The organism is Streptomyces sp. NBC_00178, from assembly GCF_036206005.1.
Lineage (GTDB): Bacteria > Actinomycetota > Actinomycetes > Streptomycetales > Streptomycetaceae > Streptomyces.
The window spans coordinates 5,930,122-5,985,377 of record NZ_CP108143.1; the positions used below are offsets into that span (position 1 = coordinate 5,930,122).

Annotated in this window: 57 protein-coding genes (2 of these 57 only partly in view); 28 read left to right on the forward strand and 29 right to left on the reverse strand. The window is 72.1% G+C overall.

Features of this window, described 5'->3' with window-relative positions:
- From OHT61_RS25860 to OHT61_RS25895, 8 genes are all read left to right on the forward strand, one after another.
- Positions 1-752 carry the 3' portion of a S8 family peptidase gene (locus tag OHT61_RS25860; RefSeq protein ID WP_329041499.1) on the forward strand. The gene continues 451 nt to the left of window position 1, outside the view, so the window shows 752 of its 1,203 coding nt (coding positions 452-1,203); its start codon lies beyond the left edge, outside the window; the stop codon is at positions 750-752.
- 100 nt (positions 753-852) lie between these two features.
- Positions 853-1,401 (forward strand): DUF1697 domain-containing protein, encoded by a 549-nt coding sequence (locus tag OHT61_RS25865; protein ID WP_329041500.1) that lies wholly within the window; start codon positions 853-855, stop codon positions 1,399-1,401.
- Positions 1,394-1,777, forward strand: a complete 384-nt coding sequence (locus OHT61_RS25870) for a nuclear transport factor 2 family protein (RefSeq protein ID WP_329041501.1) — start codon at positions 1,394-1,396, stop codon at positions 1,775-1,777. The genes OHT61_RS25865 and OHT61_RS25870 overlap by 8 nt, the downstream gene beginning before the upstream one ends.
- 552 nt (positions 1,778-2,329) lie before the next feature.
- Positions 2,330-3,244 (forward strand): S1 family peptidase, encoded by a 915-nt coding sequence (locus OHT61_RS25875; RefSeq protein WP_329041502.1) that lies wholly within the window; start codon positions 2,330-2,332, stop codon positions 3,242-3,244.
- 94 nt (positions 3,245-3,338) lie between these two features.
- Positions 3,339-4,340 (forward strand): ketopantoate reductase family protein, encoded by a 1,002-nt coding sequence (locus OHT61_RS25880; protein ID WP_329041503.1) that lies wholly within the window; start codon positions 3,339-3,341, stop codon positions 4,338-4,340.
- A gap of 68 nt (positions 4,341-4,408) precedes the next feature.
- Positions 4,409-4,993: a TIGR03086 family metal-binding protein gene (locus OHT61_RS25885; protein ID WP_329041506.1), complete on the forward strand. Its 585-nt coding sequence runs from the start codon at positions 4,409-4,411 to the stop codon at positions 4,991-4,993.
- Positions 4,994-5,076: 83 nt separating this feature from the next.
- Positions 5,077-5,709 (forward strand): mycothiol-dependent nitroreductase Rv2466c family protein, encoded by a 633-nt coding sequence (locus OHT61_RS25890; protein ID WP_329041508.1) that lies wholly within the window; start codon positions 5,077-5,079, stop codon positions 5,707-5,709.
- A 182-nt stretch (positions 5,710-5,891) separates the two neighbouring features.
- Entirely contained in the window at positions 5,892-6,074 is a 183-nt protein-coding gene (locus tag OHT61_RS25895; protein WP_329041510.1) for a hypothetical protein, read from the forward strand.
- 6 nt (positions 6,075-6,080) lie between these two features.
- Here OHT61_RS25895 and OHT61_RS25900 read toward each other — a convergent pair whose 3' ends face one another.
- The 14 genes from OHT61_RS25900 to OHT61_RS25960 all read right to left on the reverse strand — a co-directional run bounded on the left by OHT61_RS25900 (position 6,081) and on the right by OHT61_RS25960 (position 19,675).
- On the reverse strand, positions 6,081-6,833 hold the full coding sequence (locus tag OHT61_RS25900; RefSeq protein WP_329041511.1) for a sirohydrochlorin chelatase: 753 nt from the start codon (positions 6,831-6,833) through the stop codon (positions 6,081-6,083).
- A 6-nt stretch (positions 6,834-6,839) separates the two neighbouring features.
- Positions 6,840-7,718, reverse strand: coding sequence for an ABC transporter permease (locus OHT61_RS25905; RefSeq protein WP_329041513.1), 879 nt, complete (start codon positions 7,716-7,718; stop codon positions 6,840-6,842).
- Positions 7,705-8,496, reverse strand: coding sequence for an ABC transporter ATP-binding protein (locus OHT61_RS25910; RefSeq protein ID WP_329041514.1), 792 nt, complete (start codon positions 8,494-8,496; stop codon positions 7,705-7,707). Before OHT61_RS25910 ends, OHT61_RS25905 begins: the two co-directional genes overlap by 14 nt.
- A gap of 49 nt (positions 8,497-8,545) precedes the next feature.
- Positions 8,546-9,661 (reverse strand): aliphatic sulfonate ABC transporter substrate-binding protein, encoded by a 1,116-nt coding sequence (locus tag OHT61_RS25915; protein ID WP_329041515.1) that lies wholly within the window; start codon positions 9,659-9,661, stop codon positions 8,546-8,548.
- 234 nt (positions 9,662-9,895) lie between these two features.
- On the reverse strand, positions 9,896-11,233 hold the full coding sequence (locus tag OHT61_RS25920) for a sulfate adenylyltransferase subunit 1 (protein WP_329041516.1): 1,338 nt from the start codon (positions 11,231-11,233) through the stop codon (positions 9,896-9,898).
- A 200-nt stretch (positions 11,234-11,433) separates the two neighbouring features.
- Complete coding sequence (gene cysD / locus OHT61_RS25925) at positions 11,434-12,369, reverse strand: sulfate adenylyltransferase subunit CysD (RefSeq protein ID WP_329041517.1); 936 nt, start codon at positions 12,367-12,369, stop codon at positions 11,434-11,436.
- On the reverse strand, positions 12,366-12,935 hold the full coding sequence (gene cysC, locus OHT61_RS25930) for an adenylyl-sulfate kinase (RefSeq protein WP_329041519.1): 570 nt from the start codon (positions 12,933-12,935) through the stop codon (positions 12,366-12,368). The genes cysD and cysC overlap by 4 nt, the downstream gene beginning before the upstream one ends.
- A complete protein-coding gene (locus OHT61_RS25935) occupies positions 12,935-13,651 on the reverse strand; it encodes a phosphoadenylyl-sulfate reductase (RefSeq protein WP_329041520.1) in 717 nt (238 codons plus the stop codon). Before OHT61_RS25935 ends, cysC begins: the two co-directional genes overlap by 1 nt.
- The gene (locus tag OHT61_RS25940; RefSeq protein WP_329041521.1) at positions 13,648-13,827 is read right to left on the reverse strand and encodes a hypothetical protein; all 180 of its coding nucleotides are present in this window, start codon (positions 13,825-13,827) and stop codon (positions 13,648-13,650) included. The genes OHT61_RS25935 and OHT61_RS25940 overlap by 4 nt, the downstream gene beginning before the upstream one ends.
- On the reverse strand, positions 13,824-15,521 hold the full coding sequence (locus OHT61_RS25945; RefSeq protein WP_329041523.1) for a nitrite/sulfite reductase: 1,698 nt from the start codon (positions 15,519-15,521) through the stop codon (positions 13,824-13,826). The genes OHT61_RS25940 and OHT61_RS25945 overlap by 4 nt, the downstream gene beginning before the upstream one ends.
- A gap of 113 nt (positions 15,522-15,634) precedes the next feature.
- Positions 15,635-15,718 (reverse strand): putative leader peptide, encoded by an 84-nt coding sequence (locus OHT61_RS32575; protein ID WP_349817346.1) that lies wholly within the window; start codon positions 15,716-15,718, stop codon positions 15,635-15,637.
- A 133-nt stretch (positions 15,719-15,851) separates the two neighbouring features.
- Positions 15,852-16,445 (reverse strand): GNAT family N-acetyltransferase, encoded by a 594-nt coding sequence (locus OHT61_RS25950; protein WP_329041524.1) that lies wholly within the window; start codon positions 16,443-16,445, stop codon positions 15,852-15,854.
- 5 nt (positions 16,446-16,450) lie between these two features.
- Positions 16,451-17,785: a GAF domain-containing protein gene (locus tag OHT61_RS25955; RefSeq protein WP_329041525.1), complete on the reverse strand. Its 1,335-nt coding sequence runs from the start codon at positions 17,783-17,785 to the stop codon at positions 16,451-16,453.
- A 252-nt stretch (positions 17,786-18,037) separates the two neighbouring features.
- Positions 18,038-19,675 carry an acyl-CoA dehydrogenase family protein gene (locus OHT61_RS25960; protein WP_329041526.1) on the reverse strand — a complete coding sequence of 546 codons (1,638 nt, stop codon included), beginning with the start codon at positions 19,673-19,675 and terminating at the stop codon, positions 18,038-18,040.
- A gap of 17 nt (positions 19,676-19,692) precedes the next feature.
- Between OHT61_RS25960 and OHT61_RS25965 the strand changes: the two genes are divergently transcribed.
- Positions 19,693-20,823: a YihY/virulence factor BrkB family protein gene (locus tag OHT61_RS25965; RefSeq protein WP_329041528.1), complete on the forward strand. Its 1,131-nt coding sequence runs from the start codon at positions 19,693-19,695 to the stop codon at positions 20,821-20,823.
- Between the two features lie 10 nt (positions 20,824-20,833).
- Complete coding sequence (locus OHT61_RS25970) at positions 20,834-21,595, forward strand: helix-turn-helix domain-containing protein (RefSeq protein WP_329041530.1); 762 nt, start codon at positions 20,834-20,836, stop codon at positions 21,593-21,595.
- Here the strand turns inward: OHT61_RS25970 and OHT61_RS25975 are convergent.
- The 4 genes from OHT61_RS25975 to OHT61_RS25990 all read right to left on the reverse strand — a co-directional run bounded on the left by OHT61_RS25975 (position 21,532) and on the right by OHT61_RS25990 (position 25,400).
- Positions 21,532-21,927 (reverse strand): VOC family protein, encoded by a 396-nt coding sequence (locus OHT61_RS25975; RefSeq protein ID WP_329041531.1) that lies wholly within the window; start codon positions 21,925-21,927, stop codon positions 21,532-21,534. The genes OHT61_RS25970 and OHT61_RS25975 overlap by 64 nt on opposite strands.
- A 131-nt stretch (positions 21,928-22,058) precedes the next feature.
- Complete coding sequence (locus OHT61_RS25980) at positions 22,059-23,591, reverse strand: 3-hydroxyacyl-CoA dehydrogenase (protein WP_329041533.1); 1,533 nt, start codon at positions 23,589-23,591, stop codon at positions 22,059-22,061.
- 88 nt (positions 23,592-23,679) lie between these two features.
- Entirely contained in the window at positions 23,680-24,456 is a 777-nt protein-coding gene (locus OHT61_RS25985; protein WP_329041535.1) for a CoA-transferase subunit beta, read from the reverse strand.
- Positions 24,457-24,482: 26 nt separating this feature from the next.
- The gene (locus OHT61_RS25990) at positions 24,483-25,400 is read right to left on the reverse strand and encodes a CoA transferase subunit A (RefSeq protein ID WP_329043391.1); all 918 of its coding nucleotides are present in this window, start codon (positions 25,398-25,400) and stop codon (positions 24,483-24,485) included.
- A 154-nt stretch (positions 25,401-25,554) separates the two neighbouring features.
- On the opposite strand from OHT61_RS25990, the gene OHT61_RS25995 reads away from it, so the two are divergent.
- A complete protein-coding gene (locus tag OHT61_RS25995; RefSeq protein WP_329043392.1) occupies positions 25,555-26,454 on the forward strand; it encodes a LysR family transcriptional regulator in 900 nt (299 codons plus the stop codon).
- A gap of 104 nt (positions 26,455-26,558) precedes the next feature.
- A complete protein-coding gene (locus tag OHT61_RS26000; RefSeq protein WP_329041536.1) occupies positions 26,559-27,785 on the forward strand; it encodes an acetyl-CoA C-acetyltransferase in 1,227 nt (408 codons plus the stop codon).
- Between the two features lie 96 nt (positions 27,786-27,881).
- Here the strand turns inward: OHT61_RS26000 and OHT61_RS26005 are convergent, their stop codons facing one another.
- Together OHT61_RS26005 and OHT61_RS26010 are read right to left on the reverse strand one after the other, a co-directional pair.
- Positions 27,882-28,199, reverse strand: coding sequence for a hypothetical protein (locus OHT61_RS26005; protein ID WP_329041537.1), 318 nt, complete (start codon positions 28,197-28,199; stop codon positions 27,882-27,884).
- A gap of 605 nt (positions 28,200-28,804) precedes the next feature.
- Positions 28,805-29,581 carry a chaplin gene (locus tag OHT61_RS26010; protein ID WP_329041539.1) on the reverse strand — a complete coding sequence of 259 codons (777 nt, stop codon included), beginning with the start codon at positions 29,579-29,581 and terminating at the stop codon, positions 28,805-28,807.
- 277 nt (positions 29,582-29,858) lie between these two features.
- On the opposite strand from OHT61_RS26010, the gene OHT61_RS26015 reads away from it, so the two are divergent.
- The 5 genes from OHT61_RS26015 to OHT61_RS26035 all read left to right on the forward strand — a co-directional run bounded on the left by OHT61_RS26015 (position 29,859) and on the right by OHT61_RS26035 (position 32,799).
- On the forward strand, positions 29,859-30,263 hold the full coding sequence (locus tag OHT61_RS26015; protein WP_329041541.1) for a rodlin: 405 nt from the start codon (positions 29,859-29,861) through the stop codon (positions 30,261-30,263).
- A 222-nt stretch (positions 30,264-30,485) separates the two neighbouring features.
- A complete protein-coding gene (locus OHT61_RS26020) occupies positions 30,486-30,719 on the forward strand; it encodes a chaplin (RefSeq protein WP_443049532.1) in 234 nt (77 codons plus the stop codon).
- A 151-nt stretch (positions 30,720-30,870) separates the two neighbouring features.
- Entirely contained in the window at positions 30,871-31,197 is a 327-nt protein-coding gene (locus OHT61_RS26025; RefSeq protein ID WP_443049533.1) for a hypothetical protein, read from the forward strand.
- A gap of 175 nt (positions 31,198-31,372) precedes the next feature.
- Positions 31,373-31,783: a rodlin gene (locus OHT61_RS26030; RefSeq protein WP_327113118.1), complete on the forward strand. Its 411-nt coding sequence runs from the start codon at positions 31,373-31,375 to the stop codon at positions 31,781-31,783.
- Between the two features lie 608 nt (positions 31,784-32,391).
- A complete protein-coding gene (locus tag OHT61_RS26035) occupies positions 32,392-32,799 on the forward strand; it encodes a rodlin (RefSeq protein WP_329041544.1) in 408 nt (135 codons plus the stop codon).
- A 143-nt stretch (positions 32,800-32,942) separates the two neighbouring features.
- Here the strand turns inward: OHT61_RS26035 and OHT61_RS26040 are convergent, their stop codons facing one another.
- Positions 32,943-33,443: a DUF5949 family protein gene (locus tag OHT61_RS26040; RefSeq protein WP_329041545.1), complete on the reverse strand. Its 501-nt coding sequence runs from the start codon at positions 33,441-33,443 to the stop codon at positions 32,943-32,945.
- 318 nt (positions 33,444-33,761) lie between these two features.
- Between OHT61_RS26040 and rsgA the strand changes: the two genes are divergently transcribed.
- On the forward strand, positions 33,762-34,916 hold the full coding sequence (rsgA, locus tag OHT61_RS26045; RefSeq protein ID WP_329041546.1) for a ribosome small subunit-dependent GTPase A: 1,155 nt from the start codon (positions 33,762-33,764) through the stop codon (positions 34,914-34,916).
- Positions 34,917-34,991: 75 nt separating this feature from the next.
- On the opposite strand, the gene OHT61_RS26050 is transcribed toward rsgA, so the two are convergent.
- Together OHT61_RS26050 and OHT61_RS26055 are read right to left on the reverse strand one after the other, a co-directional pair.
- Positions 34,992-35,474: a DUF456 domain-containing protein gene (locus tag OHT61_RS26050; RefSeq protein WP_329041548.1), complete on the reverse strand. Its 483-nt coding sequence runs from the start codon at positions 35,472-35,474 to the stop codon at positions 34,992-34,994.
- Between the two features lie 116 nt (positions 35,475-35,590).
- Positions 35,591-36,577, reverse strand: a complete 987-nt coding sequence (locus tag OHT61_RS26055) for a helix-turn-helix domain-containing protein (protein WP_329041550.1) — start codon at positions 36,575-36,577, stop codon at positions 35,591-35,593.
- 300 nt (positions 36,578-36,877) lie between these two features.
- Here OHT61_RS26055 and OHT61_RS26060 point away from each other — a divergent pair, with 300 nt between their 5' ends.
- The 3 genes from OHT61_RS26060 (at position 36,878) to OHT61_RS26070 (ending at position 40,913) form a co-directional block, all read left to right on the forward strand.
- Positions 36,878-38,353, forward strand: a complete 1,476-nt coding sequence (locus OHT61_RS26060; RefSeq protein ID WP_329041552.1) for a protein phosphatase 2C domain-containing protein — start codon at positions 36,878-36,880, stop codon at positions 38,351-38,353.
- 60 nt (positions 38,354-38,413) lie between these two features.
- The gene (locus tag OHT61_RS26065) at positions 38,414-40,156 is read left to right on the forward strand and encodes a pyruvate dehydrogenase (protein WP_329041554.1); all 1,743 of its coding nucleotides are present in this window, start codon (positions 38,414-38,416) and stop codon (positions 40,154-40,156) included.
- Between the two features lie 184 nt (positions 40,157-40,340).
- Entirely contained in the window at positions 40,341-40,913 is a 573-nt protein-coding gene (locus tag OHT61_RS26070) for a dihydrofolate reductase family protein (RefSeq protein WP_329041555.1), read from the forward strand.
- A gap of 45 nt (positions 40,914-40,958) precedes the next feature.
- Here OHT61_RS26070 and OHT61_RS26075 read toward each other — a convergent pair whose 3' ends face one another.
- Both OHT61_RS26075 and OHT61_RS26080 read right to left on the reverse strand, forming a co-directional pair.
- On the reverse strand, positions 40,959-41,348 hold the full coding sequence (locus tag OHT61_RS26075) for a barstar family protein (protein WP_329041556.1): 390 nt from the start codon (positions 41,346-41,348) through the stop codon (positions 40,959-40,961).
- 102 nt (positions 41,349-41,450) lie between these two features.
- Positions 41,451-41,849 (reverse strand): ribonuclease domain-containing protein, encoded by a 399-nt coding sequence (locus tag OHT61_RS26080; protein WP_329041557.1) that lies wholly within the window; start codon positions 41,847-41,849, stop codon positions 41,451-41,453.
- A 252-nt stretch (positions 41,850-42,101) separates the two neighbouring features.
- Between OHT61_RS26080 and OHT61_RS26085 the strand changes: the two genes are divergently transcribed.
- Positions 42,102-42,512 (forward strand): ATP-binding protein, encoded by a 411-nt coding sequence (locus OHT61_RS26085; RefSeq protein WP_329041558.1) that lies wholly within the window; start codon positions 42,102-42,104, stop codon positions 42,510-42,512.
- 3 nt (positions 42,513-42,515) lie between these two features.
- On the opposite strand, the gene OHT61_RS26090 is transcribed toward OHT61_RS26085, so the two are convergent.
- Both OHT61_RS26090 and OHT61_RS26095 read right to left on the reverse strand, forming a co-directional pair.
- Positions 42,516-43,601, reverse strand: a complete 1,086-nt coding sequence (locus OHT61_RS26090) for a DUF2637 domain-containing protein (RefSeq protein WP_329041559.1) — start codon at positions 43,599-43,601, stop codon at positions 42,516-42,518.
- Between the two features lie 204 nt (positions 43,602-43,805).
- Positions 43,806-44,651, reverse strand: coding sequence for a (2Fe-2S)-binding protein (locus tag OHT61_RS26095; RefSeq protein WP_329041560.1), 846 nt, complete (start codon positions 44,649-44,651; stop codon positions 43,806-43,808).
- 141 nt (positions 44,652-44,792) lie between these two features.
- On the opposite strand from OHT61_RS26095, the gene OHT61_RS26100 reads away from it, so the two are divergent.
- On the forward strand, positions 44,793-45,539 hold the full coding sequence (locus OHT61_RS26100; RefSeq protein WP_329041561.1) for a GntR family transcriptional regulator: 747 nt from the start codon (positions 44,793-44,795) through the stop codon (positions 45,537-45,539).
- Positions 45,540-45,566: 27 nt separating this feature from the next.
- Here OHT61_RS26100 and OHT61_RS26105 read toward each other — a convergent pair whose 3' ends face one another.
- Positions 45,567-46,352 carry a hypothetical protein gene (locus tag OHT61_RS26105; protein ID WP_329041562.1) on the reverse strand — a complete coding sequence of 262 codons (786 nt, stop codon included), beginning with the start codon at positions 46,350-46,352 and terminating at the stop codon, positions 45,567-45,569.
- A 192-nt stretch (positions 46,353-46,544) separates the two neighbouring features.
- Entirely contained in the window at positions 46,545-48,275 is a 1,731-nt protein-coding gene (locus OHT61_RS26110) for a PucR family transcriptional regulator (RefSeq protein ID WP_329041563.1), read from the reverse strand.
- Between the two features lie 272 nt (positions 48,276-48,547).
- Between OHT61_RS26110 and OHT61_RS26115 the strand changes: the two genes are divergently transcribed.
- From OHT61_RS26115 to OHT61_RS26135, 5 genes are all read left to right on the forward strand, one after another.
- Positions 48,548-49,438, forward strand: a complete 891-nt coding sequence (locus tag OHT61_RS26115) for an FAD binding domain-containing protein (protein WP_329041564.1) — start codon at positions 48,548-48,550, stop codon at positions 49,436-49,438.
- Between the two features lie 2 nt (positions 49,439-49,440).
- The gene (locus tag OHT61_RS26120) at positions 49,441-50,037 is read left to right on the forward strand and encodes a (2Fe-2S)-binding protein (protein WP_329041566.1); all 597 of its coding nucleotides are present in this window, start codon (positions 49,441-49,443) and stop codon (positions 50,035-50,037) included.
- Positions 50,038-50,039: 2 nt separating this feature from the next.
- Positions 50,040-52,457: a xanthine dehydrogenase family protein molybdopterin-binding subunit gene (locus OHT61_RS26125; protein WP_329041567.1), complete on the forward strand. Its 2,418-nt coding sequence runs from the start codon at positions 50,040-50,042 to the stop codon at positions 52,455-52,457.
- A 215-nt stretch (positions 52,458-52,672) separates the two neighbouring features.
- Positions 52,673-54,130, forward strand: coding sequence for an NCS2 family permease (locus OHT61_RS26130; RefSeq protein ID WP_329041568.1), 1,458 nt, complete (start codon positions 52,673-52,675; stop codon positions 54,128-54,130).
- A 44-nt stretch (positions 54,131-54,174) separates the two neighbouring features.
- Positions 54,175-55,256 carry the 5' portion of an XdhC/CoxI family protein gene (locus OHT61_RS26135; RefSeq protein WP_329041570.1) on the forward strand. 58 nt of this gene lie beyond the right edge of the window, so the window shows 1,082 of its 1,140 coding nt (coding positions 1-1,082); it begins with the start codon at positions 54,175-54,177; its stop codon lies off the right edge, out of view.

Sequence of the window (55,256 nt, forward strand, 5' to 3'; positions counted from 1 at the left end):
CGGGCGACGGCGTCACCGCCTACGTCATCGACACCGGTGTCCGCGTCACCCACACCGACTTCGGGGGCCGGGCAACCTCGGGCTTCGACGCCGTGGACAACGACGACGATGCCGACGACGGCAACGGACACGGCACGCACGTGGCCGGGACCATCGCCGGTTCCGCGCACGGCGTCGCCAAGAAGGCCAAGATCGTGGCCGTCAGGGTGCTGGACGACGCCGGCTCGGGCACGACCGAGCAGGTCGTCGCCGGTATCGACTGGGTCACCGCGAACCACAAGGGGCCGTCCGTCGCCAACATGAGCCTGGGTGGAGGCGCCGACCCGGCACTCGACGCGGCCGTGCAGAAGGCGATCGCCTCCGGTGTCACCTTCGCGGTGGCCGCCGGCAACGAGTCGAGCGACGCGGGGGAGGGCTCGCCCTCCCGTGTCCCCGAGGCCATCACCGTCGCCTCCTCCACCAAGGACGACGAGCAGTCGTCGTTCTCCAACTTCGGCTCCGTCGTGGACATCTACGCCCCGGGCTCGGACATCACGTCCGCCTGGAACGAGAGCGACGACGCCACCAACACCATCTCCGGGACCTCCATGGCGACCCCGCACGTCGTCGGCGCGGCCGCCGTGTACCTGGGCGGGCACCCGGACGCCACGCCCGAAGCGGTCGCCACGGCGCTCACCGGGGGCGCGACCCCGGACGCCATCGGCAACGCGACCGAGGGCACGGCGAACAAGCTCCTGAAGATCGTCGAGTAGCGCGAGTGCGCGACGGCCGCCGTGCCCTCCCCCACGGGGCGCGGCGGCCGTCGGCAGGGCCATCCGGGCCGATGAGGAACCGAAGCCCTAGGGTGGGGACATGAGCACGATGTACGCGGCGCTGCTGCGCGGGGTCAACGTCAGCGGCCACCGGCGGGTCCCCATGGCGGAACTCCGCACAGTGCTCGGAGAGCTGGGCCACGAGGACGTGGCGACGTACCTGCAGAGCGGAAACGCCGTGTTCCGCAGTGCGGCGGGCGACGAGAAGGCCCTGGCCGTGGGCATCGAGCGGGCCATCGAGGAACGGTTCGGCTTTCCGGTCGACTGTCTCGTGCGCCCCGGCGCCTATCTCGCGGACGTGGCGGACGGCTGCCCCTTCCCCGCCGGCGAGCTGGAGCCCAGGCAACTGCACGTCACCTACTTCGACCGGGCCGTCGACGACGCCCGCTTCGCCCCGCTCGACGCCGAGGCGTTCCACCCCGAGGAGTTCCGCCTGGGTGACCGGGCCCTCTACCTGTACGCGCCCGAAGGGCTCGGCCGCTCCAAGCTGGCCGTCGCGCTGGGGCGCCCCGCCCTCAACCGCGGGCTCGTGGCGACCAGCCGTAACTGGAACACCGTGGTCAGACTGGTGGAGATGACGCGTGACTGAGCCCGCGCCGGGAGTGGCCGCGGCCATCGAGGGTGAACTCCGCCTCCTCGATCCGGTGGTGCGGGCCTCCGCGGACCAGCTGTCCGCCCTGCTGCACCCCGACTTCCGTGAGATCGGCACCAGTGGGCGGCTGTGGGAGCGGGACTCGATCATCGCCATGCTCACGGACCCCGGGGCGCCGCGCCCCGTGACCCTCACCGCGTCCCGGATGAGGGGCGACCGGCTCGCACCCGACCTGGTGCACCTCACCTTCGACACCGAGTCCAGGGGCCTGCGCTCCCACCGCAGTTCGCTGTGGCGGCTGACCGGGCACGGCTGGCTCCTCTACTTCCACCAGGCCACCCCGTTCATCGACGATCCGTTCGCCGAGTTCTGAGCGTCGCCCGACCTCCCGGAGGTGTCCGGGCCTCCCAGCACAGGCCGTGCCCGGCCCGCAAGAGTGCGCCCCCGGTCCGATCCGTCCGCCGGTCGCGGCCGGTTCTCGCCGGAAGGACGGATTCCGGCCAACCGGGGTGCCTGGGCAAAAGGCTGGTAAAGAGCCTGAACGGACAGGGTCCCGACGGCTCCGGCCCGGGCTGCCGGGGGCTCCCTTCGTCCCGCAGCCGGGCCGTCGCGGCGTGTGTGAACGCGATGCGCGTAGACAGGAACCGACGTCCGCTGCCCGCTTTACGCTTTGCTGCAATTCGCACGCGGAGCCCGTTCGTTGAGCGGACGCCGGCGTTCGGAGGGCACCTTCACGCATCACGGGGTTCACGGTCCGTTCTCCGCCACGGTCCGGAAGGGGGCCTTGCCACCGGACCGACCGGAGTCAAGTATTCGGGGCGTGCGGTTGGCAGGTTCACGACCAGACCCACCTGGCCGTGGAGAACCGCACAGCACTCGGTCCGCCCACCCAGCGGACCGGACACCCCCCAAGACGGAGGATCCTGTGACCTTCAAGCGCTTCGCCCCCCTCGGTTCGCTCTCCAGACGTGCTCGCCTCATCGCCGCGACCTCAGGTCTGGTCACCGCCGTGGCGCTTGCGGCCCCCACCGCCGTGGCCCAGGCCGCATCGGACACCGTGACGAAGGCGGAACTCAGCTCGGCCAGTTCGGCCGTGCGCGGCGCCGACATCGCCGGCACCGCCTGGTACACCGACGCGAGCACCGGCAAGGTCGTCGTCACCGTCGACAGCACGGTCAGCGCCGCGGAGATCGCCACGATCAAGAAGTCGGTCGCCGACTCGGGCGCGAAGGCCGACGTCAAGCACACCGACGGCACCTTCAACAAGCTCATCGCGGGCGGCCAGGCCATCTACGCCGGCGGCGGACGCTGCTCCCTGGGCTTCAACGTCCGCAGCGGCAGCACCTACTACGCGCTGACCGCCGGGCACTGCACCGAGATAGGCAGCACCTGGTACACCAACTCCGGCCAGACCACCCTGCTCGGCACCCGGGCCGGCACCAGCTTCCCGGGCAACGACTACGGGCTGATCCGGCACTCCAACGCCTCGGCCGCCGACGGCCGGGTCTACCTCTACAACGGCAGCTACCAGGACATCACCACCGCGGCCAACCCCAGTGTCGGCCAGGCCGTCAAGCGCAGCGGCTCCACCACCGGCGTCCACAGCGGCACCGTCACCGGCCTGAACGCGACGGTCAACTACGGCGGCGGTGACATCGTCTCCGGTCTGATCCAGACCAACGTCTGCGCCGAGCCCGGCGACAGCGGCGGCTCGCTCTTCGCCGGCAGCACGGCACTCGGCCTCACCTCGGGCGGCAGCGGCAACTGCAGCTCGGGTGGAACCACCTTCTTCCAGCCGGTCGTCGAGGCGCTGAACGCCTACGGCGTCAGCGTCTTCTAGGCACCACCCCTGCCCGACGGGCCGCGCTCTTCGAGCGCGGCCCGTTGCCGTTCCCGCTTCCCGGGGGACGCGGCCCTGTGCGAGGCTCGCCCGCATGCGCTACATCATCGTGGGAACGGGCGCCGTGGGCGGCGCCATCGGCGGACGGCTGGCCGAGGCGGGCCACGAGGTGGTGCTCGTCGCGCGCGGTGCGCAGTACGCCGCTCTGCGCGAGGACGGGCTGAGCCTCACCACACCCGAGGGGACGCGCACGCACCGCCTCCCCGTCGTCGACGGACCGGCCGAGCTGCGCCTGGAGCGTGACGACGTCCTCGTCCTCGCGGTGAAGACACAGGACGCCACCGGGGCGCTCGACACGTGGAGCGCCGCCCCCGTGCAGGGCGGCGGCACCGCGGGGGAGTGTCTGCCCCTGGTCTGCGCACAGAACGGAGTCGAGAGCGAACGCCTGGCCCTGCGCCGCTTCCACCGCGTCTACGCCTGCTGCGTCTACCTCCCCGCGACCTTCGTCGAGCCCGGCAGGGTCGTCGCCGCCGGAGCGCCGCTCACCGGCATCCTGCACCTCGGCCGCTATCCGTCCGGCACCGACGACACCGTGCGCGCGATCGCCGCGGACTGGGAGAAGGCCCGACTGGAGGCACCCGTCGTCCCCGACGTGATGCGCTGGAAGTACGCCAAGCTGCTGTCCAACCTCGCCAACGCGATCGAGGCGGCCACCGGGGTGCTCGACAGCCCCGAGGGCCGCGCGCTGTTCGGCAGGGCGCGGGCGGAGGGGCAGGCGGTGCTCCGGGCCGCCGGTATCGAGGCCACCGGGAGCGAGGAGCAGGAGGCGGCTCGCGGCGGCAGGATCCGTTTCGACCCGTTCGACGGCTCCGCGCGGGGCGGCGGGTCGTCCTGGCAGAGCCTCGCCCGGGGCACGGGGACGATCGAGGCCGACTACCTCAACGGGGAGATCGCCCTCCTCGGGCGGCTGCACGGTGTCCCGACACCCGTCAACGACGTCCTCCGGCGCACCGCCGACACCTTCGCCCGCGAGCGGCGCGCCGCCGGGTCCATGACCGTCGCGGAACTCACCGCGCTGGCCGACGCGGTGTCCTGAGCCCTGCGGCGTCCGGGTGTCGCGTTTGTTCAAGACCGGCGGCCCGGTCCGGATCCACGATGGGCCGCATGAAGAACGCGTACGCCTCCATGACCGAATGCGCGGCCGAGTCCGCCCGGATCGCCCGCGGAGCGAGCGGCACTCCGACTGCCGCAGCCACTCCCTGCGAGGGATGGGACCTGCGGGAACTGATCAACCACTGGGTGCTGTACACCGCCTACGGCCTGGAGTGCCGCGCCCTGCGCGTACCCATCGCCGGCGAACTGACGGGCCGTGACTTCACGGCGGACCCGGACTGGGCGGAACGTTACGCGGCGCAACTGGAGCGGGCGGTCGCCGCCTGGTCGGATCCCGCGGTCTGGGAGGGCACCATCGACACCGGCCACGGCTCGTCACCGGCCGCGGAGACCGCCCGGATGCTCATCATGGAGATCACGCTGCACGGCTGGGACGTGGCCCGCGCCACCGGCCAGGAGTTCGGGCTCACCGGGCCGGCGGCGGCGTACGTCCTGGAGTCCGTCGCATCGAGTGCCGCCCTGTACCGGCACTACGAGGGCTTCGCCGGGGCGGTCACCCTGCCCGACGGCTCGCCCGATCTGGTCCGCGCTCTGGCGCTCAGCGGACGCGATCCCCAGTGGGTGGAACCTGCCTGACGTCATGTCAGAAGTATGTGGCCCGTCGGAGCAGAGGGTGATTGGCCCAGAGCCGCGAACCACACCATGCCTAGGCTTCCGGCATGACCGACCCCGCGAACACGGACACGGGCCGGACGGCCGTCGACTTCTACTTCGATCCGGCGTGCCCGTTCGCCTGGATCACCTCCCGCTGGATGCTGGAGGTGGAGAGGGAGCGGGACATCGAGCTCCGCTTCCACGTCATGAGCCTCTTCCTGCACAACGCGGGCAACGAACTCCCCGGCTGGTACCGGGAACTGGTCGACAGGTCGATCGGCCCGGTGCGTGTCGCCGTCGCGGCTGCGGCGGCGCACGGCACCGGTGTGCTCCGGGACCTCTACACCGCCCTGGGCAACCGCATCCACCGCGAGAAGAGCGAGGACTTCGACGAGGTCGTCGCCGCGTCGCTCGCCGAACTCGGCCTGCCCGCCGCCCTGGCCCGCGCCGCATACACCGACGCGTACGACGACGAGGTGCGTCGCAGCCACGAACGGGGAATGGACCCCGCCGCAGGCTCGTACGTCGGCACCCCCACGATCCACGTCGACGGCACCGTCTGGTTCGGACCGGTCCTCAACTCGGTGCCGCGGGGGGAGGAAGCGGCCCGGCTCTTCGACAGCTTCCGCGTCCTCGCAGGCCACCCGGACTTCTTCGAGCTGAAGCGGGAGCGCACCGGGAGCCTGGACGCGGGCTGAGGCCGCGCACTCGGGGAGTCCGTGGGCACGGCCCGCCGCCGGGCGGCGGCCGGGCATCCTCCCTGGCCTTGCACAGCGGCGCCGGGGCCATGGATGCTGGGACCGTGCCAGGACAGCGCAAGCGGAAACGTCAGCGGCGGCCGGGAATGCCGGCCCATCCCGGAGACGGACACTGGCAGACGGTGTACGAAACCCAAGACGCGGCCGAGTTCCACGCCCACCTGCGGAGACTGCGCGCCCGGCCGGAGCGGGTCGACGAGTCGAAGCTCCGGATCGACACCCTCTGCGGACGCCTGACGTATCCGACCACCTACCGGTTGAGCCGGCTCGTGCCGGGCCCGGCACGAGAGCCCGGCCAGGCGTAGGCACGCCTAAGCGCTCATCGCCCCCGGCGCCACGACACGCGCCTCGTCGTACCGGGTCAGCAGCAGCCGCGCCAGCGCGGGGGACGGCCCGAGGACGGCGGCCAGAGCATCGGCCCCGGCCTCCCGCGCGCCCGCCGCGATCCGGTCGGGCAGGCGCCCGGGGGCGATGACGTACGGGGCGACCGCGACCCGCCGTACGCCGTCGGCCCGCAGGGCCCGCACCACGTCGGCGGTGCGGGGAAGAGATGCGGAGGCGAACGCGGGCCGCACGGCGCACCAACCGGTGTGCCGCAGCTCCCGCGCGATGTCAGCGATCACCGCGCTCGCCTCCGGGTCCGTGGAGCCCGCCGACGCCAGGACGAGCCCGGTCGTCGGCCTGTCGGCGGGCGAGAGCCCCGCTTCGGCGAGCCGCTGCTCCAGCGCCGCGTTCAGCAGGGGTGACGGGCCGAGGACACCCGCCTGGGTGATCCGCAGCCCGGGGAGCCGGGTCCGTGCCTCGTGCAGCACGGCGGGGATGTCCGTCTTGGCGTGGAAGGCGCGGGTCAGCAGCAGCGGAAGCGCGACGACCTCGCCCGCGCCCTCGGAGGCCAGGCGCTCCAGGACCCGGGGTACCGACGGGGCGTTGAACTCCAGGAAGCCCGTCTCCACGCGCAGCCCGGGCCGCAGCGACCGCACCCGCGCGGTGAGCGCGTGCACGGTCGCCGCGTGCCGCGGGTCACGGCTGCCGTGGGCGACGACGAGGAGTACGGGTGAGGCCATCGCCGCTCAGCCCTTGACCAGGAGACCGCGGCTGCGCAGGACCCGCCGCTCCAGCGGGCTGAAGATCAGCAGGTCGATCGCGATGCCGACGAACAGGATGAGGAGGATGGCCAGGAAGATCCCCGGCATGTCGAAGTTGTTCCGGCCGTTCTCCAGCAACTGGCCGAGGCCCAGGCCGAGATCGGGCGAGGACGCGATGATCTCGGCGGCCATGAGCGAGCGCCAGGAGAACGCCCATCCCTGCTTGAGGCCCGCCAGATAGCCGGGCAGCGCGGCCGGCAGCACGATGTGGATCGTCCCCTTCAGCCCCGTCGCCCCGATCGTGCGGCCCGCACGCAGGAACAGCGGCGGCACCTGGTCGACCCCCGAGACCAGGCCGTTGGCCACGGAGGGCACGGCGCCGAGCAGGATCACGGCGTACATCGTCTTGTCGTCCAGGCCCAGCCAGATGATGGCCGGAGCCACCCATGCCACCGACGGCAGGGACTGCAGACCGGACAGGATCGGGCCGATCGCCGCCCGCACCACCGTCACCCGCGCCACCAGCAGACCGAGCGGTGTGCCGATCGCGACGGCCATCACGAAGCCGAGCAGACCGCGCGACACGCTGGTCCAGACCACCTCCAGGAGGGTGCCCTGCACCCACATGTCGGTCAGGCTGTCCCAGACCGCGGCCGGGGGAGGGAGCTTGTAGTCGTCGGTGACCTTCGCCCAGACGAGCACCTGCCAGACCAGGACCACGAGGACGACCGCGGTGACCGGCGGCAGGACCTTGTCGCGCAGGATCTCGCGGGCCGGGGTCCTGCGCACCTGCACGGCGTCGAGCGCGTCGAGGCCCGCTTCGAGTCCGGCCAGGTCGTCGGCCTTCGTATCAGTGCTGGCCATGGCGGCGGATCTCCCCACGCAGTTGTTCGGTGATCTCGACGGACAGCTCCGCGACGGCGGTGTCCTCGATGCGGCGCGGCTGCTCGATGTCCACCGTCCACTCGCGCGCGATGCGGCCGGGGCGCGACGAGAGCAGGATGACGCGCTGCGCGAGCCGTACGGCCTCGCGCACGTTGTGGGTGACGAAGAGGACCGACGCGTTCGTCTCGTGCCAGATCCGCGTCAGCTCGTCGTGCAGCACGTCCCGGGTGATGGCGTCGAGAGCCGCGAACGGTTCGTCCATCAGCAGCAGCTGGCTGTCCTGGGCGAGCGCGCGGGCCATCGCCACGCGCTGGCGCATGCCGCCCGAGAGCTCGTGCACCCGCTTGCCGTACGCCCCGCTCAGGCGCACGAGTTCGAGCAGGCGCTCGGCCTCGGGGCGGCGGTCCGCCTTGGGCACCCCGCGCAGCCGCAGGGCCAGTTCGATGTTCTTGCCCGCGGTCAGCCAAGGGAAGAGGGCGTGCTCCTGGAACATCAGGGCCGGCCGCCCGCCGGGGGTCTCGATGGACCCCGCGGTCGGGCGGTCGAGCCCCGCGACCAGGTTGAGCAGGGTGGACTTACCGCACCCGGACGCTCCCAGGAGGGTGACGAACTCGCCCGGAGCGACATCGAGTGTGATGTCGTCCAGGACGAGCTGCTGCCCCGTGGGTCCGGCGAAGGACTTCGAGACATGCGTGATGCGGGCGGCGTACTCGACCGCTGCACGGTCCTCGGCCTTGGTGAGGGTGGTGGTCGCCATGGTCGTCACCTCCTGGGAGACGTCAGGATTCCTGGTGCGGTCGGGTGGGCTACTCGGCGCCGAGACCGGCGTCGGCGACCGCGGGCTGACCCGCGGCCTCGAGGATCTTGTTCAGCGGCCTCAGGTCGTAGATGCCGGCCAGGTCGGGCTTCTCCAGCAGACCGGCCTTCACCGCGTGGTCCGCCTGCGCCTGGAGCGTCGCGGCCAGCGGGTCGTCGGTGATCTGGATCGACTTCCACGCCGGGTCGAGGACGTCGGCGGGGAGCGCCTTGCCGCTGAGCTTCTCCAGGGCGCTGTTGGCCGAGGCCTTCGCCTTGTCAGGGTTGGCGTTGATCCACTTGTTGGTGTTCACCGTGCCGCGCAGCACCGCGTCGACGACGTCGGGGTGCTCGGAGAGGAACTTCTGCGACACGATGATGTTCGTGATGACGAACTTGTCGTCCGGCCACAGCTTCGACTCGTCGAGCAGGACCTTGCCGCCCTCGGCGACCAGCTTGGAGGCGGTCGGCTCCGGAACCCAGGCGCCGTCCAGGGAACCCGACTTGAAGGCGTCCGGGGTGACCTTGTTGTCCGAGCGGACGACCGAGACGTCGCCCTTTCCGCTCTGGGCGTCGACCTTCCAGCCCTTCTCGCTGATCCAGTTGAGGAAGGCCACGTCCTGGGTGTTGCCGAGCTGCGGGGTGGCGATCTTCTTGCCCTTGAGGTCGTCCAGGGTCTTGATCTTCTTCGGGTCGACGACCAGCTTCACGCCGCCCGACGCCGAACCGCCGATGATCCGCAGGCTCTGGCCCTTGGACTTGCTGTAGCCGTTGATCGAGGGCGAGGGGCCGATGAAGCCGATGTCGATCGAACCCGCGTTGAGCGCCTCGATCTCGGAGGGCCCGGCGTTGAACGTCGAGGGCTTGACCGTGGTGCCGCCCAGCTCCTTGGCGATGAGGCCCTCCTGGATGCCGACCAGGGCGGTGGCGTGCGTGAGGTTCGGGAAGTACCCGATCTTCACGGTGTCCGTGGAGAGCTTCTTCCCGTCGGCGGAGACGTTCGACTTGTCACCGTCGTCGTCCTTCGCCTCGGATCCGTAACCGCAGGCGGTGAGCGCCACGGCGAGCAGCGGGAGTGCGGCGGCAGCGGCGAGGCTGCGGCGGATGGTGGTACGGGTGGCAGGCACGGGAGGCTTTCCTCTCGTCGGCCCGGTTCTCACATCCCCCGGAAACCGGGTGGCGCGGCCGGGTGGTCGGCAGGTCTTCGTCTGAACTGGCGGTGCCGGTGGTACGAGCGGGCGCGCAGGCAGTGCGCGTACGTCATCACGCACATCGCCCGACCCCGCCCTGGCCGCTGCCGAGGGCGCCGCTGCCGACGCGGCCGCCCTCCTTCGCGAAGGTCGAGAAGAAGTCGTCGGTCATCAGAAGTCCCACTCCGCGTCCTGGGCGGCCGCGTCCGCGTCCGCCTCGGTGGTGGTGGCGAACGACGCGCCCGCCATCCCGGCCGACAGCGTCGTGCCGTCGGCGGGGTCGATCAGCAGGAAGGAGCCGGTGCGCCGCGAGTCCGCGTAGGCGTCGAGCGCGAGGGGCTCGGCGGTACGAACCACGACCCGGCCGATGTCGTTGGCCACGAGCTGCCCGGGCGCCGGGTGCTGGGACAGGTCGTCCAGCGTCAGGCGCGACGGGATGTCCTTCACGAGCGCCTTGACCGTACGCGTGGTGTGCTTGAGCAGCACCCGCTGGCCCACGGTGAGCGGGCGGTCGGCCACGTGGCAGACCGTCGCCTCGACGTCCTGGGTGACGGCGGGCGAGTCGCCCACCGGGGCGATCAGGTCGCCCCGCGAGACGTCGATGTCGTCGGCCAGCCGGATCGTCACCGACTGCGGCGCCCAGGCGGTGTCGACGCCCACCCCGAGCGCGTCGATCCCCTCGATCGTCGTCGTGCGCCCGGACGGCAGCACGGCGACGCTCTCCCCGACCCGGAACACCCCGGCCGCGATCTGACCCGCGTATCCCCGGTAGTCGCGGTGCTCGGCGGTCTGCGGGCGGATCACGTACTGGACCGGGAAACGGGCGTGGCACTCGGTGAGGTCGTGGCTGACCGGGACCGTCTCCAGGTGTTCCAGGACCGTCGGGCCGCCGTACCAGTCCATGTGGGCGGACGGCTCCACCACGTTGTCCCCCGCCAGCGCCGAGATCGGGATCGCGGTGATCTCCGGGACGCCCAGGGAGGCGGCGTACGCGGTGAACTCCTCGGCTATCGCGGCGAACACGGGCTCCGCGTAGTCCACGAGGTCCATCTTGTTCACGGCGAGGACGACGTGCGGGACCCGCAGCAGCGCGGCGACCGCCGCGTGCCGGCGGGTCTGCTCCACCACGCCGTTGCGGGCGTCGACCAGGACGACGGCCAGCTCCGCGGTGGACGCGCCGGTCACCATGTTGCGGGTGTACTGCACGTGCCCTGGGGTGTCGGCCAGGATGAAGCGGCGCCGCGGGGTGGCGAAGTAGCGGTAGGCCACGTCGATGGTGATGCCCTGCTCGCGCTCGGCCCGCAGACCGTCCGTCAGCAGGGCCAGGTCGGGTGCCTCCTGGCCGCGGTTGGTGGAGGCCAGCGCGACGGCCTCCAGCTGGTCGGTGAGGACCGACTTGGAGTCGTGCAGCAGGCGTCCGACGAGCGTGGACTTGCCGTCGTCGACGGAGCCGGCCGTGGCGAAGCGCAGCAGGGTGGTGGCCGAGAGCTGCTCGGTGGTGGTGGTCATGGCGGGCCTCTCGTGTGGATCAGGCCGGTTCGGGGAGCGGGGTCGGGTGCCGTGCGTCGCAGGGCGGAGGAAGGGGGCGGGTGGAGCGGTCGGGTCCCGGCCCGCCCGAACGGAGCCGAGAGCTCCGGGAAGGCCGGCGGCGGCGCCGTGAGGTGGCGCGCCGGGGCACGCGGCCCCGGCGTGGTCCGCCCGGGAGGCCCTCAGAAGTACCCCTCGCGCTTGCGGTCCTCCATCGCGGCCTCGGACATCTTGTCGTCGGCGCGGGTCGCGCCCCGCTCCGTGAGCCGGGAGGCGGCGATCTCGGTGATCACGGCGTCCAGGGTCGTGGCGTCGGAGTCGACGGCGCCGGTGCAGGACATGTCCCCGACGGTGCGGTACCGCACCTGGCGGGTCTCGACCGTCTCGTGTTCCTTGGGGCCGCCCCAGTCGCCGGCGGTCAGCCACATGCCCGAACGGCTGAAGACCTCCCGCTCGTGGGCGAAGTAGATCTCCGGGAGCTCGATGCCCTCGCGCTCGATGTACTGCCAGACGTCGAGCTCGGTCCAGTTGGAGATCGGGAAGACCCGGACGTGCTCACCGGGGGCGTGCCGGCCGTTGTAGAGCTGCCACAGCTCGGGTCGCTGGCGGCGCGGGTCCCACTGGGAGAACTCGTCGCGCAGCGAGAAGACCCGCTCCTTGGCCCGCGCCTTCTCCTCGTCGCGGCGGCCGCCGCCGAACACGGCGTCGAAGCGGTGCTGCTGGATGGCCTCGGTGAGCGGGACCGTCTGCAGCGGGTTGCGCGTGCCGTCGGGCCGCTCGCGGAGCTTGCCGGCGTCGATGTACTCCTGGACGGAGGCCACGTGCAGGCGCAGCCCGTGCTTCTCGACGGTGCGGTCGCGGTAGTCGAGGACCTCGGGGAAGTTGTGCCCGGTGTCCACGTGCAGCAGCGTGAACGGGACGGGCGCCGGGGCGAACGCCTTCAGCGCGAGGTGGAGCATCAGGATCGAGTCCTTGCCGCCGGAGAAGAGGATCACCGGCCGCTCGAACTCACCCGCCACCTCACGGAAGATGTGCACCGCCTCCGACTCCAGGGAGTCCAGGTGGCTGAGCGCGTACGGGTTGACGGTGCCTTCCGGCACGGTGGCGACGGTGCTCACGCCAGGCCCCTCTCGGTGAGCAGCGCGCGAAGCGCCGCTGCGGACTCCTGCACGGTCTGCTGGTGCGACTCGATCCGCAGGTCCGGGGACTCAGGGGCCTCGTAGGGGTCGTCGACCCCGGTGAGACCGGTGAGCTCGCCCGCCGCCTGCTTGGCGTACAGCCCCTTCACATCGCGCTCGGAGCACACCTCGACCGGTGTGGCGACGTGCACCTCCACGTAGGCCGTGCCCTCCCGCTGATGACGCTTGCGCACCGCGTCACGGCTGTCGGCGTAGGGGGCGATGACCGGGACGAGGGCCTTCACACCGTTGGCGGCCAGCAGTTCGGCGACGAAGCCGATGCGCTGCACGTTGGTGTGCCGGTCCTCGCGGGAGAAGCCGAGGCCCGCGGAGAGGAACTCCCGGATCTCGTCTCCGTCGAGCACCTCGACCCGGTGCCCGTCCGCCCGCAGCCGGCCCGCCAGTTCGTACGCGATGGTGGTCTTGCCGGCGCTCGGCAGACCGGTGAGCCAGACGGTGGCTCCCGTCTCCGTCACGCTCATCGATATCTCCTGATCAGTCGTCATCAGCCGTGCAGCCCGCATTCGGTCTTGCCGCGCCCGGCCCAACGGCCGGCCCGGGCGTCCTCGCCCGCCAGCACCCTGCGGGTGCAGGGCGCGCAGCCGACCGAGGCGTAGCCGTCGTCGAGCAAGGGGTTGGTCAGGACGCCGTGTTCGGCGACGTACGTGTCCACGTCGTCCTGGGTCCACCGCGCGATGGGGGAGACCTTGACCTTGCGGCGCTTCTCGTCCCAGCCCACGACCGGGGTGCCGGCGCGGGTGGGTGACTCGTCGCGGCGCAGACCGGTCGCCCAGGCCGCGTAGCCGGTGAGCCCTTCCTCCAGCGGCTTCACCTTGCGGAGTGCGCAGCAGAGGTCGGGGTCACGGTCGTGGAGCCGGGGGCCGTACTCGGCGTCCTGTTCGGCGACCGACTGACGCGGCGTCAGCGTGATGAGGTTGACGTCCATCACGGCGCCGACCGCGTCGCGCGTGCCGATCGTCTCCTCGAAGTGGTAGCCGGTGTCCAGGAAGACGACGTCCACGCCGGGCAGGACCCGGGACGCCAGGTGGGCGACGACCGCGTCCTCCATGGAGGAGGTGACGCAGAAGGCCGTGCCGAAGGTGTCGGCGGCCCACTTCAGGATGTCGCTCGCGGAGGCGTCCTCGAGGTCCTGCCCCGCCCGTACGGCCAGTTCCCTCAGGCCCTCGTCGGTGAGCCGGCCGGTTCGCAGAGTGTCCGTCATGTCCCGTCCCCTTCAACGTCGTCGCGCCGCAGGCCCTGGGCCAGCAGGCCCAGGAACTTCAGCTGGAACGCGCGATTGCAGGAAGCACATTCCCAGGCGCCGTGCCCCGCCTCGTGGGGGCGCAGGTCCTCGTCCCCGCAGTACGGGCAGTAGAATGGCGCGGCCCGCTCGCTCATGACAGCGACTCCGCTCCGGCGCGGGCCGCCCAGGTCGCGAAGCGCTCGCCCTCCTCGCGCTCCTCCTGGAAGTTGCCGAGCACCCGCTCGACGTAGTCGGGCAGTTCGGCCGCGGTGACCTTCAGGCCGCGCACCTTGCGGCCGAACCCGGCCTCCAGCCCGAGGGCGCCGCCGAGGTGCACCTGGTAGCCCTCGACCTGGTTGCCGTCACCGTCGAGCATGAGCTGGCCCTTGAGGCCGATGTCCGCGGTCTGGATGCGGGCGCATGCGTTCGGGCAGCCGTTGATGTTGATGGTGAGCGGCTCCTCGAAGTCCGGCATGCGGCGCTCCAGTTCGTCGATGAGCGAGGCGCCCCGCGCCTTCGTCTCGACGATCGCCAGCTTGCAGAACTCGATGCCCGTGCAGGCCATCGTGCCGCGTCGGAACGGGGAGGCGTTCACCTGGAAGTCCAGTGCCTCCAGTCCGGCGGTCAGGGAAGCGACCTGGTCCTGCTCGACGTCCAGGATGATCATCTTCTGCTCGACCGTGGTGCGTACCCGGCCCGAGCCGTGCGCCTCGGCCAGATCGGCGATCTTCGCCAGGGTGGAGCCGTCCACCCGGCCGACGCGCGGCGCGAATCCGACGTAGAAGCGGCCGTCCTGCTGGGCGTGCACCCCGATGTGGTCGCGCCAGCGGGACGAGGGCTGGGCCGGAGCCGGTCCGTCCAGCAGCGGGCGCTTGAGGTACTCGTCCTGGAGGATCTGCCGGAACTTCTCCGGACCCCAGTCGGCCATCAGGAACTTCAGGCGGGCACGCGTGCGCAGACGGCGGTAGCCGTAGTCGCGGAAGATACCGACGACGCCGGCCCAGACGTCGGGGACCTCGTCCAACGGCACCCAGGCGCCCAGGCGTTCGGCGAAGCGCGGGTTGGTGGACAGCCCGCCGCCGACCCACAGGTCGAAGCCGGGGCCGTGCTCGGGGTGGTCGACGCCGACGAACGCGATGTCGTTGATCTCGTGGACCACGTCCTGGACCGGCGAGCCGGAGATCGCCGTCTTGAACTTGCGGGGCAGGTTGGAGAACTCCTTGCTGCCGATGTAGCGGTCGTGGATCTCGTCGACCGCGGGTGTGCCGTCGACGATCTCGTCCGCGGCGATGCCCGCCACCGGCGAACCGATGATGACCCGCGGGCAGTCCCCGCACGCCTCCGTGGTCGAGAGGCCCACGGCCTCCAGCTTCGCCCAGATGGCCGGGACGTCCTCGATGCGGATCCAGTGCAGCTGGACGTTCTGCCGGTCGGTGATGTCGGCGGTGCCGCGGGCGTACTCCTCGGAGATCTCACCGATGACCCGCAGCTGCGCGGTCGTCAGCCTGCCGCCGTCGATGCGCACCCGGAGCATGAAGTAGCGGTCGTCCAGCTCCTCCGGCTCCAGCACGGCGGTCTTGCCGCCGTCGATGCCGGGGCGCCGCTGCGTGTACAGGCCCCACCAGCGCATGCGCCCGCGCAGGTCGTTCGGGTCGATGGAGTCGAAACCGCGCTTGGAGTAGATCGTCTCGATACGTGTCCGCACGTTGAGACTGTCGTCGTCCTTCTTGAACTGCTCGTTCCCGTTGAGCGGCGTGAAGTGACCCATGGCCCACTGACCTTCACCACGGTGACGTCCGGCCTTGCGGCGGGGCGTGGCGGTAGCAGGCTTCTCAGGGGTGGCGGCCATGGCTATACGTCCTTCGGGACTGCAGGAGGGCGGCTCTGAACTGCACACCCGCGGTAAGGCGCGGCGGTGCGCAGGGATGGAGCGGAATCAGGAGGTCGCGGTGCTGGAGACTCTCAGCGGACCGGACAGATGGCGCTGGACATGCGGCCGAGGTCGACGTGCCGCCGACTCACCAAGGCAATTCCAGTTCCGGACATGACGGAAGCGTGTCACGCGGATCTCGGGCCAGTCCACCACGATCCATTATGTGGACGAGATGGTCCCGACATACGAGACGACGTGGTGGCGGTCACGTCGTCATGTCCACAAAGTGCTTTTCCGGACGCGCGGTCAGGCGTACGCGCCGGGCCACGGGCCGGGGTTCGCCGCGTCGGCCTCCCGCTCGATCCGCGTCTCGGCCAGCCGGAACCCGCGCGCGAGGTAGTTGTCCATCGCGTGCGGGCCGTCGTCCGAGCACGTGTGCAGCCACACCCGCTCCGTGGGCTTGCGTCCCGGATGCCGCTCCGCCAGGTCCCACGCGCGCGCCACGCCGTACGCCAGCAGGTGACCGCCGATACGGCGGCCCCGGAAGGCCGGGATCAGCCCGAAGTAGGCGATCTCCACCGCACCGCCCTCCTGCGCGTCGAGCTCGATGAACCCCGCGGGAGTCCCGTCCTCGTACGCCACCCAGGTCTCCGCGCCCGGGCGCTCCAGGATCTCCTGCCACCCGGCGTAGGACAGGCCGAGCCGGTCCGTCCACCGGATGTCGCCGCCCACCGCGGTGTAGAGGAAGCGGCTGAACTCCGGCAGCGCGGTCCGGGAACGCACGACCGTCACCCCTGCCGCCGGGGCGGCCGAGGGCTTCAGGTCCGCGGGCGAGGTCTGTTCCAGGTACCAGACGGTGACGTCACGGAGTGGGGCTGCGGAGAGTGCGGGGTCGCTCATGGCCGTCAGCGAACCACGGCCGGGGTCCCGCCCCCAAACCCTGCGGTTCCGGGCCGCCCCGCCGACGCACGTGCCACGACCACCACCGGAGCCGTCGAGCGGGGCAGCAGGTCCGCCGGCACCTCCGGGTGCACCACCTCCACCTCCACCCCCTCGCCGAAGCGGTAGGGACGGTGGCACAGCACCTCCGCGAGGTGCCGCCGCATCCGCGATATCTCGGCCCGCACCGTCACCGTGCGGGTCGCGTCGCCGAACACGTCCCGGGCCAGCTCCGCGGCGGTGCGCCCCTCACGCCGCAGGGCCAGGGCGTACAGCAGCTCCGCGTGGCGGGGCGAGATCCGGCGCGACCACGTGCCCACCGGGCCCGTCACGTGCACCGTGAGCTCCCGCTCCCGGCTCAGGTCCAGCACCACCCGGCGGGGCGGGCCGTCCTGAGCGCCCTCCGCGACCTGGACCAGCCAGCCGCCCGGCAGGGGCTCCACCCGGCACATCCCGAGCGCCGCCAGCCACACCGGTCCCGGGCGCAACGACTTCGGCAGCGGCAGCCGGTCCACGGGCGGCATGCCGCTCACGGCGGCCAGCCAGCCGTGGGTGTCCACGACCAGGGCGCGGCCGCCCAGCCGGCACAGGATCGGGGCGGCCACGGACCGCAGCCGCTCGATCGCGACCAGATGCCTGCCGCGCAGCTCGCTCTCCGCGAGCGCCGCCACCGAGCCCACCAGGGCCAGCGTCGCCGGGTGGAAGGTGGACGCGGGGCCGCTGACGTCGACGATGCCCATCAGCCGGCCGTCCCGGGGGTCCCGCACCGGAGCGGCGGCACACGTCCAGCCGTGCAGAGCGCGGATGAAGTGCTCGGCCGAGTGGACCTGTACGGGAGTACGGACGGCGAGGGCCGTGCCGATCGCGTTCGTCCCGGTCGCCGACTCCGACCAGGCCGCCCCCTCCTCCAGGCAGATGTCCTTGGCACGGCGCATCACCGCGGGGTGCCCCTGCCGCCACAGGACGCGGCCCTCGGTGTCGGTGACCACCATGATCTGCTGCGCCGCGTCCGCGATGGTGGCCAGGCCCTCGCGCAACAGGGGCATGACCTCGCCCAGCGCGGAACCGGTGCGCCGGTGCTCGATCTCCTCCGTCTCCAGGAGCCGGCTCTCCGGCGACTGCTCGGGATCGACGCCGCTGCGCATCACCCGGTCCCAGGACGCGTCGATCTCCGCGCGCGGGGCCGCCGCGGTGCGCCCGCCCGTCAGCCGCGCCTCCCGCGCGAGGTGCACCGAGCGCTCGGTGAGCGCGGGCCACGGGGCGTCCCCCGGCCGCGGCGGCGCGACGGGCCTTGTGTCCATGAGCGTCCCCCAGCACAACGTGGGTCCCGCCCGGAAGGGGGCGGAAACCGGAGGCCCCATCCTGCCGTGTCGCGGGCACCGCCACGCCGGACTCCGCGCAATGTTGCAACCCCTTGCAACTCTGGTGACCGGACGCGGGCCGTACGACCATGACGGAACGCCGTCCGACGCGTCGTCGACCCGCCGTGCGGTGTGCACAAGCGTGGGGGTGGTGCCGTGTCGGCGCAGCACCACCCCCGTCGTTTGCGCCCCTCAGCCGGTTTCGACCCGCGCCCGCTCCACCACCGAGGCCAGATCGAGGCTGTGCGGCAGCGTCCCGAAGGCCGCCCCCCAGTCCCGGCCCAGCCGTGAGGCGCAGAACGCGTCGGCGACCTCCGGCGGCGCCCAGCGCAGCAGCAGGGAACCCTGGAGCACGAGTGCCATCCGCTCCACCAGCCGCCTGGCCCCCGCCTCGGCTCCCTCCAGGTCGGCCAGCCCCGTCAGCAGGTCCTTGATCGCGGCGTCGAGCCGGTGGTCCGCGCCCCGCGCCTTCCCGACCTCCTGGAGGAGGGCGTCCAGCGCCCGCGGCTCACGCCGCAGCGCCCGCAGCACGTCGAGGGCCTGCACATTGCCCGAGCCCTCCCAGATCGAGTTGAGCGGAGCCTCGCGCAGCAGCCGGGGCATGCCCGACTCCTCGACGTAACCGTTGCCGCCGAGGCACTCCAGGGCCTCGGCGGCCACCGCGGTGCACCGCTTCGTCACCCAGTACTTGGCGGCCGGCACCGCGATGCGCAGGAAGGCCCGCTCGGCGTCCGTGTCCGCGTCGTACGCCGCGGCCAGCCGCATCGCGAGCGTCGTGGCCGCCTCGGACTCGAGCGCCAGATCGGCCAGGACGTTGCGCATCAGCGGCTTGTCGATCAGCGGCCCGCCGAACGCGCTGCGGTGGGCGCTGTGATGTGCCGCCTGCGCCACCGCCTGGCGCATCAGCGCCGCCGAGCCCACCACGCAGTCCAGCCTCGTCGCCGCCACCATCTCGATGATGGTGCGCACCCCGCGGCCCTCCTCGCCGACCCGGCGGGCCCACGTCCCGTCGAACTCGACCTCGGCCGAGGCGTTGGACCTGTTGCCCAGCTTGTCCTTCAGCCGCTGGATCGCGAACACGTTGCGCGCGCCGTCCGGCAGGACCCGGGGCAGGAGGAAGCAGGTCAGACCGCCGGGTGCCTGCGCCAGCACGAGGAACCCGTCGGACATCGGGGCCGAACAGAACCACTTGTGCCCGGTGAGGAGGTACTCCCCGTCACCGGCCAGCGGCTCGGCCCGGGTGGTGTTGGACCGCACGTCGGTGCCGCCCTGCTTCTCCGTCATACCCATCCCGAACAGCGCGCCCGCCTTCCGCGACGCCGGCCGCAGACCCTCCTCGTACACGTGCGAGGTCAGCAGGGGCTCCCACTCGGCGGCGAGCGCCGGATCGGTCCGCAGCGCGGGCACCGCCGCGTGCGTCATCGACAGCGGGCAGCCGTGGCCCGCCTCGGCCTGCGTCCAGACCAGGAAACCGGCCGCGCGCCGCACGTGGCCGCCCGGTCTGCCCCAGGCGTCCGTCAGCCCCGCCGAGACGGCGTGCCCCAGCAGCCGGTGCCAGGACGGATGGAACTCCACCTCGTCGACCCGGTTCCCGTAGCGGTCGTGCGTCCGGAGCGCCGGCGGGTTCTCGTTCGCCCGCGCACCCCACGCCTGCGCCTGGACGGAACCGGCGGACCGGCCGAGCTCACCGAGTTCCCGGCGTGCCTCGTCGAGGACCCCGGGGTCCAGGTGCCGCTCCACGGCCTCCGTCAGCGCGAGGTCGGCCGAGAAGACGTCGTAGCCTGCCAGCGGCGGAACCTGGTTGGTCACTGTGTGGGTGCTTGCTGCCATGCCGATACGGTAAGGACGTGCAGGCAGCAAACGAAACACCCGAGCGGCCACCGGGGCGGCTCCACCGGGCCCGAGTCCTCTACCGCAACGTCTCGAAGCGGCAGATGGCATGGCAATTGCTCAAGGACACGGTCAATTCGTGCGTCGAGTACCGCATCCTCGGCCTCGCGGCGGAGGCGGCGTTCTTCACCCTGCTGTCACTGCCGCCGCTGCTCCTCGGGCTGATCGGCCTGCTCGGTTACGTCGACGCCTGGACGGACACCACCACGGTCGAGTCCATCGAGCGCAACATCCTCGGTGCCGTGCAGACGGTGCTGTCCGAGCGGGGTGTCAACCAGATCGCCAAACCGCTCATAGCCGACGTCACCACCGGCGCGCGCCCCGACGTGATCTCCATCGGCTTCGCGATCGCCCTCTGGTCGGGGTCCCGCGCGGTCAACGTCTTCATCGACACCATCACCGTGATGTACGGCCTCGACGGCCACCGCGGCATCGTCAAGACCCGGCTGCTCGCCTTCCTGTTGTACGTGGTCGCACTCCTCCTGGGAGCGGTGGTGCTGCCGCTGCTGGTGGTGGGACCCGACCGGGTGGTGCACTTCGTCCCGTGGGGGACCGAGGTCCTCTCGGTCATGTACTGGCCGCTGGTGATACTGCTGTCCATCGCCTTCCTCACGACGCTCTACCACGTGTCCGTCCCGGTCCGTTCGCCGTGGCTGGAGGACGTGCCGGGTGCGCTCGTCGCCCTCGGGATGTGGGTGGTGGGGAGCTTCCTGCTGCGGATCTACCTCACCAGCACGGTCGAAGGACCGACCATCTACGGCTCGTTGGCCGCGCCCATCGCCGTCCTGCTCTGGATAGGAATCTCCGCCTTCGCGGTACTCGTCGGAGCCGCGGTGAACGCGGCGATCGACCACGTGTGGCCCTCGCTCGCCACCGCCGCGGCCCGCGCCGCCAGCGACCGGATCAAGGCCGCCCAGGCCGCGGAGCTCGTCGCCCGCACGCAGGCGGCCAACTGGGAGGCGTACGCGGACGACGAGGACGAGGACGTGTGCATGCCGTCGGAGTTCCCGGAGCGCTGGTCGCGCTTCCTGCCCCCGGACGACGTGAAGTCACGGCTGCACGGGAACCGGGACAAGGACGCCCCGTAGCCTGACAGGTATGGGCGCACGGTACGAGGAGCGGCCGGCCCGCTTCGACGGCGCGGTCCTGTGGACCTGGAGCGGGCGGCGGGACCCCGCGCGGCCCGTTCTGCCCGACGGCTGCATGGACCTGCTCTGGACCGGCGGCCGCCTGCTGGTGGCGGGCCCCGACACCCACGCGTTCACGCCCGGCGAGGCGCTCTCCGGCACCTGCGCGGGCATCCGTTTCGCCCCCGGCACGGCACCCGCCCTGCTCGGCGTGCCCGCGCACGAGCTGCGCGACCGACGGGTCGCCCTGGACACGCTCTGGCCCGGCGGACAGGTCAGGCGCCTCACCGAGCGGACCGCCGAGGCGGCCGACCCCACCGGCGCACTGGAGGCCATCGCCTTCGGCAGGGCTGCCGACGCCGGACCGGTGGATCCGCTCACCGCCGCCGTCGCCTCACAGCTGCGGCGGGGACGGTCCGTCGCCGCCACGGCCGAGGCCGTCGGCCTCGGGGCCCGCCAGCTGCACCGGCGCTCCCTGGCCGCCTTCGGCTACGGCCCCAAGACGCTCGCCCGGGTGCTGAGGCTGCAGCGCGCCCTCACCCTCGTGCGTGCCGGGACGCCGTACGCCGAGGCCGCCTGGGCGGCGGGCTGCGCCGACCAGGCGCATCTGGCCCGGGAGATGCGGGACCTGGCCGGCACGACGCTCGGCGGCTACCTCGCCGCCACGGGTCACGACGGGTTCGCGGCGAACAGCGAGACCGCGCAGCCGTCGGGGTCCAGGACGACGGCGTAGCGCTGCCCCCAGACCGCGTCCCAGGGCGGGAGGTGCCCCCGGTACCCGGCGCCGGTCAGATCGGCGTAGACGGAGTCGACCTCTGCGGGACTGTCGCAGAGGAAGGCGAGCCCGAGGCGCTCGCCGCCCTGGGACCCCTTCCACCCGGGGTCGAAGGAGCGGACGACGTTCTCGGTGTCCCACAGCAGGCGCTGCCCGCCCGGGAGGGCGACTTCGACGTGCGGGGCCGATTCGGCCCCGGCGGGCACGTCGAGGCCGAGCCGTCGGTAGAACGCCAGTGAGGCGGCCAGGTCGGCGGTGGTGACGGAGATCGCGTCGAGTCGTGGAGTCATGGAACGACCGTAGGCGGGGAGCCGTGACCGGGTCTTGTACGAAACGGTCACGGCCCCGCGGCGGTCATCCGCCCCGGACCGGCGCCTGCGACGCGGCCACCCGGAGGCGCGGGTCCCGGCGCCCCGGTGGTTCAGTCCTGGAGGCAGGCGTCGGGAGACGTGCCCGGGTCCGTCAGGCGCAGGCCCAGCTGCGCGCGCTCGGTGAGCCAGCGTGTCGGCCGGTACCGCGGGTCGCCGGTCGTGGCGTGCAGGGCCCGCTGGAGTTCCAGCATGCGTCCGGCCCCGACCCGGTCTCCCCAGGCCAGAGGTCCCACCGGGTAGCCGAGACCGGTCGTGACGGCGACGTCGATGTCGGCCGGGGCGGCCAGCGAACGCTCGGCGATCGAGGTGGCGACCGACACGACCGAGGCGAGCAGCCGCTGTGCCACCGAACCCGCGGTGTCCCGGACCACGGACACCGCGAAGGGCTCCCCGCCGTCCGCAGTCCGGGCCAGGACCGCCCGTGCGTCCCGCGCCGCGGCCGGGTCGGCCGCGGGGGTCACCGCGAGCACCCGGCGGCGGCCGGCCGGCGGCAGCGGGTCCACCCCGAAGGTGCGGTCGGCGGGCAGTCCCAGCGACGCCACGGCCGCGGCCACCGTGGTGCCCCACACCGGCACGAGCACGACGGCGTCCGCCGAGGGCGCGAAGCCGCTCCCGACCGTCGCTCCTGCCGCGCCCAGCGCGGCCCGCAGCGCCTCGCCGTCCTCGCCGGCCACGAACACCGTCCGGTCCGCGTCCCCCGTCACCGGCGGCTCCGGGGCCGGGGCGGGCGCGTCCGGCCCGTAGGCGAACCAGCCCCGGCCGGTCTTGCGGCCGTGCAGTCCGGCCGTCACACGGTTGGGGGTCAGGGACGAGGGGCGGAGGCGGTCCTCGTGGCGGAAGCCCTGCCAGATCGAGTCGATGACGGCCGCCGTGACGTCCAGCCCGGTCAGGTCCATGAGTGCGAACGGGCCCATGCGCAGCCCCAGCACGTCCCGGGCGATGCGGTCGATGCCCGCCGGGTCGGAGACCGACTCCTCCAGCAGCGCCAGTGCCTCCGTCACGAGGCCCCGGCCCGCGTGGTTGACCAGGAAGCCGGGGGCGTCGGCGACGGTGACCGCACGGTGCCCGCAACTCTCCACCAGTGCGGTCAGGGCAGGCGGGATCTCCGGCCGGGTCGCCGCGCCCGGCACGACCTCCACGATCCTCATCAGCGGCACGGGGTTGAAGAAGTGCAGCCCCGCGAGCCGCCCCGGGTCCCGCAGCGACGACGCGATCCGCGTCACCGAGAGGGAGGAGGTGTTCGTGGCGAAGACCGTGGACGCGGGCAGGGCCGCCTCCAGCTCGGCGAAGACCTCCGCCTTGGTGCCGAGATCCTCCCGCACGGCCTCGACGACCAGACCGACCCCGGGGCCCGGCGCCCACGGATCGTCCAGCGGGACGAGCCGGTCCAGAGCGGCCGCGGAGTCCCCGGCCTCCATCCGGCCCTTCTCCACGGCCCGGTCCAGCATGGACCGTACGAAGTCCACGGCAGCCGTCACCGCCTCGGGCCGCACGTCGCAGAGCTCGACGGTGTGCCCGCCCGTGACGGCCCACTGGGCGATGCCGCGCCCCATGGCTCCGGCTCCGACGATCCTGATACGCATGGCGGTGACGTCCTCTCGGCAGGTGCGGTCGACAACAGCGAAGGTAGACGCCGGCCGCCCGGCGGGTGCCGGCGGCGGGCGGGATCCGTCAGCGGAGGTAGACGCGGTCCGGGTCGACGTCCTCGCGCAGGAGCCGCAGTTCGGCCTGCGTCGGCGGGGGCACGGTCTCCACCGAGCCGGCCACCGCCAGGTCCCAGCCCGTCGCCGCCCGGACCTGTTCGACCGTCACCCCCGGGTGCACGGCGACGAGCCGCAGCTCCTCCCCGACTCCCGAGCGGGCCAGGATGCCCAGTTCGGTGATGACCCGGGTGACCCCGGCGCCCAGCGGGCGGATGCCCTCGGCGCGTGCGCGGTCCGGCCCCGGGGTCGTGCAGAAGTCCAGCTGGGCCGTGAAGGAGCGCGGGTCGTGACGGCGCATCACCACGAACACCTCGCGGGAGTTGGCCATCACCTCTATCCCGCCCCCGGATCCCGGGAGCCGCACGTCGGGCCTCTCCCAGTCGCCGATGACCGAGGTGTTGAGGTTGCCCCACCGGTCGATCTGAGCGGCACCGAGGAAGCCCACGTCGATGTGGCCGCCCTGGAGCACACAGCCGAACAGGGCGGGCATCGACAGGACGGCCTCCGCGCCCGAGATGAGCACGGCGTCGGCGATGGTCTCGGGCAGATGTGAGGGATGCGCGCCGCAGACCCCGGACTCGTACACCACCTCGATGCGGGGTGCCACCGTCAGGTGGGCGAGCTCGGCCGCGAGCGTGGGCAGCCCGATTCCCGCGAACACCGTGCGCCGGGAGGCGAGTTCGCGCGAGGCGACGACGGAGAGGAGTTCCGAGGAGGTCGGGGTGTCCGTCGCAGTGGTGGTCATGGCCGACTCCTCGTCGAAGGGCGCGTTCACAGACGCCGCCCGTAGTTCACCGGTTCGCTCAGTGCCTCGCCGACCGCGAGACCGGCCCAGAACTCCTCGCCCTGCCTGGCCGTGTACTCGGCGTGGTCCGCCGTTCCGTACACCCACTCCGCCAGCCAGTCCCGCAGCCGCCGCGGGTCCTTGCTGATGTGGGACCAGGCGCGGTAGAAGGCGTTGTCGCGGTCGTAGTAGCCCTGCGCGAAGGACGGGTGCGCGCCGCGCGGGCAGACCACGACGGCGTCCACGGCATGGGCCGGGACGAGCGTGCGGTTGGGGTCCGAGCGGACCACGTCGTCGTCGACGACCTCCTCGACCACGACGACCGCCCGGTCCGCCGCGTACACCGCCTCCGCCTGAATGCCCGTCAGTCCCCAGATCTGGGTGTTGCCCCGGCGGTCCGCCCGCTGGGCGTGGATGATCGTCACATCCGGGTTCACCGGCGGCACGACGTAGATCTGCTCCGGCTCCCCGTCCGGGCCCGGATACGGCGACGTCACCTTGCGCAGGTCACTGTTGACCGCGGGCAGATCGCTTCCGCCGTAACTGCGCAGGGGATAGAAGGGCAGCCGCTGCGAACCCGCGAGGTAGCGGCAGATCATCCCGTAGTGGCTGTACTCCTCGAAGGCGAGCGGCGCCGGATCCGCGTGCTCGATCCTGCGCCGGAGCTCACCGAGCGAACCCGCCGACGAGTTGCCCACGAAGGAGGACACCAGCCGCGACACACAGCCGGCGGCGATCATCTGGTCCACGACGATGTCCGCCGTCATCCGCACGACGGTGAGGTCCTTGCGGCCCTGGCGGATGATCTCGTGCCCGGCGGCGGTCGGGATGAGATGGGTGAAGCCCTCCAAACAGACGGTCGCCCCGTCGTGCACGAAGGCGGCGATCGCCTCCCTCATCGACATGACCTTGCTCGGCCCGTCGGCCGTATCCGTCCGCTCCACGGTGCTCCTCGGCGAGTGCGTGCTGGTCGTCCACACCGTCTCAGCGCCTATTGATTGCTGTCCAATATCAAATTAAGGTCCGATCGAGACCGATGGACTATGAATGGACGACCTCGTGGAGCTGCGCCATCTGACCGCTTTCACCGCCGTGGCCGAGGAACTGCACTTCGGCCGGGCCGCCAGGCGCCTGCAGATGGCCCAGCCACCGCTCAGCCAGCAGATCCGCCGGCTGGAGAAGGAACTCGGTGTCACGCTCTTCGAGCGCAACACCCGCTCGGTGCGGCTGACCAGCGCGGGGGAGTCCTTCCTGGAACCCGTCCGCACGGTGCTGGCGGACCTCGACACGGCCGTACGCGCCGCGCGGGCCGCCGGACGCGGGGAGTACGGGCGCGTCACCCTCGGCTTCGCGGGCGCCTCCAGCCACGAGACGCTGCCCCTCCTCACCCGGGCCGTGCGCGCCGCCCACCCCGCGCTCGAACTGGTCATGGCAGGGCAGACCTACGCCAACGTCGCCCTCTCCAGGGTCGCCGACGGCTCCCTCGACCTCGGCTTCGTCCGCCTCCCCGTCACCCAGCCCGGAGTGTCCTACCGGGTCATCGACGAGGAGGAACTGCTGTGCGCACTGCCCTCGGACCACCGGCTGGCCCGGCTGGAGAGCATCCCGATCGGAGTGCTCGCCGACGAACCCTTCGTCTCCTTCCCCGCCAACGCGGGCTCCACGGTGCGCGACGCCATGGTCCAGGCCTGCGAGGCCACCGGCTTCAACCCCCGTGTCGTGCAGGAGGCCCCGGACTCCTACACGATCCTCGCCCTCGTCGCCGCCGGGGTCGGGGTGACGCTCACCGTCTCCTCCGTACGCCACATCCAGCAGAACGGGCTGGTCTACCGCCCCCTCGCCGGTCCTCCCATCCGGCGGCAGGCCGCACTGGCCTGGCGCGCGGACAATCCGTCGCCGGCCCTGCGGGCGGTGCTCGCGGTCGCGGAGGAGGCCCTGCCGACGCCCGGCGCCGATTGAGACGCGCCGCGTCCTGAACACCGGCCAACTCGATATTGGACCGGCTCAGTGGTCCGGTGCGAAGGTCACCCCACACACCCGAACCCGCCGAAAGGTGTTCCGCCGTGCCCGACCCGACCGATGTCGTCATCTGCGAGCCGCTGCGCACACCCATCGGGCGGTTCGGCGGCGCCTTCGCCCGGCAGACGCCCGCCGCGCTCGCCGCACGCGTCATCGCCGAGATCGTCGCCCGTACCGGGATCGACCCGGGGAGGGTCGACGAGGTGATCCTCGGACACGCCTACCCCTCGTCCGACGCCCCGGCCATCGGCCGGGTCGCCGCCCTGGACGCCGGGCTTCCCGAGACCGTCACCGGCGCCCAGACCGACCGGCGCTGCGGATCGGGCCTCCAGGCCGTCCTCGACGCGGCGATGCAGATCCGGGCCGGTTTCAGCGAGGTCGTCATCGCGGGCGGCGTCGACGTCATGAGCGCCGCCCCCTACTACACGCACGACGGACGCTGGGGCATCAAGGGCCCCGGCCTCCAGCTCCACGACTCGCTGGCCCGGGGCCGCGTCACCGCCGGAGGCGTCAACCACCCGGTGCCCGGCGGCATGATCGAGACGGCGGAGAACCTGCGCCGCGCCTACTCCATCAGCCGGGCCGACCAGGACGCCCTCGCCCTGCGCTCGCAGGCGCGGGCCGCCCGCGCCGCCCGGGAGGGGCGCTACGACGCGGAGACCGTCCCCGTCACCGTACGCACCGGCAAGGGCGAGAACGTCGTGACCGCCGACGAGCACCCCCGGCCCGACACGACCGCCGAACAACTCGCGGGGCTGCGCCCCATCATGGGCAAGTCCGACCCGGAGGCGACCGTCACGGCGGGCAACGCCAGCGGCCAGAACGACGCGGCCGCCGCCTGCCTGGTGACGAGCGCGGCGACCGCCGAACGCCTCGGCCTGACCCCGCTCGTCCGCCTCGTCTCCTTCGCCCGCGCCGGTGTCCCCGCCGCGACGATGGGCATCGGCCCCGTCCCGGCGACCCACGCGGCCCTCGGCCGCGCCGGGCTCACCCTCGCCGACCTCGACCTGATCGAGATCAACGAGGCGTTCGCCGCCCAGGTCCTGGCCTGCACCCGGGAGCTGGGGCTCGGCGAGAAGGACCACGACCAGCGGATCAACGTCAACGGTTCCGGCGTCTCGCTCGGCCACCCGGTCGGCGCCACCGGCGCCCGCATCCTCGCCACGCTCAGCCACGAGATGCACCGCGCCGAGGCGCGCTACGGCCTGGAGACCATGTGCATCGGCGGCGGTCAGGGCCTCGCCGCCGTCTTCGAACGCATCACCGCCTGACCCTCGCCCCCTCACCCCCGGCCGCCCCCTCCGGTCCTCGGGGAGACCCGGGGCGCCCCCGGGGGCGGTGTGCCGTCGGGCAGGCGTCGGGGGTGACTACGCCCCCGGGTCGTCCGGGTCGTTGACGTGCCTGAGCACGGTGCGGGCCTCCACCCGGTCCGGACCCGGCAGAGACTCCCAGTACGGGTGCGTGATGACCTGCGTGGTCAGGTCCAGGATGCGTGCCCGGTACGCGGCCAGGCGCTCCGCCTGCTCCGGCGTGTAGCCGGGGCGGGCGTCCTGCTCCGGCCGGTGGCCGGGCATGGCGTCCGCCGACCACGGCAGGACCTGGGCGAACAGATCATGCTCCGCCTGCACCTCGTCGAGGGCTGCCTGGGCGTCGAGGAGGTCCTGAGGAAAGGCGTAGGAGGGCACAACGCGACGCTACGTTGTTCGAATTTCGAACTCCGGCGGCGCGCCGCGACACCCCCCGAAAGCACGAAGGAACTGCCCGTCGACGGCGCTGGACGCGGCGAGCCGAGCGGTCAGGCCGGCAGCGGGATGCCTCGGTGGACACGCTGGAGGAGGTCGAACAGCGGTGCGTCGTGGCGGCGCAGCTCGCTGCGCGTGTTGACGTCGTTCGTGGCTGAACACGCTCTCCCGCCCCTGGTCGTCCACCTTTCGTGCGCGTCGAACGGTGGAGCCACGACGCGGCGGGCGGTAGGTCGGTCCGGCCGTCCGAGACCCGGGCACGGGTTCCGCGTGCCAGGGAACCGGTGCGCTCGCGATGCACGATTCCCGATGGATCCACCGGTAGGGCGAGCGATCGGCTGCGGGACAGCGGCCGTTCGCCGGGCCGATGCGCCCACATGGCTATGGCTACGGCCACGGCGGCGCGAGCAGCCGCTGCCCGCGCGCGCCGAACGCCGTGCCGTTCCTCCGGCACCGTGGACGCGCCGCGTCCGAACCGGCGCCCGCACGCACGGAAGGGCCGTTCCGGCAGCATGACGCTGCCGGAACGGCCCTTCGCGGTCACTGCGTCAGTTGCGCGAACCACGGGTGCGGCGCATGAGCACCGTGCCACCCAGCAGCAGCGCCGCGCTCGCACCGGCGGCCAGGCCGATGTCGCCGGCGCCGGTCTGCGCCAGCTGCGTGCCAGGCGTGTTCGGGCCGGGGTTACCGGCCGGCGGCTGGTCCACCGGGGGCTTGGAGGTCGGCGGCACCGAGGTGGGAGGCTCCTCGCTGGGCGGCTCCTCCGACGGCGGCTCCTCGGTCGGAGGCTCCTCGGTCGGGGGCTCCTCCGTGGGCGGCTCCTCGGTCGGGGGCTCCTCCGTCGGCGGCTCGTCGACGGGCGGCTCGTCGACCGGCGGGTTGCCGTGGTCGTGACCACTGTGGTTGGCGCAGGAGTTGCCGAACGCCGGGTTCAGCGCACCGACGACGTCGATGGTGTTGCCGCAGACGTTCACCGGGATCTCGACGGGGATCTGGCCGAGGTTGCCGGAAGCGACACCGGGGGATCCGACCGCGTGGCCGTCCGCGCTCGCGCCGGACCCGCCACCGTGGTCGCCGTGCGAGCTGACGTTCGCGCAGCTGTTGCCGAAGGCCGGGTTCAGCAGAGCGATCACATTGACGGTGTTGCCGCAGAGGTTGACCGGGACGTGCACCGGGACCTGTACGGCGTTGCCCGAGCCGACACCGGGCGAATTGGCGGCGACTCCGTCCGCCGACGCATCGGCGTGCGCATAGCCGCCCGCGGCGGTCAGGATGCCCGACGCCGCCGCCATGACGATCATGCTTTTATTCAGAACCTGTCGCATTACATGCCCTTCTCCGGGAAATTCGCGCGGGCGGTGACCCTGATGGAAGTCATTCCATCGACGCGGACGACTCCATAACGACACAACGGTTACGGGGGAAACTTGGAGAGCGGTGCAAATTGTGTAACCACCCGAAAGGGTCACGCACGGATGTTCTCCTCCGAGTGGCACCGTCTGGCATTCGGGTGAACGGGGGCCGTCGGGGGGAACCAAACGCCCGGCCGCGAGTTGATCAGGGCGCTCCGCCTCGGGGCAATCGGTACGAGAAGGGTTCATCGTGATCAAGAAGGTTCTGGCTACGGGTGCCGTCGCCGCCTCCATCCTCGGTCTCTCGGCGACCAGCGCCATGGCGATCGGCGACGACACGGGCACGACGTCGGTGAACGGCAACGGCGCCGAGGCGAACTACGGCAACAGCGCGACCAAGGGTGACCAGAGCCCGCAGCTCAGCCTCGTCCAGGGCTCGCTGAACAAGCCCTGCATCGCCCTGCCGGTCAAGGCCAACGCCGGTGCGCTCGTCGGCATCCTCGCCGCCGTCGCGGTCCAGGACGTCAACGTCCTGTCCAACCCGCAGAACCAGCAGTGCGCGGACAACTCCACCCAGGCCAAGGGTGACGAGCCGCTGTCGCACATCCTGTCGGACATTCCGGTTCTCTCCGGCAACGGTGCCGGCAACCGCTGACCGGGCCGCAAGAACCGGTCCGGGTCGCCGACACTCCTCCATCGTGCGGCCCGGGCCTGCAGCATCCGGGCGGTTTTCCGAGAAACTTCGCGCATAGCGTTTCGATGCCGCCCACCGATCGTTACGGATAACAGCTCCGGAGTCACGAGTGCGTTGGGACAAGCGCTCGTGCGGCCACGAAAGACGTGTCCGCTCAGGACTCCGCTGCAGAAAGGGATGAAAGTGAAGTACACCAAGGTCGCCGCCGTCGCCGCCGGAACCCTCATGGCGCTCGGCGCCGCTGCCCCGGCCATGGCCGACTCCGGCGCCGAGGCTGCTGCCGTCGGTTCCCCGGGCGTCCTGTCGGGCAACGTCGTCCAGGTCCCGATCCACATCCCGGTGAACGTCTGCGGTAACACCGTCAACGTCATCGGTCTGCTCAACCCGGCGTTCGGCAACGCCTGCATCAACGACTGAGTTCCACCTGACCGAGCCGACGGCTCGTCATGAGAAGGCCCCGGACCGCACACAGCGGTCCGGGGCCTTCCCCGTCGGTGCCGGGTGAAATTCCGGGGGTGCGCAGTTTCCCCGCGTAAGGCTTGATCGTTGTCCCGTCCAGAGGCGGCGGATGCCGCCCGAGAAGGGATCTGAGAAAGTGAAGTTCGCGAAGACCGTCGCCCTCGTCGCGGGTTCCGTGGCCACCCTCGGAGCGGCCGCGCCCGCCTCCGCCGCGGTGGCCACCCCCACCGCCCCCCGGATCAGTCTCACCACCGGCGTGAACCAGCTGACGTCGGCCGTGCCGCAGATCCCCGACCAGGTGGTGAACCCCGTGGTCGACATGGTCGGCCGGACCGCCGAGTCCGCCAAGGAGGACGTGGGCTCCTCCGCGGAGACCGTGACGGATGTGGCGGATGCCGCCGCACCGCTCCTCGGCGGGCTTCCGCTCGGCGGCTGACCGTATTCGGTGGTCCCTGCTCCCGCGTCGCCCCCCACAGGCCGGTTCCCGGATTTCCATGGAAAGGGGACCCGGGAAATCGTTCGAGTGATACGGCGCAACCGAATCCCGTCGGGCGCAGTTGTTCAGAATGCTCCGGACAGGCGGGCAACGGATTAACCAGAAGGGCACGTTCATGATGAAGAAGATCCTGGCGACCGCGGCGGTCGCCGCCTCCGTCGCCGGTGTTTCCGCCGCCGCGGCCCCCTCGGCCATGGCGATCGGCAACGACAACGGCACGACGTCGGTCAACGGCAACGGTGCCGACCAGTACTACGGCAACAGCAGCACGCACGGCGACATGAGCCCGCAGATCGGCCTCATCCAGGGCTCGTTCAACAAGCCCTGCATCGCGCTCCCGGCGAAGGCCAACGTCGGCTCGCTCCTCGGGCTCGTCCCGATCTCGGTCCAGGACGTCAACGTCCTGTCCTCCCCGCAGAACCAGCAGTGCACCGAGAACTCCACCCAGGCCAAGGGTGACGAGGCGCTGTCGCACATCCTCAGCGACATCCCGGTCCTCTCGGGCAACGGCGCCGGCAACAACTGACGCTGCGTCACATCGGTGGTCTCCGTGCACGTTCAGGCCGGAGCCTGCCGCTTCCCGCCTCGTCGTAGTCCGTGAGGATGTGTGGGGCCAGTGCGTCCGGGGCGCGACCGACCGTCGGGTCGGGAGCGCCGGACGTCTGGCCCCACACGTCTGTCGCGGGCGGGGAGGCCCGGTCCGCACGTCGGGTAGCCCGATAGTGCGGATATTGGGCCGGTTGCCGCAGCGCCCGCCGACGCCTCCCGCGCGGCCGGGTAGGTGCGCCCCATGGACCTGTACGACAGTCATCATTCTCCCGGCCCCGGACGACCTCCGGAGAGCTCCACGCCCATCTACGACCGCCTGCTCGCCGAATGGCGCGCGGCGGCGCGGGGCGAGGCGGAGTGGAACCCCGCAGGCGCGGCCTCCGCGCCACCGGCCCCGGCGGCGCCGGGGCGACGCGGAGAAGGCGCGTTCGTCCCCGCCGCACGCAGAGCGGGTTAGCGGCAGAAGGTCGCGGACGTCGACGTGGAAACCGGTACAACCCGTTCGAGTGGTGTAGCGGAACCAAACCGTCCGGTCTGAGTTAGTCAGGACGTTCCACAACGGGACGCTCCGAAAGGTGAAGCGCAATGAAGAAGATGATGGCCGGCGCCGCTGTGGCTGTGTCCCTGATCGGTCTCTCGGCTGCTGCGGCCCCCTCGGCCATGGCGATCGGTGACGACCACGGCACGACGACGGTGAACGGCAACGGCGCCGAGGCGAACTACGGCAACAGCGCGACCAAGGGCGACCAGAGCCCGCAGCTCAGCCTCGTCCAGGGCTCGCTGAACAAGCCCTGCATCGCTCTGCCGGTGAAGGCCAACGTCGGTTCGCTGATCGGTGTCATCCCGATCGCGGTCCAGGACATCAACGTCCTGTCCAACCCGCAGAACCAGCAGTGCGCCGACAACTCCACGCAGGCCAAGGGCGACGAGCCGCTGTCGCACATCCTGAACGACATCCCGGTCCTCTCGGGCAACGGCGCCGGCAACAGCTGACGCCACCGAGATGCGGGCGGTCCGGGGCGTACGCCCGCGGGACCGCCCGCATTTCGCTGTACGGCATGCGCACACGGCGATGCCCACCACTCGACGGGGGGTGGTGGGCATCGCCCTTGGCGCGTCCGGTGTGCGGAGGTGGGTCAGCCCAGGCTGCGCACCGGCAGGAGGCAGTGGGCGGACGTCCCCACGACGTCCGGGTCGGCCACGAAGGAGCGGAGCAGGTCCTCGCCGACCGGCTGCCCCGGGACCGCCGCCGGCCAGGGGCGCGTGGCGAACATCCCGTGGACCACACCGGCCGACCGTGCCACCGCCAGCCACTCGGCCGGCACGGTGTACTGCGCCTTGAAGTGCGGCAGGGTCAGCACGACCTGGCCGGCCTGGATGAGCAGCTTCACCGGGAGGTTCGGCAGCTCCGAGGCGTCCAGGGTCTCGCCCCCGACCCGCAGTCCGCTGCGCTCCAGCGCCGTGTGCATCGCCCTCTCGCCGACTTCGGGCCCCTCCGGGCCGTCGCCCAGCGAGTAGGTCAGGAGGAAGGCCGTCTCGCTGCCCGTGGCAGGGTTCGAACCGCTCCAGGCGATGAGGATCTGGGTCCCCAACTGGGCAGGTGAGTAAGGGGTGGTGACGGAGTTCGATGAGCTCATGTCCGGCACCCTAACGGCCCGATACCGGTACGTGTGCACGCGTATCACCCGATCGGGGACCGCCGCGGCGAACCGGGCGGCTCCGGCGCAGGCCGTCGGGGCGTGGGGAAAACCTGTTGACGGCGCCCGCGGGTGCGGCGCTAGGGTGTGCGCAGTTCAAGGAACCAGGAGGTGAGGACATTGATGACTGTCGCTGCGGTGGGCACTGCCCACGACCCGAAGTGCATCGTTCCCACCCCTGCGGCCACCGGCTGAACCTCTCCACCACACCCGTGCCCGAGCGCGCGGTGCCGGGGCCGCCCTTGTGAAGGGTTTCCCTTGTCTTTCTCCCATTCCCAGGTTTCGTCCCCGTCGCACGCGCTGACCCCGTACGGCTGGGACGACGACTGGGCCGCCGCCTTCGCGCCGTTCGCCGAGCAGGGTCTCCTGCCGGGACGTGTCGTGAGGGTGGACCGCGGTCAGTGCGACGTGGTCACGCCCGACGGCACCCTCAGGGCGGACACCGCTTTCGTGGTGCCCCGCGACCCCATGCGGATCGTCTGCACCGGCGACTGGGTCGCCGTCGACCCCGACGGCGACCCGCAGTTCGTGCGCACGCTCCTGCCCCGCCGCACGGCCTTCGTACGCTCGACGTCCTCGCAGCGTTCCGAGGGCCAGGTGCTCGCCACCAACATCGATCACATCGTCATCTGCGTCTCGCTCGCCGTCGACCTCGACCTCGGCCGACTGGAGCGGTTCCTCGCACTCGCCATGTCCAGCACGGCGGGTGCGGCCCTGCTCGGCGACGGGGCGGACACCGGGCCGTACGAGGCACATCCCCTCGTGCTGCTCACCAAGGCGGACCTCGTACCGGATCCCGTCACGCTCGGCCACCTCGTCGAGGACATCGAACGCATCGCCCCCGGGGTGCAGGTGCTGCCCGTCAGCTCCGCGACGGGGGAGGGCGTCGACGTGTTCGGCGCGATCGTCGGCTCCGGCACGAGCGTGCTCCTCGGCACCTCGGGCGCCGGAAAGTCGACGCTGGCCAACACGCTCCTCGGGGAGGACGTGATGGACGTGCGCGCGGCCCGCGACGTCGACGGCAAGGGCCGGCACACGACCACGACCCGCAATCTCCTCGTACTGCCCGGCGGGGGTGTCCTGATCGACACCCCCGGGCTGCGCGGGGTGGGCCTCTGGGACGCGGAGAGCGGAGTCGGTCAGGTCTTCTCCGAGATCGAGGACCTCGCCGGGCGGTGCCGCTTCCAGGACTGCGCCCACGAGTCGGAGCCCGGCTGCGCCGTGCTCGCCGCCATCGAGGACGGCTCGCTGGCCGAGCGGCGCCTGGACAGCTACCGCAAGCTGCTCCGTGAGAACCACCGCATCGCGGCCAAGACCGACGCCCGGCTGCGGAGCGAGACCCTGCGCGAGTGGAAGCGCAGGGGAGCGGAGGGCCGGGCCGCGATGGAGATGAAGCGGGGCCGGATCCGATAGCGGTACCGACCGGGTGCCGGGCCGGCGATCCACGCCGCCCGTCACCCGGCTCCACCGGGCTGCTTCGCCCCGTCCTCAGCCCCGGACGAGTGCTCCCAGCCACGCCCCGGCCACCAGGAGACAGCAGAAGAGTTCGACCAGCACGGAGTACCCCGTCGCGCGCATCACCGACTTGAGCGAGGCCCAGCCCGCGGCCCTGCTGCCGAGCCGCACGCGTTCCGCGCCGTAGACCGCCGCCACGTATCCGAGGATCGCGCCGATCACCGGGATCACGAAGAAGCCCGCGATGGCCGCGATGCCCCCGGCCATCAGCGTCCCGCGTGGTGCCCCGGACTCGCGGGGGCGGCGGGAGGGCAGTACCGCCTTCAGCGCCTGGTTGACCAGCAGCACGCACGTCGCGCCGATGAGCACCCCCCAGGCGACGGGGGTCGGGTCGGACAGCGCCCACCACAGGACCGCGGCCCACACGATCGCCTGCCCGGGCACGCCCGGCACCAGCACGCCGACCAGGCCGAGCAGCATCACCGCTCCCACGGCGACGAGCTGCCACACACTCATCCGACCAGCCTGCCGGACACCGCCCGGTCCCGCCCGTCAGGCCTTCGCGGCGACGGCCGCGGGGCACCCCCCGTCCACCGCCACGACCGGAGCGTCACGGCGGGGAGGAGTGCCCGTCAGCGGGGGGCCCGGGCGACCCAGCCGCGTTCGTACGCGTGCCAGCCCAGTTGCAGCCTCGTCGTGACGCCGGTGAGTTCCATGAGCCCCTTCACCCGGCGCTGGACCGTCCGCAGACCCAGATCCAGCTGTTTGGCGACGCTGGCGTCGGTCAGGCCGGCCAGGAGCAGCGAGAGGATCTCCAGGTCGGTGGGATCCGCACCGGGGCCGTTCTCCTCACCGATCCCCGCGGTGCCCAGCCGCAACGGCATCGCGTCACGCCAGACGGCCTCGAAGAGACCCGTCAGGGACTCCAGCAGCCCACTGGCGTGGATCACCAGTGCGGCGGGCTCGGCACCCCGGCCGGTCAGGGGAACCATGGCCAGCGAGGCGTCGGCGAGGACCAGCTTCGTCGGCACCCGGTCGACGACCCGGCACTGCTCGTCGCGGCTCAGCGCCGCGGTCAGCTCCACGATCCCGGACGGGAGGTGCAGCACGTCGCGCTCCACCACGACGCGGTAGGCCACGCCCCGCATCGACGCCCGCTCCTCCGACTCGTTCTCCATACCCGTCACCGCGATCGGCTTCCCCGTGACCAGGGCGCAGACCTCGGACTGGGCGCCCAGCTGGAGTTGGTGGAAGCGGTGGGCGACGGCGCTCGCCCCCGTCACCACCTCCACCAGATCGTGCACCGCGGGTTCGGCGGCCTCGGCCCGGTACTCCTCGGCGAGCAGCACCGACGCCAGCTCGGCCTGCTCGAGTTCGTGCCGTTGCTGGGTCAGCAGCGCCCCGAGCGCGACCCCGGGGGGTGCTGCCACCCAGCGGTCCGCCCGCGACGACGACTGGGCGACGAGTCCCTGCTGCTCCAGCCCGCGCAGCGCGCGCTCGGTGTCCGCCTCCGGCAGGGACAGCCGCCGCGCGAGGTCGGACACCTCCGCGGCCCCGGCCGCGACCAGCGCCCTGTAGGCCGCTTCCTGTCTCTCGTCCAGACCTATCGCTGCCAGCATCCTCGGCCCTCCCCGGAGTGGTCGTCGTACGTCGCCGCGCCCGTCGGCGGGTCGGCGGGAAACGGCCACGGCGTAAACCCGCCGGGCCCATCATGCCCCTTCGCACCTGCACCTCTGGCAGTCTGACGCCTCTTCGGTACCAGCCATTCACCGGCGCCGGACCGGACCCTCGAACCGGCCCGCCGGGCGACCTTCCCGTGGGGGGTGGGGACGCCCGGCGGGTCCCCGCCCCCTGCCACTTCCGGGCCGATTTTCCGGATGCCCCGTTTTCGTACGCCCCGTGCGGTGGACACTATGGGCATGAGCCAGCAGGGGGAGACGCCCGCCGCAGACGAGGACGACTGGTGGCGGAAGCTGTACGACGACACCGCGCGGGACACCGGGCCGAGCAGCGCGGCCGACAGCCTCGACGACCGCTTCGACTCCGCGTCGGACGCCGTGGGCCCGGGGGACACGACAGGTGCGGGGGGTGCGGACCATCCGGTCACCGTGGTCCCGCTGCCCGACCCGCGTCTGCCGGAGGCGGCCCCGCTCCCGCAGAGGCGCTCGCCCCGGCACGCCGCACCGCGGCCGGAACGCGCACCCGAGCCCCCGCCCCCGGCTTCCGCGCCCGGGAGTCCGACAGCCGCGGCGACGCCCCCGACTCCTCCGCCCGGGCCGCCTCCCGTGCCCCCCGCACCGCCCCGTCCGCCCACCGCCGAGCGGGCGCCCTGGGAGACCCCCGCCGGACAGCGGGGACCACGTACCTTCGCCGCCCCGCCGCCGCCCCCCGCACCGCCCACCGTGCCCGACAGCCCCGAACCGCCGGCGCGCCCCGTCGTGGGCCACGTCGGGGACCGGCCGCCGACCTACGACGCCGAACCCGCGGCCCTGCCCCCCTCCGGGCCCGACGACCTCGACGGCACCCTGCCCGACACCGTCTTGGACGGCGCGCGGTACGGGACGTTCACGCTGCGCGCCGCGTCGGTGCGCGGGGACTCCGCCCGCTTCCGCGGGGAGCCCCGGCGCGACGCGCTGCTCACCGCCCGATTCGGGTCCGGCGACGCGGCGCTCGTCCTGGTCGCCGTCGCCGGCGGGGCCCGGGGCGCCGACGGAGCGCATCTCGCCGCGGCCGACGCCTGCCGCTGGATCGGCGGTGCCGTCGCCCGGAGCCACGCGCGGCTCTCCGACGACATAAGGGCGGGGCGCAGGGGCGACCTCAAGTCCGGACTGCACCGCCTCACCGACCGTACGTACGGCAGGCTGCGCTCCCGCGCCGCGGAACTCGGCCTCGATCCGTCCGCGTACACCGCGGGACTGGGCTGCCTGCTGCTGTCCGCGGACCCGGACTGCCGCACCCGGGTCTTCTTCGGCACGGGCCGCGGTGGCCTCTTCAGGCTCCGTGACGGCGCCTGGCAGGACCTCGACCCGGTGCTCCCCGCCACGGCGCTCCCCGCTTCGGCGGACGCCGTGGAGGAGGAGGGTCCCGCCGGGGACCGGCTCACGATGGACCTGCAGATCACCACGCCCCCGTCGCCGTACGAGGAGGGGCCGCCGCCGCAGCCCGCCGAGCCCTTCCGCTTCCGCGCGTCCGTCGCCCGTCCGGGCGACACGCTGCTGCTCTGCGGGAGCGGCATGGCCGAGCCGATGCGCGGAGAACCCGCGCTCGCCGTGGAGCTCGCGCGGCGCTGGGCGTCGGAGGTCCCGCCGGGACTGCCCGCCTACCTCGCCGACATACAGCTCCGCACCAAGGGGTACGCGGACGACCGTACGTGCGCGGCGGTCTGGGAGGCGTAACGGGGCGCGGCGTGGGTTGATGGAGTCACGGACAGCCTGACGCAGAGAAGGTGCGCACCCATGGCCAAGCAGAACGTGTCGGAACAGTTCGTCGACATCCTGGTCCGGGCGGGGGTCAAGCGGCTGTACGGAGTCGTCGGCGACAGCCTCAACCCCGTGGTCGACGCCGTCCGCCGCAATGCCGCCATCGAGTGGATCCAGGTCAGGCACGAGGAGACCGCCGCGTTCGCCGCGGGAGCCGAGGCACAGGTCACCGGGAACCTCGCCGCCTGCGCGGGTTCGTGCGGCCCCGGCAATCTGCACCTGATCAACGGCCTGTACGACGCCCACCGCTCCATGGCGCCGGTGCTCGCACTCGCCTCGCACATCCCGTCCAGCGAGATCGGCCTCGGCTACTTCCAGGAGACCCATCCCGAGCTGCTCTTCCAGGAGTGCAGCCACTACAACGAGATGATCTCCAACCCGCAGCAGATGCCGCGCCTGCTCCAGACCGCCATCCAGCACGCCATCGGCCGCGGCGGTGTCAGCGTCGTGTCGATGCCCGGTGACGTCGCCTCGCAGCCGGCACCCGACAAGTCCGTCGAACACGCCCTGGTCACCTCGCGGCCGTCCGTGCGGCCCGGGGACGAGGAGATCGACAAGCTCTGCAGGATGATCGACGAGGCCAAGCGGGTGACGCTGTTCTGCGGGAGCGGGACGGCGGGCGCGCACGCCGAGGTCATGGAGCTGGCCGAACGGGTGAAGGCCCCGGTCGGCCACGCGCTGCGTGGCAAGGAGTGGATCCAGTACGACAACCCGTACGACGTCGGCATGAGCGGACTGCTCGGTTACGGCGCCGCCTACGAGGCCACGCACGAGTGCGATCTGCTGATCCTGCTGGGCACGGACTTCCCCTACAACGCGTTCCTCCCGACCGATGTGAAGATCGTCCAGGTGGACGTGCGCCCCGAGCACCTGGGCCGGCGCTCGAAGCTCGACCTGGCGGTGTGGGGCGACGTGAGCGAGACGCTGCGCTGCCTGACCCCCCGGGTGAAGACCAAGACGAACCGCAAGTTCCTCGACCGCATGCTGAAGAAGCACGCCGACGCACTCGAGGGCGTGGTCAAGGCGTACACCCGCAAGGTCGAGAAGCACGTGCCGATCCACCCCGAGTACGTCGCGTCGGTCCTCGACGAGATCGCGGACGACGACGCCGTGTTCACGGTCGACACCGGCATGTGCAACGTCTGGGCGGCGCGCTACCTCACGCCCAACGGCAAGCGCCGGGTGATCGGTTCGTTCAGCCACGGCTCGATGGCGAACGCGCTGCCGCAGGCCATCGGGGCGCAGTTCACCGACCGGAACCGCCAGGTCGTGTCCATGTCCGGTGACGGCGGATTCACCATGCTGATGGGTGACTTCCTCACACTCGTCCAGTACAACCTGCCGGTGAAGGTGGTCCTCTTCAACAACTCCGCGCTCGGCATGGTCGAGCTGGAGATGCTGGTCGGGGGCCCGCCGTCGTTCGGTACGACCAACACCAACCCCGACTTCGCCGCCGTCGCGCGGGCTGCCGGTGCCTACGGCGTGCGCGTGGAGAAGCCGAAGCAGTTGGAGGGTGCGCTCAAGGAGGCGTTCAGGCACAAGGGACCGGCGCTCGTCGACGTGGTCACCGACCCCAACGCCCTCTCCATCCCGCCCAAGATCAGCGCGGACATGGTCACCGGCTTCGCGCTCTCGGCCAGCAAGATCGTGCTGGACGGCGGTGTCGGGCGGATGCTCCAGATGGCCCGTTCCAACATCCGCAACGTGCCGCGCCCCTGAGCGCCCTGGCGCCGCCCCCCGTCTCCTGGCGGGGCGGCGCCCCTCCGCGGGCGGGCGGGCCGCCGATGAGTTTCCGGGGCGCGCGCGGTCTGAGAACCGATGGGCGGGCCGCTGCCGGGAGTTGTCCACGGCTCGTGCCGCCCTGATTCGCGGAGCACCGGACACGAGACACCGAGGACACCAGATGCGCACTCTGATCAGCACGGCCTTCGTCTCCCTCGACGGCGTCGTCGAGGCACCGGGAGGCGAACCCGGCTACCGCAACTCCGGGTGGACGTTCAAGGACGTGGAGTTCCTTCCCGAGGCGTACGCGCTCAAGGGACGCGAGCAGAAGGAGGCCGGGGCGATGCTGCTCGGCCGCGTCAGCTACGAGGCGTTCAGCCCTGTCTGGCCGGACATGGAGGACTTCGCCGACTACAAGGTGATGCCGAAGTACGTCGTGTCCACCACGCTCACCGAGGACGACCTGGTCGCGGACTGGGGCGGCACCACGATCCTGCGCTCCCTCGACGACGTCGCCGCCCTGAAGGAGACCGAGGGCGGTCCGCTCATCGTCCACGGAAGCGCCGCGCTGAACCGGAGCCTCTCGGACGCCGGGCTCATCGACCGCTACCACCTGCTCGTCTTCCCCCTCCTGCTCGGCGCGGGCAAGAGACTGTTCAGCGACACGGACAAGGACACGCAGAAGCTGAAGCTCGTCGAGCACGAGGTCTACGCCAACGGTCTCCAGAAGAACGTCTTCGACGTCATCCACTGACCGGCCCTCACCCGACGGCGGAGCGGGGCCGTCGGTCCTCGTCCCTCAGCGAAGGCGCAGGGATTCCGGTCCTGCCGTCTCACCGATGATGCCGACGAGCCGGCCGAACAGTGTCGGACCGCGTCCGGCCCGGGCCTCGGCGATCTCCCGTTCCACGCCCGCCCGGTTCGAGGGATGTACCCGGGGCAGCCGTTCGTGCAGCCTGCGAGCGGTCTCCGCATGCCCGAGTGCGCGTGCGGAGGCGGCGTGGTCCCGCCATTCGATGACGAAATCGCCGTCGTCCGGGGTGCCGAAGCCGCCACGCAGACAGTCCGCGAAGGCGTCCAGTCCTCGGCCGAAATAGCCTCCGGGGCCGTTCACGGCTTCGCCGATCCGGTCCCAGAAGTCGTCGAGGCCGGTGATCCGGGAGCCTTCGATCACATAGGTCACGGTCATGCCAGGAGCGTACAAGCGTGGCTCCCGGAGGCGCCGGGTGCCGGTCCGGAGGCCCGCGCCGCAGGTGGGGGACTGCGGCGCGGACCGGACCGGGGGTGCGGATCAGCAGTCGTGGTCGACGAGGTCGAACGACTCGTAGTGGTCCGCCGTGTAGTAGTCCTCCTGGGCTTCCTCGCCCGTCACGATCCGGCGGGCCCCGCGGGTGGGGGAGCCGGGTGTGACGACCGTGTACTCGTGGTAGTAGCCGGTGCCCTGATCCGGCAGGACGGCCTCCCGGTTCTGGAAGACCGTGCCGTCCTCCTCGTACGGGAACGGGCCGCCGTCCTCGATCAGGCCGAGCGTGTCATGTGCCTCGGACGGCAGCGCGGAGTAGCAGACACTGCCCACCGCGGTGGTCGAGGGGACGGTCGCGGCCGACGCCGTCACGGGTCCCGATACGAAGAGGACGGACAGGAGGGCGGCGACGCCGCCGAGCGTGGTGATCCGTGGGGGGATTCGCATGCCCACCATGATGACGCGCGTAGACACCCATCCGTCAACGCCAACTCGTGTGAATTTTCCGCATGTTAACGGTGAGTACGAACACCGGTGCGTGCGACGGCGACGGGCCCCGTGTGCGGCCGTGCGTTCATCTGTTGACGCCCAGATTGGCTTGACCGCTCGCCGATGGGGCATGCATCGGGGGCGAGCGTTCGAGACATGACGGAGCGAAGCGGGACAGAGAGGGGCCGATTCATCGTGCGTGCGGGGGACATGACGAAGCGCCGGGAGAGTCCGCCGGCACGGCTGCATCGCAGACTCGGGCACGCGGATCTGTCGGCCGTGGGCGAGATACGCGGGGCGCTGCGGGACTTCCTGCGCTACCGGCGGCGGCAGGAGGACACCGACGTGGCCGAACTGCTGCTCTCCGAACTGGTGACGAACGCCCTGATCCACACGCGGAACGGGGCCGTGGTCACCGTCACCTCCGCCCCCGCGCGACTGCGCGTGGAGGTGCGCGACTTCATGACGGAGCAGGAGCCCGCGCCGTACGTACCGAACGCCGACGACGGTACGCACGGCAGGGGACTGCTCCTCGTCCAGAGCCTGGCGGACTCCTGGGGAGTCACGACTCAGGCACTGGGCAAGGTGGTCTGGTTCGAGCTGAGCGGCGGCTTGGCCTGATGCTCAGCCGAACTGCTGCTCCAGGTCCTTGAGTTTCTGCTCCAGCGAATCGAGCCGGGGCAGGGCCTGGGTGTCGTCCTCGGCGGTGAGGTCGACGGTCGCGGGTTCACCGCTCGTGGTCTGTGCCGAAGTACTCCTGGATTTCGGGCCGTTCACGGCTTGCAGCGATGGACGGGGGCGCAGGGGCAGCTGTCCGGGCTCTGCTATGGCGGGCTCCGCGACGGCCGGGGGGCCGCCTCCCGCCGCCGGGGCGATGGCCTGCACGTCCACCTGGCGGCCCGACCGTCCGCCGCGCCCCCATACCCGGTTCTGCCGGTTCAGGGCCTTGATGTGGGCCCGGTCCAGCTTGGCCTGGTCCTTCCTGCGGTGCCGGTCCTGTTCCCGCTCCCGGCGGTCCTCGCGCACCTCGTCCACCGCCTCGTCCAGGGTCCGTACGCCCTCGAGGAGCATCAGCGACCAGGCGCCGAACGTCTCCCTGGGGGCGCGCAGCCACCGGACGATCCGGATCTGCGGCAGCGGGCGGGGCACCAGGCCCTGCTCGCGGAGCGCCGCACGGCGCGTCTGCTTCAGCGCGCGGTCGAACAGCACCGCGGCCGAGAGCGACATGCCCGCGAAGAAGTGCGGGGCGCCCGCGTGGTCCATGCCGCGCGGCGCGTGCACCCAGTTGAACCAGGCGGCGGCACCGGCGAACGTCCACACCAGCAGCCGTGAGCCCAGAGCCGCGTCACCGTGGCTCGCCTCACGCACCGCGAGCACCGAACAGAACATCGCGGCCCCGTCGAGGCCGAAGGGCACGAGGTACTCCCAGCCCCCGGAGAGGCTGAGGTTTTGCCGGCCGAAGCCGACGAGCCCGTGGAAGGAGAGGGCGGCGGCGACCGCGGCACAGCAGAACAGCAGGACGTACGAGGCGGTGGCGTAGAGCGCCTCCTTGCGCCGGCGGCGCTCCTCGCTGCGTTCCCAGCTGTCGTCGGCCGCGGCCTTCTCAGCGGCGCGCTTGCCGCGCGCGACCACCGTCACCGCCGCCATGACCCCCACGAGCAGCACGGCGCCCGGAAGCAGCCAGTCAAGCGATATGTCGGTCAGTCTCATGCGCGGTCCCTTGCGTCACGTAGGGCGTTTCGGGCGCCATCGTGACGGAAATTCCGGGCCGCTCAGCGGGATTCGGGGCAAGTGAACGCCATTGGGTCGGCGGGCCTCATCGTTGGGCGGAATCTTCTCGAACGCACATAAGGGCGAGCCGTGTTGCGTTCGAATTCCGGTCGCCCGGCCGGGTGGTGTGAGCGGTCGCGCGGCTCACGCGGTGGCGGCGAGCCTGCGGACGCGGTCGTCGTCGCAGGTGCGCGGGCAGGTCACGCAGGTGTCCTCGGGCCGCAGGGTGTAGAAGAGGCAGCAGCTCGCCCGGTCCCGGGTAGGCAGCGACTCGCCGTCGGGTCCGGTCAGTTCGCGGAAGCCCGCGGTCCCCACGTACGGCTTGGTCGTGCCCGGCAGCAGTTCCTCCAGCTCGGCCATCGCCCGGCCCTCCTCCCCGAGGAGGTGCGCGATGTACCAGAGGCCCTCGACGATCTCGTCGGTCGCCATGCCCCACAGGGCGCGCTTGCCGCGCCGCATGCGGGGCCCGAATCCGTCCAGCACGGGGCCGATGTGCTCGGCCACCGCGTCGCGGACCTCGGCCCGCAGCGCCGCTTCGTCGGGCACGACCCGGGCGCCGGGCAGGGCTGCGGCGGGATCGCCGGACAGACAGGCGAACTCGCGTACGCGCAGGGCCAGATGACCGAGCCCCCGGTGGAAGGACACGTCGGCCACGGGAATCCGGGGCACCCGCCGGTGCAGGAACCACGGCACCGTCACCAGGAGGCACGCCGGCCACGCGTAGCGGTGGAGCCCGAAGCTCGCCACCACGTCGGGTCGGGCCCGGGTGCCGTAGTCCCGGAGCACCTGCGCCTCGTCCCAGGCGAGGAAGCCGTCCACGGCCGCTCCGCCCCCTGCGAGGTCCGCCGCCCGGACCCAGCCCGCTCCGGAGGGGTCCGGCGCGTCGTCGGCGAGCACCTCGGCCCGCAGTCCCGGGAAGACCTCGGCCAGACGGGCGTAGGCCGCGGCCGTCGGGGACGGGGCGGTCGCGAGCAGGACGGGCAGGGTCATACGGGACCACCGAATCACGATCATTTACAGGTAAGCCTTACCTTACCCGAATTGACCGATGGGGGAACCGGCGCCCACTGCGCCTATCGTGCACACGGGGCCCGGCGCGCGCGAGCCGGCCCCTCGGTCGAGGAGGTTCCGGTGGAGCAGGGCAGAGCGTGGGACGGCATGGGCCCGTACGCGTCCGCGGGCACCCCGCCGGACGCCCGTGTGCCCGAACAGGCACGCGGCGAGCACACCCACGGCGAGCGCCCCGCCCCCCGCGCCGTGCGGCGGCACTCCGTGCGCGGCCAGATCCTGGACGCCCTGCGCTCCGCACTCGTCGACGGGGAGCTGACCCCGGGGGAGGTCTACTCCGCCCCGGCGCTCGGCGCGCGTTTCGGTGTGTCCGCCACACCCGTCCGCGAGGCCATGCAGCAGCTGGCGGCGGAGGGCGCCGTCGAGGTCGTGCCGAACCGCGGCTTCCGGGTCAGTGAACCGGGTCCCCGCGAACTCGCGGAGCTCGCGGAGGTGCGCGCCCTGATCGAGATCCCCGTCATGCTGCGGCTCGCCCGCACGGTCGCGGCCGCCGACTGGTACGCGCTCCGTCCGCTGGCCGACGCCACCGTCGCCGCGGCGGCCGCCGGCGACCGCGCGGCGTACGCCGAGAGCGACCGCGCCTTCCACCGCGCGGTGCTCGGACTCTCCGGCAACCTGCGGCTCGTGCAGGTCGCCGACGACCTGCACCGCAGGTCCCAGTGGCCGCCGGCGGTCGGTCCGCCGGGCCGGCGGGCGGAACTGCTCGCCGACGCCGCGGAGCACACCGCGCTGCTCGACGCGCTGATCGCCCGGGACCTCACGCTGGTGCGGTCCCTCGTGCGCGAGCACTTCGACGGCGCCGACGTCTGACCCGGCCCTCACAGGCCGCCGCGGTGCTCAGTTCGCCTCGGCCGTCTCCGGGGCCGGCGGCTCCAGCCGCGGCGCCAGCCAGGTCGGTACGCCGCCGAGGAGCCGGAACAGCCGCCCGGCCTCGGCCCGCAACCGGGCGGCGGCCTCGGGCTCGGTCTCGGCGTCGGCGAGCGAGATGAGCGCCGGGGCCGTGCCGACGAGATAGCCCAGTTCCTCGCGTATCCGCAGCGACTCGGCGAACCCGTGCCGCGCCTCGGCGAGCTCGCCCTCGCGCAGCGCGAGCGAGGCGAGGTGGCGCCAGGTGAAGGAGAGCAGGAGCTCGTCGCCCCGGGCGGTCGCCCCGGCGTGGGCCCTGCGGTAGGCGGCGCGGGCGGACTGGGGGGAGTCGGCGATGTTCTGCGCGATCAGACCCCGGCGGAAGTCCAGCAGCGGGCGGCCGGCCGCCGCGGGGGAGAGCAGTGCGGCGGCCCTGCTGAGCGCCACACTGGCCTCGTCGGCCCGGTCACGCGCTCCGAGCAGCGTCGAGGCGTAGGCGAGGTAGCCACGCTCGCAGGCGGCCTCACCGCGCTCGGCGTCGCCGTGGGCGAGCGCCTCCGCCGCGCGCAGGGCGTCCTCGGCGTCGGTCCACCCGGTGCCCGTGTACAGGCACCGCTCGGTCAGCAGCGAGGTCCGCTGGAGGGCGGCCGCGTGGTCCGTGGCCGCGTGGGGTTCGAGCAGCGCGGCCGCGTCCGTCCAGCAGGCCCGTGAACGCAACCGCCATACCGCGGTCTGGAGCGGCGGATCGTCATCTTCGGTCGTTCCGGAACCAGACATGGCGGTATACGCCACGTTGCCCTCCCCGAGCGCGCCGTCGAGCTGTGGAGGCCGGCGGCGAACGCCCGCCGGCCAGGGTCTGCGCGCATCTCAGCACGGAATGGCACGCCGGGCCAAGGGGTGGGATCAATGTCAGGTGAAAGATTTCACAATCGTCCGGAGCCCTGTCGGGCCGCTACCGGAGCCGGGAGGTCAGCTCATGCGCAGGGCGAGGAAGAAGTCGAGCTTGTCCTCGAGCCGCGAAAGGTCACGTCCCGTCAACTGCTCGATACGTCCGACGCGATAGCGCAGCGTGTTGACGTGGAGGTGCAGCCGGGCCGCGCAGCGGGTCCAGGACCCGTCGCAGTCCAGGAAGGCCTCCAGCGTCTCCATGAGCTCCGCTCGGTGGCGCCGGTCGTAGTCGCGCAGCGGGTCCAGGAGCCGTGCGGTGAAGGCCCGCCGGACGTCGTCCGGCACGAAGGGCAGCAGCAGGACATGCGAGGCGAGCTCGTGGTGCCCGGCCGCGCAGACCGGCCCCGGCCGGGCCGCCGCGACGCGGCGGGCGTGCCGGGCCTCCTCCAGTGCCCCGCGCAGTCCTTCGGCGGAGTGCACGGCGGCGCTGACACCCAGTGTCAGACGGCCGTCCTCGGCCAGGCCGGCGGAGAGCGGCGCGCGGACGGCGTGGAGCAGCGCGTCGGCGTGCAGGGCCGCGTCCCGCCCGTCCGTCCCGTCCCGCTCGTCCGAGGCGGCCTCGCCCTCCGCTCCGGCGCCGGCGGTGGGCGGAGCGGGGAGCGCGTTCAGCGGGACCAGCGCGACGGCCTCCTCGCCGGTGTGCGCCACCGCGATCCGGTCCGCCGAATCGGGGCCGGACACCGCGGGGTCGACCAGGATCTCCTCCAGCAGCGCCTGGGCGGCCCGGCCGCCCGAGAGGTCCGTGTCCTCGCCGGTCCATTCGACCCGGGCGACCACGACCTGCCAGTGCGGAGCCGTGCCGAGACCCGGCAGCAGGACGGGTGCGGCGACCCGGAGCCGGGCCGCGATCTCGGCCGGGGCCGCGCCCGCCTGGACCAGCTCCAGGACCTCCTGGGCGAGCCTCCGGCGTACCGCGCGCGCCGCGTCGCGGCGGTCGCGCTCGACCGCGATCAGCTGCGTCACGCCCTGGAGCAGGTCCAGTCGCGCGGCCGGCCAGTCGCCCGCGTCCGCCTCGACGGCCAGCAGCCAGTCCGAGAGGACGGACTCCCGTACGTCCCCGGACGGCAGCGGTGCGGCTCCCCGGCCGGTGTTCCGGATCGGGAACAGCGAATACGCCGTACCGTCCACCTCGGCGCGGTGCGGCCCCCGGCGGCCCGAGCGGGTCGCGGCGAGGTGGCGTCCGGCCAGTTCCGCGCCGACGTGCGGGGGCAGGGGCTCACCGGACCCGGCGATCCGGCGGCCGGTGGGGGAGAGCACCCAGGCGCGCAGGTCCAGGTCGGACGTGAGCAGGTCGAGGACCACCTCGGGGCCGCCGCCCGCCGGACCCGAGGTCATCAGCCGGCGGTGCCGGTCGACGACCGCGGCGAGGTCGCCGGCGCGCTCACCCGACACCTGGCGGACCACGTGCTCGGTGATCATTGCGAACGCGACGGTCTCGTGCACGGCGAACAGGGGCAGCCGGTGCCGCAGGCACGCCTCGACCAGGTCGTCGGGGATGTCCCCGAGCTCGGCCTCGCCGGCGGCGAGGCCCGCGACGCCCGCGCCCGCCAGGATGCGGACGAACGGCTCGGAGTCGGCGGCGTCACGCCGCCAGGCGAGCCCGGTGAGGACCAGCTCCCCGCCGGAGAGGTAGCGGCTGGGGTCGCGCAGGTCGGTCGTCATGACGCCGCGGACCGACCGGTCCAGCTCGTCCTCGCCGCCGAGCAGCCGCAGGCCCAGCGCCTCGGTGTCCAGCAGTGCGCGCAGCCGCATCGTCGATTGCCGCCGATCTCTTCGTTGGTGCGGGGGACGTCGGGGGTTACCTGTGAATTGCGGTGAGGTCACCGGTACCCGCCATTCGTTCGAATCTACAAGACGGGGATGGGGACCAGCCAATTCCTTCATGGTTTCGGTGACTGCACCGAGTGGAGCAAGGCTTGTGTACTGGGCCACACACCGCGTCAACAACACAGGAACGACCAGTAAAGGGCCGGCCGCACCCCGCCCCCAGCCGAACGACCCGATTGAGAAGAAGAGAGCCACTCATGGACTTCCTTCGCCCCGCCAGCTGGGAGGAGGCGCTCGCCGCCAAGGCCGAGCACCCGACGGCTGTGCCCATCGCGGGTGGCACCGACGTCATGGTCGAGATCAACTTCGACCACCGCCGGCCCGGACACCTCATGGACCTGAACCGCATCGGTGAGCTGTCCGAGTGGCAGGTGGGCCCGGACGCCGTACGCCTCGGCGCGTCCGTGCCCTACAGCGCCGTCATGGAGAACCTGAGGGCGGAGCTGCCCGGCCTCGCCCTCGCCGCGCACACCGTCGCCTCGCCGCAGATCCGCAACCGCGGCGGTGTCGGCGGCAACCTGGGCACCGCCTCACCCGCGGGGGACGCCCACCCGGCGCTGCTCGCCGCGGGAGCCGAGGTCGAGGCCGCGTCCGTACGGGGGACGCGGATGATCCCGATCGACGAGTTCTACACCGGGGTGAAGCGCAACGCCCTCGCCCCCGACGAGCTGATCCGGGCCGTCCACATCAAGAAGGCCGACGGTCCGCAGCAGTACTCCAAGGTGGGCACGCGCAACGCGATGGTCATCGCCGTGTGCGCCTTCGGTCTCGCGCTCCACCCCGGGAGCCGCACCGTGCGGACCGGCATCGGCTCCGCCGCCCCGACCCCGGTCCGGGCGAAGGAGGCCGAGGACTTCCTCAACGCGGCGCTGGAGGAGGGCGGGTTCTGGGAGAGCGGAAAGATCATCACCCCGTCCGTCGCCAAGCAGTTCGCCCAGCTCGCGGCGGGGGCCTGCAACCCCATCGACGACGTACGGGGAACCGCCGCCTACCGCCGGCACGCCGTCGGCATCATGGCCCGCCGCACGCTGGGCTGGACCTGGGAGCAGTACCGCGGAGCGGGACGCACCCTCGAAGGAGCTGCTTGATCATGCGAGTCAACTTCACGGTCAACGGCCGGAAGCAGGAAGCCGACGACGTCTGGGAGGGCGAGTCCCTCCTGTACGTCCTGCGTGAGCGCATGGGCCTGCCCGGCTCCAAGAACGCCTGCGAACAGGGCGAATGCGGCTCCTGTACGGTCCGCCTCGACGGTGTGCCCGTCTGTTCCTGTCTCGTCGCGGCCGGCCAGGCGGAAGGCCGCGAGATCGTCACCGTCGAGGGGCTGGCCGACTACGCCAGGCACCGCGACGACGCCCACCCCGGGTCCGGATGCGCCTCGGGCGCCTGCGGCACGTCGATCGACGCGGCCCAGCGCTGGCAGGCCAAGCCCGCCGACGCGCAGAGCGCCGAAGCGGCCGATCTCTCGCCCGTGCAGCAGGCGTTCATCGACGCGGGCGCCGTCCAGTGCGGCTTCTGCACCCCCGGCCTGCTGGTCGCGGCGGACGAACTGCTGGAGACGCATCCCTCGCCGTCCGACCAGGACATCCGCGAGGCGCTCTCCGGCAACCTCTGCCGGTGCACCGGCTACGAGAAGATCCTCGACGCGGTCCGCCTCGCGGCCGCCCGTCAGGAAGAGACGGTCCGATAGCCATGGCGCTGCACCCACGAGCCGCGTCCGTACCGGCCGGCACCCCCACCAAGATCACCCAGGGCTCCCAGACCCGGGGCGGCATCGGCGAGTCCACCCTGCGGCCCGACGGGACGCTCAAGGTCACCGGCGAGTTCGCCTACTCCTCGGACATGTGGCACGAGGACATGCTGTGGGGCCACACGCTCCGCTCCACCGTCGCCCACGCCGAGATCCGGTCCATCGACATCGGCGAGGCCGTCGCCACGCCCGGCGTCCACGCCGTGCTGACCTACGACGACCTGCCGGCCGGGATGAAGAACTACGGGCTGGAGATCCAGGACACCCCCGTGCTCGCCCACGGCAAGGTCCGCCACCACGGCGAACCGGTGGCGCTCGTCGCCGCCGACCACCCGGAGACCGCGCGCCGTGCCGCCGCCAAGATCCGGATCGACTACGCGGAACTGCCGGTCGTCACGGACGAGGCGTCCGCGACCGCGCCCGACGCGGTGCTGATCCACGAGGGTCGCGACGACCACCACATCGGGCACGTGCCGCACCCCAACATCGTCCACCGCCAGCCCATCGTCCGCGGCGACGCCGACGCGGCCGCCGCGCGGGCCGACGTGATCATCACCGGTGACTACGTCTTCGGCATGCAGGACCAGGCATTCCTCGGCCCGGAGTCCGGTCTCGCGGTGCCGTCCGAGGACGGCGGCGTCGAGCTGTACGTCGCCACCCAGTGGCTGCACTCCGACCTTCGCCAGATCGCCCCCGTCCTCGGCCTGCCCGAGGACAAGGTGCGCATGACGCTCTCCGGCGTCGGCGGTGCGTTCGGCGGGCGCGAGGACCTGTCGATGCAGATCCACGCCTGTCTGCTGGCCCTGCGCACCGGCAAGCCCGTCAAGATGGTCTACAACCGCTTCGAGTCCTTCTTCGGGCACGTCCACCGGCACCCGGCGAAGCTGCACTACGAGCACGGCGCCACCAAGGACGGCAAGCTCACCCACATGAAGTGCCGGATCGTGCTGGACGGCGGCGCCTACGCCTCCGCCTCCCCGGCCGTCGTCGGCAACGCCTCCTCCCTCGCGGTCGGCCCGTACGTCGTCGAGGACGTCGACATCGAGGCGATCGCCCTCTATTCCAACAACCCGCCCTGCGGCGCCATGCGCGGCTTCGGCGCGGTCCAGGCGTGCTTCGCCTACGAGGCGCAGATGGACAAGCTCGCCGCCGCCCTCGACATGGACCCGGTCGAGTTCCGGCAGCTGAACGCCATGGAGCAGGGGACCCTGCTCCCCACCGGCCAGCGCGTCGACTCCCCGGCCCCGGTCGCCGAACTCCTGCGCCGCGTCAAGGCCAGGCCGCTGCCGCCCGAGCAGCAGTGGCTCTCGGCCGACGCGGACGGCAGCTCCGTCGACGTACGCGCGCTTCCCGGAGGCCTCTCCAACACGACCCACGGCGAAGGAGTCGTGCGGGGCGTCGGCTACGCCGTCGGCCTGAAGAACGTCGGCTTCTCCGAGGGCTTCGACGACTACTCGACCGCCCGGGTGCGCATGGAGGTCATCAACGGCGAGCCGGTCGCCACCGTGCACACCGCGATGGCCGAGGTCGGGCAGGGCGGTGTCACCGTCCACGCCCAGATCGCGCGTACGGAACTCGGGGTCAACCAGGTCACCATCCACCCGGCGGACACCCGGGTCGGCTCCGCCGGCTCCACGTCCGCGTCCCGTCAGACCTACGTCACCGGCGGCGCCGTGAAGAACTCCTGCGAGGCGGTCCGGGAGCAGGTGCTGGAGATCGGGCGCCGCAAGTTCGGCACGTACCACCCGGCCTGGGCCACCGCCGAACTCCTCCTGGAGGGAGGCAAGGTGGTCACCGACGGCGGCGAGGTCCTCGCGTCGCTCGCCGACGTGCTGGAGGCGGAGTCCGTCGACGTCGAGCTGGAGTGGCGGCACCGGCCCACCGAGGCCTTCGACCTGCGCACCGGACAGGGCAACGGTCACGTCCAGTACTCCTTCGCGGCCCACCGCGCGGTCGTGGAGGTGGACACCGAACTCGGCCTGGTCAAGGTCATCGAACTGGCCTGCGCCCAGGACGTCGGCAAGGCGCTCAACCCCCTGTCGGTCGTCGGCCAGATCCAGGGCGGCACCACCCAGGGACTGGGCGTCGCCGTCATGGAGGAGATCATCGTCGACCCGAAGACGGCGAAGGTGCGCAACCCGTCCTTCACCGACTACCTGATCCCCACCATTCTCGACACCCCGACCATCCCGGTCGACGTGCTCGAACTCGCCGACGACCACGCCCCGTACGGGCTGCGCGGCATCGGCGAGGCCCCGACCCTGTCGTCCACACCGGCCGTCCTCGCGGCGATCCGGAACGCGACGGGACTGGAGCTCAACAGGACCCCGGTGCGCCCCGAGCACATCACCGGTACCTGACGGGCCATCGAAGCTCTCCGGACGGTGTGCGTCCGCGGTGGACGTCACACCTCCCCGCGCCCGCGCACCGTCCGGAGCCACCGCACAACCGATCCGTCTGCACGAAGAGTTCGCCTCGGGCCGTCCCCCGGGTCGTGCGCCTCGCAGTCATCCCAAATCCCGCAGTCACGACAGCTCCACGCGGGTGCCCCTGTGAACCTTGGGAGTCAGGCAACATGACCCAGCAGTCCGTGGAACCCAGGACGAGCGCGGAGGAGGCGGGCCCCGGCTCGCGTGTCCCCGCCGGACGGTCCTGGCTCGACCGGTACTTCCACATATCCGAACGCGGATCGACCGTCGCACGCGAAGTGCGCGGTGGCGTCACGACCTTCATGGCCATGGCGTACATCCTCCTGCTCAACCCCCTCATCCTCGGCGGCAAGGACGTCGACGGCCAGCTCCTCGGCCAGTCGGGCCTGATCACGGCCACCGCACTCGCGGCGGCGGCCACCACTCTGCTGATGGGCTTCGTCGGCAAGGTGCCCCTCGCGCTCGCGGCGGGACTGAGCGTCTCCGGTGTCCTCGCCTCGCAGGTCGCGCCGGCCATGACCTGGCAGCAGGCCATGGGCATGTGCGTGATCTACGGTGTCATCATCTGCCTTCTGGTGGTCACCGGGCTCCGCGAGATGATCATGAACGCCATCCCGCTCGCGCTGAAGCACGGCATCACCATCGGGATCGGGCTCTTCATCGCCCTCATCGGCCTCGTCAAGGCAGGGTTCGTCCACCAGGGGGCGGCGACCCCGCTGTCGCTCGGCCCCACCGGTGCGCTGACCGGGTGGCCGGTGCTCATCTTCGCCGCGACCCTGCTGCTCATCTTCATGCTGCAGGCGCGGAACGTCCCCGGCGCGATCCTCATCGGCATCGTCGTCGGAACCGTCATCGCGATCGTGGTCAACGCCGTCGGCGACATCGACCCCAAGGCCTGGAGCAGCGGCCCTCCGGAGCTGAGCGGAAGCGCCGTCTCCTCGCCGGACTTCTCCCTCTTCGGGGACGTCGAGTTCGGCGGCTGGGGTGACGTCGGGGTGCTGACGGTCGGCATGATCGTCTTCACTCTCGTCCTGGCGGGCTTCTTCGACGCCATGGCCACCATCATCGGTGTCGGCACCGAGGCGAACCTCGCCGACGACAAGGGCCGCATGCCGGGCCTGTCGAAGGCGCTGTTCATCGACGGCGCGGGGGGTGCGATCGGCGGCGTCGCCGGAGGATCGGGGCAGACCGTCTTCGTCGAGTCGGCCACCGGGGTCGGGGAGGGCGCCCGTACCGGGCTCGCCTCCGTCGTCACCGGACTCTTCTTCGCGGCCTGCCTCTTCTTCACCCCGCTCACGGCGATCGTGCCGGCCGAGGTGGCCGCCGCCGCCCTGGTCGTCATCGGCGCCATGATGATGCAGAACGCCCGGCACGTGGACTGGGCCGACCGCTCGGTCGCGGTCCCGGTCTTCCTCACCGTCGTCCTGATGCCGTTCACGTACACCATCACCACCGGTGTCGCCGCGGGCGTCATCTCGTACTCGGCGATCAAGCTGGCGCAGGGCAGGGCGCGTGAGGTCGGCGCGTTCATGTGGGTCCTGACGCTGGTCTTCTTCGTCTACTTCGCCCTGCACCCCATCGAGAGCTGGCTGGGCGTCAGCTGACGCCCCCGCCGCCCCCGAGCACCTCTGTCAGAAGGAGACACGCCATGCTGGACATCGCCGAAGAGCTCCACCGGTGGGTCGGGCAGGGGCGCGCCTTCGCCGTGGCCACCGTGGTGGCCGTCGGCGGCAGCGCGCCCCGGCAGCCGGGAGCCGCCCTCGCCGTCGACAGCGACGGCACGGCCATCGGATCGGTCTCCGGCGGATGTGTGGAGGGGGCGGTGTACGAGCTGTGCCGGCAGGCCCTCGCGGACGGCACCACCGTCCGCGAGAGCTTCGGCTACAGCGACGACGACGCCTTCGCGGTCGGCCTGACCTGCGGTGGCGTCATCGACATCCTGGTGACGCCGGTGCGCGCGGAGGACCCGGCGCGCCCGGTGTTCGCCGCGGCCCTGGCCGCCGCGGCGACGGGCCGGGCGGCCGCGGTAGCCCGGGTCACCGAAGGGCCCGGCGGCCTGCTCGGCCGGCCCCTGCTCGTCCACCCCGACGGCACCCACGAGGGCGGTCTCGGAGGCCACCCCGAACTGGATCGCACCGCCGCCGCGGAAGCCCGCGCGATGCTCGACGCCGGCCGTACCGGACAGATCTCCGTCGGCGCCGAGGGCTCCCGCTGCGGCAGCCCCCTGACCCTGCTCGTCGAGTCGAGCGTCCCCCCGCCGCGGATGATCGTCTTCGGGGCCATCGACTTCGCCGCGGCCCTGGTGCGGGCCGGCCGTTTCCTCGGCTACCACGTCACCGTGTGCGACGCCCGGCCCGTCTTCGCCACCGCGGCACGCTTCCCGGACGCCGACGAGATCGTCGTCGACTGGCCGCACCGCTACCTCGCCGCCACCCGCGTGGACGCGCGGACGGTGCTCTGCGTGCTCACGCACGACGCCAAGTTCGACATCCCGCTGCTGGAACTGGCGTTGCGGCTCCCGGTCGCCTACGTCGGCGCGATGGGGTCGCGCCGTACCCACCTGGAGCGCAACGAACGGCTGCGCGACACCGGTGTCACCGACCGCCAACTGGCCGCGCTCCACTCTCCGATCGGACTCGACCTCGGTGCGCGCACGCCGGAGGAGACCGCGCTCTCCATCGCCGCCGAGATCGTCGCCGAGCGGCGCGGCGGCAGCGGGCTGCCCCTCAA

Coding starts and splice junctions, on each gene's coding strand:
- OHT61_RS25865 (WP_329041500.1), top strand. CDS start 853: ATGAGCACGATGTACGCGGCGCTGCTGCGCGGGGTCAACGTCAGCGGC.
- OHT61_RS26055 (WP_329041550.1), bottom strand. CDS start 36,577: ATGCTGGCAGCGATAGGTCTGGACGAGAGACAGGAAGCGGCCTACAGG.
- OHT61_RS25980 (WP_329041533.1), bottom strand. CDS start 23,591: ATGCGTATCAGGATCGTCGGAGCCGGAGCCATGGGGCGCGGCATCGCC.
- OHT61_RS25985 (WP_329041535.1), bottom strand. CDS start 24,456: ATGACCACCACTGCGACGGACACCCCGACCTCCTCGGAACTCCTCTCC.
- OHT61_RS25905 (WP_329041513.1), bottom strand. CDS start 7,718: ATGGCCAGCACTGATACGAAGGCCGACGACCTGGCCGGACTCGAAGCG.
- OHT61_RS26120 (WP_329041566.1), top strand. CDS start 49,441: ATGCGAGTCAACTTCACGGTCAACGGCCGGAAGCAGGAAGCCGACGAC.
- OHT61_RS25970 (WP_329041530.1), top strand. CDS start 20,834: ATGGGCGCACGGTACGAGGAGCGGCCGGCCCGCTTCGACGGCGCGGTC.
- OHT61_RS25975 (WP_329041531.1), bottom strand. CDS start 21,927: ATGACTCCACGACTCGACGCGATCTCCGTCACCACCGCCGACCTGGCC.
- OHT61_RS26040 (WP_329041545.1), bottom strand. CDS start 33,443: ATGAGCTCATCGAACTCCGTCACCACCCCTTACTCACCTGCCCAGTTG.
- OHT61_RS26050 (WP_329041548.1), bottom strand. CDS start 35,474: ATGAGTGTGTGGCAGCTCGTCGCCGTGGGAGCGGTGATGCTGCTCGGC.
- OHT61_RS26080 (WP_329041557.1), bottom strand. CDS start 41,849: ATGCGAATCCCCCCACGGATCACCACGCTCGGCGGCGTCGCCGCCCTC.
- OHT61_RS26030 (WP_327113118.1), top strand. CDS start 31,373: ATGATGAAGAAGATCCTGGCGACCGCGGCGGTCGCCGCCTCCGTCGCC.
- OHT61_RS26115 (WP_329041564.1), top strand. CDS start 48,548: ATGGACTTCCTTCGCCCCGCCAGCTGGGAGGAGGCGCTCGCCGCCAAG.
- OHT61_RS32575 (WP_349817346.1), bottom strand. CDS start 15,718: ATGTCCGGAACTGGAATTGCCTTGGTGAGTCGGCGGCACGTCGACCTC.
- OHT61_RS25920 (WP_329041516.1), bottom strand. CDS start 11,233: ATGACCACCACCACCGAGCAGCTCTCGGCCACCACCCTGCTGCGCTTC.
- OHT61_RS25940 (WP_329041521.1), bottom strand. CDS start 13,827: ATGAGCGAGCGGGCCGCGCCATTCTACTGCCCGTACTGCGGGGACGAG.
- OHT61_RS25900 (WP_329041511.1), bottom strand. CDS start 6,833: ATGGCCTCACCCGTACTCCTCGTCGTCGCCCACGGCAGCCGTGACCCG.
- OHT61_RS26060 (WP_329041552.1), top strand. CDS start 36,878: ATGAGCCAGCAGGGGGAGACGCCCGCCGCAGACGAGGACGACTGGTGG.
- OHT61_RS26065 (WP_329041554.1), top strand. CDS start 38,414: ATGGCCAAGCAGAACGTGTCGGAACAGTTCGTCGACATCCTGGTCCGG.
- cysC (WP_329041519.1), bottom strand. CDS start 12,935: ATGACGACTGATCAGGAGATATCGATGAGCGTGACGGAGACGGGAGCC.
- OHT61_RS25880 (WP_329041503.1), top strand. CDS start 3,339: ATGCGCTACATCATCGTGGGAACGGGCGCCGTGGGCGGCGCCATCGGC.
- OHT61_RS26125 (WP_329041567.1), top strand. CDS start 50,040: ATGGCGCTGCACCCACGAGCCGCGTCCGTACCGGCCGGCACCCCCACC.
- OHT61_RS26130 (WP_329041568.1), top strand. CDS start 52,673: ATGACCCAGCAGTCCGTGGAACCCAGGACGAGCGCGGAGGAGGCGGGC.
- OHT61_RS25950 (WP_329041524.1), bottom strand. CDS start 16,445: ATGAGCGACCCCGCACTCTCCGCAGCCCCACTCCGTGACGTCACCGTC.
- OHT61_RS26070 (WP_329041555.1), top strand. CDS start 40,341: ATGCGCACTCTGATCAGCACGGCCTTCGTCTCCCTCGACGGCGTCGTC.
- OHT61_RS26105 (WP_329041562.1), bottom strand. CDS start 46,352: ATGTCTGGTTCCGGAACGACCGAAGATGACGATCCGCCGCTCCAGACC.
- OHT61_RS26035 (WP_329041544.1), top strand. CDS start 32,392: ATGAAGAAGATGATGGCCGGCGCCGCTGTGGCTGTGTCCCTGATCGGT.
- OHT61_RS25935 (WP_329041520.1), bottom strand. CDS start 13,651: ATGACGGACACTCTGCGAACCGGCCGGCTCACCGACGAGGGCCTGAGG.
- OHT61_RS26110 (WP_329041563.1), bottom strand. CDS start 48,275: ATGCGGCTGCGCGCACTGCTGGACACCGAGGCGCTGGGCCTGCGGCTG.
- OHT61_RS25955 (WP_329041525.1), bottom strand. CDS start 17,785: ATGGACACAAGGCCCGTCGCGCCGCCGCGGCCGGGGGACGCCCCGTGG.
- OHT61_RS26085 (WP_329041558.1), top strand. CDS start 42,102: ATGACGAAGCGCCGGGAGAGTCCGCCGGCACGGCTGCATCGCAGACTC.
- OHT61_RS25910 (WP_329041514.1), bottom strand. CDS start 8,496: ATGGCGACCACCACCCTCACCAAGGCCGAGGACCGTGCAGCGGTCGAG.
- OHT61_RS25990 (WP_329043391.1), bottom strand. CDS start 25,400: ATGTCGATGAGGGAGGCGATCGCCGCCTTCGTGCACGACGGGGCGACC.
- OHT61_RS25945 (WP_329041523.1), bottom strand. CDS start 15,521: ATGGCCGCCACCCCTGAGAAGCCTGCTACCGCCACGCCCCGCCGCAAG.
- OHT61_RS26090 (WP_329041559.1), bottom strand. CDS start 43,601: ATGAGACTGACCGACATATCGCTTGACTGGCTGCTTCCGGGCGCCGTG.
- OHT61_RS26010 (WP_329041539.1), bottom strand. CDS start 29,581: ATGCGACAGGTTCTGAATAAAAGCATGATCGTCATGGCGGCGGCGTCG.
- OHT61_RS26095 (WP_329041560.1), bottom strand. CDS start 44,651: ATGACCCTGCCCGTCCTGCTCGCGACCGCCCCGTCCCCGACGGCCGCG.
- OHT61_RS26025 (WP_443049533.1), top strand. CDS start 30,871: ATGCCGCCCGAGAAGGGATCTGAGAAAGTGAAGTTCGCGAAGACCGTC.
- OHT61_RS25960 (WP_329041526.1), bottom strand. CDS start 19,675: ATGGCAGCAAGCACCCACACAGTGACCAACCAGGTTCCGCCGCTGGCA.
- OHT61_RS26075 (WP_329041556.1), bottom strand. CDS start 41,348: ATGACCGTGACCTATGTGATCGAAGGCTCCCGGATCACCGGCCTCGAC.
- OHT61_RS25885 (WP_329041506.1), top strand. CDS start 4,409: ATGAAGAACGCGTACGCCTCCATGACCGAATGCGCGGCCGAGTCCGCC.
- OHT61_RS25890 (WP_329041508.1), top strand. CDS start 5,077: ATGACCGACCCCGCGAACACGGACACGGGCCGGACGGCCGTCGACTTC.